We start from the raw sequence: 41,120 nt of genomic DNA on the forward strand, positions 1-41,120 counted from the left end.
AGCCGAGCCCGGTGCGCTCCGCCTGCGCCCAGAAGTCGCGGAGGGCGGCGGCCGTCGTCTCGGGGGCGTCCCAGGCGGGCGAGTGCGCGGCGCTCGGGATCACGACCTTGGACGCGCCGAGCCGCTCGGCCATCTCGGCCTGGGCGGGCGGCAGCCAGACGTCGTCGTCCTCCCCGTAGAGGACGAGCACCCGCAGCCCCGTGTCGGCGCAGTGCTTGACCAGCTCGTCGACCCGGTCGGGCGCGGTGAGGATCTCGTCGGACATCCGGACGAGGCCCGTCTCGGAGTTGCCGAGCGTGCGCGCCTTGAGGAAGGCGATGATCTCCTCGTGGACGCCGCGCGCGGAGTAGTCGGGCTCCAGGGCGATCTCCCAGATCGTCGGCATGCCGAGCTCGGGGATCGCGTCGCGCAGGGACTGCGCCCTGGTCGCGGCCTTCCCGGTGACGGCGGACGGCCCGGAGCTCATCAGCGTGAGCGACGCGGGGCGGACCCGGTCGGCGAGCACCGCCTCCCGGCACACCAGCCCGCCGAACGAGTGCCCGACGAGGTGCGCCGGGTCGGGGCCGAGCGCTTCGAGCAGGGCGCTGACGTCCTCGCCGAGCGCCGCGCGGCCGTAGGCGGCGTCGTCGTCCGGCCCGGCGGACTCGTACTGCCCGCGCATGTCGATCGAGAGGACGCGCCGGCCGGACGCCGCGAGGCTGTGCAGGACGGCGAGGAAGTCCTCCTTGCTGCCCGTCAGGCCGGGGACGAGGAGCGCCGGGCGGCGTTCGGGCACCCCGGACCCCGGGAGGGCCTCCAGGGCGGCGAACGAGCCGCGGGGGGTCTCGACGTTCGTCCGGCGCACGCCGGGGGGCAGGGTCAGGAACCGGGGCGTACTCACGGGGGACCACCATACTCAATGCCGCATGCTCACCGCTGGTGAGAAAGCGGCGGTGGTAGCGTCGCAGGGTGCGTCCGAAGCCTGCGATCTCCGCGCACCGCCGGGACGAGGCGGGCCTCACGGGGCTCACCGCGGCCGTCGAGTCCGGGGCCGAGTACGTCGAGATCGACATCCGCCGGACGGGGGACGGCCGGCTCGTCGTCCACCACGACGCCGAGGTCGGCGGCCTGGCGCTGAAACGGCTCACCTACGAGCGGGTGCAGGACCTTTCGCCGCGTCCCGTCCCGCTGGTCAGCGACGCCATGCGGATCATCGCGGGCCGCGCCCAGGGGCACCTCGACCTCAAGGAGCGCGGCTGCGAGCACGAGACCGTCGAGCTCGCGATGGACGCGTTCGGGCCGGACGGCTTCGTCGTCACGACCCGCGAGGTGGTCTCCCTCGTGCAGATCAAGAAGAGCTTCCCCCGCGCCCGGACGGCCCTGTCGGTGGGCCGCAACCTGTGGGAGCGCGGCGTCGCGCGCGACTTCGCGCCGCTGCGGCTGATCCGCAGGGCGGGCGCCGACATGGTCGCGGTGAACCACCGGCTGGCCCGCGTCGGCGTGCTCCGCCAGTGCGCCCGCGCCGGGATCCCCGCCATGGTCTGGACGGTCAACGCCGAGCCCGTCATGCGCCGGTTCCTGCGCGACCCGCGGGTCGCCGTCCTCGTGACCGACCGGCCCGGCACCGCGCTGGAACTCCGCGACAAGCCGAACTGACCCCGGCCGGGGCCCACCCCCAGGGACACGCGGCCAGGCGCGCAGACGGAAGAACCGCGAGACCGGGGCTCCGGTCTCGCGGTTCGGCGCTCTCTCGCTGTGTACCTGGTCAGGCCGTCCGCGACTCGGCCTCGGCCGCCGGCGACGCCTGCGCCGCGGGCTTGCCCGCGCGGGTGCGGCGGCGGCTCCGGCTGCGCTTGCGCTCGGTGGCCACGGCGTCGACGACGTTGTCGTCCGCCGGGGTCCCGGCCTTGTGCGCGGCGGTCTCGGCCTCCGCCGCGGCGGCCTCGACCGGCTTGCCGGCGCGGGTCCGGGCCCGGTTGCGCTTGCGGCGGCGGGGCCGCGGGCGCTCCCGCTCCCGCTCCCGGTCGCGGTCACGGTCGCGGACGTGGGTGCGGACCTTGCCGGTCTCGCCGATGTCCTCCAGCTCCTCGGCGTCCAGCCCGGCGCGGCCGCCGCGCAGCTCCGCGGGCAGCGTGCCCGTCGTCCCCTCGGGAATGCCGAGCGACTCGAAGAAGTGCGGGGACGTGGAGTAGGTCTCCTCCGGGGCGGCGAACGGCAGGTCGAGCGTGCCGTTGATCAGCTTCCACCGGGTGAGGTCGGACCAGTCGACGAAGGTGACGGCGACGCCCTTCTTGCCCGCGCGGCCGGTCCGGCCGATGCGGTGCACGTAGGTGTCGGCGCTGTCCGGGCACTCGTAGTTGACGACGTGGGTGACGTCGTCGACGTCGAGGCCGCGGGCCGCCACGTCGGTGGCCACGAGGACCCCGATCTTGCCGTTGCGGAACGCGCGCAGCGCCCGCTCCCGCTGGCTCTGCCCGAGGTCGCCGTGCACGGCGGCGGCGTCGAAGCCCCGCTTGGCGAGGTCGGCGGCCACCCGGTCGCAGGCCCGCTTGGTCTGGCAGAAGATCATCGTCAGCCCGCGGCCCTCGGCCTGCAGGAGACGCGCGAGCATCTCCGGCTTGTCCATCTGGTGGGCCTGGAAGACGTGCTGGACGACCTGCGGCGTCGCCTCCGACTCGGTGTGCGACTCGGCCCGCACGTTGGTGGGCCGGGTCAGGTACCGGCGCGACAGCGCGACGATCTCGCCCGGCATCGTCGCCGAGAACATCATCGTCTGGCGCTTGGCCGGGACGCGCTCGATGATCCGCTCGATGTCGGGCAGGAAGCCGAGGTCGAGCATGCGGTCGGCCTCGTCCAGCACGAGGACGCCGACCTTCGACAGGTCGAGGTGCTTCTGCTTCACGAGGTCCAGCAGGCGGCCCGGCGTGCCGACGACCACGTCGACGCCCTCGCGGAGCGCGTCGATCTGGGGCTCGTAGGCGCGGCCGCCGTACACCGACAGGACGCGCGTGCCGAGCTTGCCGCCCGCCACGAGCAGGTCGTCGGTGACCTGGAGGGCCAGCTCGCGGGTCGGCGTCACGACGAGCGCGCGCGGCTCGCGGCCGCCGTGCTCGATCCGCTGCAGCAGCGCCACGCCGAAGGCGAGGGTCTTGCCGGTGCCGGTGCGGGCCTGGCCGATGATGTCGTGCCCGCCCAGCGCGATCGGCAGGGCGAGCTCCTGGATGGGGAACGCTTCGACGATGCCCTCCGCTTCAAGGGCATCTGCTATCTCGGGGACGACCCCGAGTTCACGAAAGGTAGTCAGGGCTTTCAGCCTCCAATATGCGGGGTCTCCGCTCCCGGGTGCGGCGCGGCACGACCGAGGGCGTCGGCGTAGGGACATGCCCGCCGATCGTTTCCTGTGGCCGCGCGCTCGCGCGGGAGGGACCAGCCGTTGCTCAAAATCTCTCGGCGACCGCAGTCAGGGGTTGAAAGCAGTCACTCGCTGTGGCTGCGTGCGGTCACACTCCGCGACGCAGTGTACCGACCGTTGATTCCATACACCAATAGCCGTTCACCGCACCCAACGTTTCCATGGTTTCGTCTATTCCATGCCCCGCCCGCCAGGGACTATCCGCAACGGGAAGATCGGGTCGGCGGGCCCGCCGCGGCGCCGCCGCGACGGCCACATCCGGACACGCCGGTCCCGCCGGGACGCCGAAGGCCCCCGCCGGGGCGGCGGGGGCCTTCGCACGGCGCATCGTCGGCGCCCTCTCCGGACGGCCGGAACGCGGCGCCGTCAGAACGTGCGGCGGCGGGGGTGCCAGCCGTGTCGCCTGCCGCCGCCGATCCCGCGCGTGTTCGCGGACGTGAGCGCCGCCACGCCGAGCGCGGCGACCAGCACCGCGAAGATGAACGCGATGATCGCGCCCGCGCCGAGCGCGTCCGCGACGACTCCGCCGACGATCGCGCCGACGATCCCGGCGAGGATCGTGAGCGGGATGCCGATCGGGTTGCGTCCGGGGAGGAGGAGCCGTGCCAGGGCTCCGATGACGGCACCGACGACGATGAACCAGAGAATCGTCGTGAGCATGTCGATCATCCTTCGTGTTCCGAGGGCCGCGAGGTACGGCCCGTGGTCGGAGATCGATGTGCCCGCTCAGCAAGAATCAAACAAAGACCTGGTCAACAAACATTTACCGGCGCGCCCCACGGCCTCTCGGGCCGGTCAGGTGTACTGGGTGCCGAAGCCGACGCTGCGCTGCTCGTCCTCGGAGATCTCCAGGTAGGCGAGGCGCGCGACGGGGACGACGACCCGTCCGGCGCGGCGGTCGCGCAGCACCAGCACCCCGTTCGGCTCGGCGAGCGCGTCGGCCAGCGCGGCCTGCACCTCGTCGGCCGACTGGGCGGTGTCGACCTCCAGCTCCCTCGGAACGTTCTGCACGCCGATGCGGACCTGCACGCGTTGCTCCCGTCGTCCGTCGCGTCCCGCCGACCTCCGGCGGTCCCGTCTCCGATGGTCGCATGTGGATCACCGGATGCGCGGCCACCGGGTTCGGCCCTCGGTGAAACCCGCGCCGGGCGCCGGTCAGGACGCGTCGGCGCGCGGGAACCCGGAGATGCCGCGCCAGGCCAGCCGGGCGATGATCTTCTCGGCGGTGTCCTTCGGGATCGCGCGCTGCTGGGACAGCCAGTAGCGGGCGCTGACCTCGGCCATCCCGACGAGGCCCATGCCGAGCAGGTGCGCCTCGTCGCTCGGGGCGTCGGTGTCCTCGGCGATGACCTGGGCGATCATCTCGGCGCACTGCTGGTTCGCGCGGTCGACGCGGGCCCGGACGGGCGCCACGTTGCGCAGGTCGGACTCGAACACCAGCCGGTACGCCTCGCCGTCGCCGGCGACGAAGTCGTAGAAGGCCTGCATGCTCGCCTGGACGCGCAGCTTGTTGTCCGTGGTGGACCCCAGCGCGTCGCGGACGGTGTTCACCAGCGCCTCGGCGTGCTCGTCCAGAAGTGCGAGATACAGCTCAAGCTTGCCCGGGAAGTGCTGGTAGAGCACGGGCTTGCTGACGCCCGCGCGCTCGGCGATCTCGTCCATCGCAGCGGCGTGGTACCCCTGCGCGACGAACACCTCCTGGGCCGCGCCGAGCAGTTGCCTGCGGCGCGCCAGCCGCGGCAGCCTGGTGCCACGGGGGCGTGCGTCCGGGGTCGCGGTCACCACCATCTCCGATCAGCGGTCGTCGCGGCGGATCCGGGGTCGTCCGCCGCGCGGGAACAATCACCTCATCGTACGCGGGAGTAACTCCGTCGGTCACGATTAACGGCCGTCGGCGTTCCTTCGCGCAGGTCAGTGTATTTCCGGGGACGGCCTCCGGGCATCCCCGCCCCGGTTTTCGGGAAACCTTCTTTTCAATGCGCCCGGGCGGGCGCCGCCGGTACGCGCGTCAGCGGTACTCGTCCTCGTCGAGGCGGACCTCGCGGAGCTGCTCCGCCGCGTCGGCCTCGTTCGCCTCGTCCGGCAGCTGCGCGGTCCATTCGCGGGGGGCCTCGTCCGCGTCGAGCGCGGCGCGCTGCTCGGCCGCGTCGGCCTCGTTGGCCTCGGCGTCGGCGGCGTCCTCCACCGCGTCCTCCACCGGGGCCCCGGCCGCGTCGGACGGCTGGTCCAGGTCGTCGTGCTCGCTCATCACGGGTCCTCCTCGCGCGTGCTCTCGTCGCGGGCCGCCGCGCAGACCGCCGCCAGCTCGCGCAGCGGCGCCTCCACCGACTCGCCGTACGTCGGGAAGGCGTGGACGACGTCGGCGAGCAGGCTCAGCGGCGTCTCCGCGCGGATGGCGAGGGCGATCTCGCTCATCCACTCCTCGGCGCCGAGCCCGGCCGCGGCGGCGCCGACCAGCAGCCCGCGGGCGCGGTCGGCGTACAGCTCGACCCGGCCGCGCTCGTCCGCCCCGACCGCCGCCCGGGCGGTCGCGGCGAGGTCGTACCCGGCGGTGCGGAGGTCTATGCCGAGTTCGGCCGCCCGCGTCGGCGAGACCCCCACCGAGTAGACGGTGGGGTTCGTGTAGACGACGCGCGGGATCGCGCGGTAGTCGGCCTCGCGGCGGCGGCCGAGGAGGTTCGACAGCACCACCCGCGCCTGGTAGCGGGCCGCGTGCGTGGTGCGCGCGACGCCGGTGACGTCGCCCGCCGCCCACACGCTCCCGGCCGCCGACGGCACCCGGCACGTCTCGTCCACCGGCAGGCCGCGGCCCGGCGATACCGCGACGCCGAGGTGCTCAAGCCCGAGGCCCTCGACGCGCGGGCGGCGCCCGGCGGCGACGAGGACGCGGTCGGCGTCGAGCGTGCCGCCGTCCGACAGCCAGAGCCGGAGCCCGGTGTCCTTGCGCTCGACGTTGCCGAGCCCGGCGCCGAGCCGCAGGTCGACGCCCATCCGGCGGAGCTCGTCGGCGAGCACCTCGCCCGCGAACGGCGCCTCCGCGGTGAGCAGCCGCCCGGACTCCTCGACCACCGCGACCTGCGACCCGAACGCCGCGTAGACCTGCGCCAGCTCGCAGCCGACCGGGCCGCCGCCGAGGATCACGAGGCGGCGCGGCAGGTCGGGCACGGACAGGGCCTCGTCGCTCGTCCACAGCGGGACGTCGGCGAGCCCGTCCGCGGCCGGGACGACCGGCTCGCTCCCGGTGCAGACGACGAGGTCGGTGAAGCCGTGCTCGGCGCCGTCCACCTCGATCCGGCCCGGGGCGAGGACGCGGCCCGCGCCGCGCAGCACGGTCACGCCCGTCTCGGCCATCCGCGCGACGGCGGGGTCGTCGGAGCGGCGGCCGGTCAGCTCGTCGCGCCGGGCGAGCGCCATCTCCCAGGTCTCGCCGCGCCGCGCCGACAGCAGCAGGCTCTTGGACGGCACGCACGCGAAGTACGGCGACTCGCCGCCGACCAGGCGGTTCTCGACGAGCGCGACACCGCGTCCGGCGCGGGCGAGGCCGGCGGCCACCAGTTCGCCCGCCGTCCCCCCGCCCAGCACCACGACGTCGTAATGGTGGTTCCGCGACAACTTGCCCTTCCTTCCGCCCGGTGGGATCCCCGCGACCATGGTGGCGGAATCCCGCGCCGGAGAGTGCCGGTTCGACCACATAGGGCACCGGAATCGCGGACGGCGGCGCGTTAGGGAAGCGGTCGCCCGCCGTTCAGCAGCGGTTCCAGGAGGTCGCCGTGCTCGTCCAGCCGGGCGAGGACGTCGGCGGGGGAGAACACCAGGTCGGCGGCGTCCGCGCAGGAGTCGAGCTCGTCCCAGGTGATCGGCGTCGACACCGCCGGGCTGCGCGCGGCGCGCAGCGAGTAGGGCGCGACGGTGGTCTTGGCGGGGTTGTTCTGCGACCAGTCGACGAAGACCTTGCCCTTGCGGAGCCGCTTCTCCATCTTCGCGACGACGAGCTTCGGATGCTCCTCGGCGAGGCGCCGCGCGGCGGCCTTCGCGTACTCCGACGTCCGCTCGGCCTCCTTCGGCTCCTCCACCGGGACGTACAGGTGCAGGCCCTTCTTGCCGCTCGTCTTCGGGTAGGACTCCAGGCCGTCCTCGGCGAGCAGGTCGCGGAGCAGCCGCGCCACCTCGCACGCCTCCACGATCGTCGCGGGGTCGCCCGGGTCGAGGTCGAAGACGATCAGGTCGGGGGTGTGGACCTTGCCGCGCGGCCCGACCTTCCACTGCGGGACGTGCAGCTCCAGCGCGGCGAGGTTGGCGCACCAGACGAGGGTGGCCAGGTCGTCCACGACGACGAAGTCGAGCGTGTCGCGCCCGGTCGAGCTGCCGGGCGTCGGGATCGTCGCCGTCCGCACCCAGTCGGGCGTGTGGGACGGCGCGTTCTTCTCGAAGAACCTGCCGCCGTCGACGCCGTCCGGCCAGCGGATGCGGGTGGCGGCGCGGTCCTTCAGGTGGGGCAGCATCGCGGGGGCCACGCGGGCGTAGTAGTCGATGACCTCGCCCTTGGTGAAGTCGGGGTACATGTCCTTGTCGAGGTTGGAGAGGGACAGGCGGCGTCCGTCCACCTCGACGGTCGTTCGCTTAGAACTCACGGGTGCTCCGGTGCGGGGCCTTCCGGTCACTCTTCACTGGTGACCTCCAGGGGGTCCTTGTCGTCGCGCAGCCCGCGCCAGGACGGGAAGCGCAGCCGCCCGTCGCGCGTCCGGGCGCTGTAGGCGACCTCGCCCACGAGCCGGGGCTCGACCCACTGGGCGTCGCGGGCGAACTCGCGCGGGACGGGCTCGTCGTAGGGGCTGGTGGGGCGGCGCAGCGGCCAGAGCGTCTCGTACAGCTCGTCCAGGGCGCGGTCGGAGAAGCCGGTGCCGACGTGCCCGACGAAGCCGAGCAGCCCCTTGACGTCGTACTCGCCGAGCAGCAGCGACCCGACCCCGCCCTCGCGGCGGCCCTTGCCGGGCTTCCAGCCGCAGACGATGACCTCGCGCGTCAAGAAGTTCTTCACCTTGCGCCAGAAGTCGACGCGGCGGCCGGGGCGGTAGGGCGAGTCGAGCCGCTTGGCGAGCAGCCCCTCCAGGTGTTGTTCGCGGGTGAAGGCGAGTAACTCCTCCACTTGGTCGGTGTCGCCGCCGTGCAGGTACGGGGGGACCTCCACGGGCCCGGTCCCCGCCAGGTCGAGGTCGGCGAGGAGGGTGCGGCGCTCTGCGTAGGGCATGTCGTAGAGGAGGTGGCCGTCCAGGAACAGGACGTCGAACACCACGTACCTGACGGGGACTTCGCGGATCAGCCGGGGGTCGGGGTGGGACACGTGCATGCGGCGCTGGAGGCGCTCGAAGCTCGGCCGTCCGTCGTCGAAGGCGACGACCTCGCCGTCCAGGAGGACGTCGTGGTCGGGCAGGAGGTCGGCGAGCGCGGACAGCTCGGGGTAGCGGCCGGTGACGTCGCCGCCGCGCCGCCCGCCCGCCCGGACGCCGTCCGCGGACACGTGCGCGAGGACGCGGACGCCGTCCCATTTCAGTTCCAGCCCCCATCTGTCGCCGTCCGGGGGCAGCTCTCCGGTCGCGGCCATCATCGGCTCAACGGGCCACGGCATCGTCATACCGGCGTCTTACCCTGTCCCGCCCGACGGAAAAGGATCAAGGGCGCGCGGTGGCGCAAAACGAACGGGATTGCGACGCTAGGGGCGGGAACCCGCTGGGTAAGGACGTGACATGCGCAGTATCTGGAAGGGCGCCATCTCGTTCGGGCTGGTCACGATACCGGTGAAGCTGTATTCGGCGACCGAGCAGAGGGACGTCAGCTTCCACCAGGTCCACCGCGAGGACGGGGCGCGCATCAAGTACAAGCGGGTCTGCACGGCGGACGGCGAGGAGGTCTCCTACTCCGACATCGCGAAGGGGTACGAGCTGCCGTCCGGCGAGATGGTCGTGCTGACCGACGAGGACTTCGCCGACCTGCCGCTGTCGTCCAGCCGCCGGATCGACGTCCTGCAGTTCGTGGAGCGCGAGGAGGTCGACCCGATCTACTTCGCGAAGTCGTACTACCTGGAGCCGGACGCGCAGGGCGCCAAGCCGTACGTGCTCCTGCGGGACGCGCTGGAGAACTCGGGCCAGGTCGCCATCGTCAAGATCGCGCTGCGGCAGCGGGAGTCGCTCGCGACGCTGCGGGTGCGGGGCGGCGTGTTCGTGCTGGAGACGATGCTCTGGCCGGACGAGGTCCGCGAGGCCGACTTCCCGTTCCTGGACGAGGACATCGAGGTCCGCAAGCAGGAGCTGTCGATGGCGACCTCGCTGATCGAGTCGATGGAGGGCGAGTTCGACCCGACCGAGTACAAGGACGCCTACCGCGAGGCGCTGCAGGCGGTGATCGACGCGAAGATCGAGGGGCGGGAGGTCGCGCGTCCCGCCGAGGAGGCCGAGGAGGCGCCCGCCGCCGACCTGCTCAGCGCGCTGCGGGCGAGCGTGGAGGCGGCGAAGAAGAGCCGGGGCGAGAAGGCCGGGAAGGCCGCGTCCGGCAAGGACGGCGCGGCGAAGAAGCCCGCCGCGCGTAAGGCCTCGTCGGGGTCCGGGACGAAGAAGGAGCCGGCGAAGGGCCGGAGCCGCAAGTCGGCCTGACGGCCCGCCGCCGGCTCGTCCTCGACCGGGAACCGACTAGAACGGGACGGTCGTGCAGATGTTCCGCGCGCCCGCGTCGCCCGTGTCGTGGTTCGTGGGCTTGGCGTGGATGACGAGCGCGCCCGCCGCGCCCTTGGCGACCCGCCAGTTCACGATCGACCCGGACCTGCTGACGCCGTCCTTGTCCACGGTGGCGTCGAGCCAGATCTCCTTGTTGTGCATCGGCTCGTCGGGCTTGGCGTCCGGGTTCTGGTAGTGCGGCCCGGCGTCGGCGGGGTTCGGCCCGCACTTGTTGACGTGGACGTGCACGCCGAACGTCTTGCCGACGGCGTCCTTCGGGAAGCCGGACGCGTAGAGCCGGACCTCGGTCTTGTTCTCCGCGCGGACGACGGTGATCCGGGTCTTGACGTCCTTGTAGGCCTGGTCGTACACGTACGACGGGCCCTTGACGACGATCCTGTCAGGGCAGCCGTGGGCCAGGGCCGGGTTGGCGAGCGCGATGACTGCGGCGCCTGCGGCGGCCAGCGGGGCGGCGGCGCGCACGGATGGGCGCATGACGTTCCTCTCCCATACGACGGGGTCTGCGACTGGGCGTGATCGGGCCACCGGCGCCCGGGACCGGTGGCTCACGATCATGCCCGGCGGGCCGGGGCGGTCGCCCCGCGCGCCGATGCGGGAGTCGACGAGAGGCGCGAGTCGCGCGCCGAGCGGTCCGGTTCTCCCGGCGGGCGGTCGGCGCGCGGGCCGGAGAAGGCCGGTGGCCGATGCCTCTGACGAGACACCGGCCACCGGGGGAGGGGAGGTCAGCTCACGGGCTCCAGCGGAGCGGACGGAGGGGCGGACGGCGAGGCCGGTGCGGGCGCGTCGCCCTCGCGGATGCCGTACCGCCGGTACAGCCGGGCGAGCGGGCCGGGGGCCCACCAGTTCGCGCGGCCGAGCAGCCGCATCGTCGCGGGCACGAGCAGCGCCCGGACGACGGTCGCGTCCAGCAGGATCGCGACGGCCATCCCGACCCCGACCATCTTGATGAACGACACGCCGGAGGTGGAGAACGCGCCGATGACGACGATGAACAGCAGCGCCGCGCTCGTGATGATGGAGCCGGTGCGCTGCACGCCCGCCGCGACGGCGGCCGTGGTGTCGCCGGTCAGGTCGTACTGCTCGCGGACCCGCGACAGCAGGAACACCTCGTAGTCCATGGAGATCCCGAACAGCATGGCGAGCATCAGGATCGGCATGGCGGGGGAGATCGCGCCGGTCGCGGTGAAGTCCAGCAGGCCGGACAGGTGGCCGTCCAGGAAGATCCAGACGACCACGCCGAACGTCGCCGACAGCGACAGCATGTTCATCGCGATCGCCTTCAGCGGCAGCACCACCGACCCGAACGCGAGGAACAGCAGGACGAACGTCGCGCCGCCGACGAACAGGGCGAGCCACGGCAGCGTCGAGCCGATCCCGCCGAGCTGGTCGACGACCTCGGCGGTGACGCCGCCGACGTGGGACTCGGCGCCGGGCGGCGGCGGGACGTCCCGGACCGCCTTGACGAGCGAGCGGGCCTTGTCGGAGTTCGGGTCGGCGTCGTGGCGCAGCGCGATCCGGGTGGTGGCGCCCTTGGCGCCGGTCACGGTCGCGGAGGTGATGCCCGGCACCGCGGCCAGGCGGTCCCCGTACGCCTGGACCGCGGCCCGGTCGGACGTGCCCGTCACGATGGCCTCGATGGGGCTCGTCCCGTTTCGGGGGAACTGGGTCTCCAGCGTCTCGGAGACGACCCGCGCGTCCGCGCCCTCCGGGAGCGCCTTGGCGTCCACGCCGCCCCAGTTGATGTGCAGCAGCGGGGAGCCGAGCGCGAGGAGCAGCGCGCCGGTCGCGACGACGTAGCCGATCGGGCGCCGCATGACGCTGTGCGCGAGCCGACCCCACAGGCGGCCCTGCTCGCGGGCCGGGGACGCCTTGCGCCGCCGGACCGACAGCGCGTTCACCTTCGGGCCGAGGACGGCGAGCAGCGCGGGCAGCACGGTCAGCGCGCCGACCATGCAGACGAGCACGGTCGCGATGCCGCCGTAGCCCATCGAGACGAGGAAGTTCTGGTTGAACAGCAGCAGCCCGGACAGCGACACGGCGACGGTCACGCCGGAGACGGCGACGGTGCGCCCGGCGGTGGCCATGGTGGCGGCGAGGGCGTCCTCGGCGGACGCGCCCTCCCGGCGGACCTCCTCGCGGAAGCGGCTCACCATGAACAGCCCGTAGTCGATGGCGAGGCCGAGCCCGAGGAACGTGGTGATGTTCACCGCGAAGATCGACACGTCGGTGACGTAGGTGAGCGCGTGCAGCGCGGTGAACGAGCCGAGGATCGCGAAGCCGCCGATCAGCAGCGGCAGGCTCGCCGACACCAGCCCGCCGAAGATCAGCACGAGCAGGACCAGCAGCACCGGCATCGCCATGCCCTCGGCGCGCGCGATGTCGGACGAGACCCGCGAGTTGATCGCGTCCCCGGTGCCGACGTTGCCGCCGACCTTGGCGGTGAGCCCGCCGCCGACCTCGGTCAGGTCGTCCTTGATCTCCTTGTAGTTGTCGCCGCGGGCGCCCTCGTCGGCACCGGCGAGCTGGAGGACGGCGTAGGTGGCGGTGCGGTCCTTGCTGACGAGCTGCGGCGAGTGCGTCGTCCAGTAGGTGGTGGTCCCAGCGATCTTGTCCTTCGGCAGGGCGGCGAGCGCCCGCTCGACGGCCGCCCGGTAGCCGGGGTCGTCCACGGACGTGCGCCCCTGGTAGAGGATCACGACGTCGGCGGCGTCCCGGCCGAGGTCCCGCTCGACGATCTGCGCCGCCTTCGCGCTCTCGCTGCCCGCCTCGTCGAAGCCTCCGCCGCCGCCGAGGGCGCCGAACACGCCCGTCCCCCAGACGCCGGCGAAGACCAGGGCGGCCCCGGCGATCGCGAGGACCCAGCGGCGGCGCCGGTGGACCCATCGTCCCCATCGATCGAACATCGTCTGCTCCCGCTCAGTAACGCCATGTAAGATTGGTGAACGCTGTAAACTGCGAACAGCGTTAACTTTGCATACGGCGTTCGCTTTCGTCAAGGGCGTTCTTGGGGAATCATCGGAGGGCGGCCGGACGGCAGGCCGCGGACCAGGGAGGGCGACGTGGGAACCCGACGCGACAGGTTGCGCGCGGCGACGGTCAAGGAGATCTCCGAGACCGCCCGGTGGATCCTCGTCGAGCAGGGGCCCGAGGCCGTGACGCTTCGGGCCATCGCCCGCGAGATGGGCATGACGGCCCCCGCGCTCTACCGGTACTTCGGCAGCCACGGCGAGCTGCTCAGGCACCTCGTCGGGGAGCTGTTCAACGAGCTGACCGGCGAGCTGCACGCGGCCATGCACGCGGTGGCGCCGGGCGACATGAGCGGCAAGTTTCTCGCGGTGTCCCGCCAGTTCCGGTACTGGGCGCTGGCGCATCCCCGCGAGTACGCGCTGCTGTTCGGCGCGCCCGTGCGCGGCGCGGACAGCGAGGAGGTCGACTTCGCCGACGAGTGCGCCCGCCGGTTCGGCTGGACGTTCATGACCCTGTTCCTGGAGCTGTGGAAGAAGAGCCCGTTCCCCGTCCCGCCGGACGAGGAGATCGACCCCGCCCTGCTCCCGCAGCTGCGCCGCTACCGCGACGAGGTCGTGGAGGTGGAGCTCCCGCTCGGCGTGATCCAGGAGTTCCTGAGGTGCTGGATCAGGTTGCAGGGCGGCGTCAGCCTCGACGTCTTCGGGCACCTGGACTTCGCGCTGGACGACGCCGAGCCCATGTTCGAGCTGATGCTCCGGGAGACCGGCGAGACGCTCGGCCTGAAGTACACCCCGCCCGCCCCGTCAGCCCCGCCCGATCAGGGCTGAGCGGCGGCGGGGAGCCGGACGGTGAACGCCGCCCCCGCGCCCGGACGGCCGTGGGCGGTGAGCGTGCCGCCGTGGCCGTCCACCACCTCGCGGGCGAGGGCGAGGCCGAGCCCGAGGCCGCCCGTCCCGGCGGGACGGACCGGCGGCGCGCCCGCGAGCAGCCGGGGCGCGTCGCGCGGGTCGAAGCCCGCGCCGTCGTCGCGGACGGTCAGCTCCACCGTCCCCGGCGTCGCGGCCAGCGTCAGCCGGATGTGGCCGCCCGGGCTCGTGTGCCCGAGCGCGTTGTCGACCAGCGCGGACAGCACCCGCCGCAGCGCGGGCTCCGACCCCCGCACGACGGCGCCGCCCCGGCCGCGCCCGGCCGCGCCGACCTCGATCGTCACACCGCGCTCGCGGGCGCGGGGCGACTCGGCGGCGGCCAGCTCGGCGGCCAGCGCGCCGAGGTCGACCGGGCCGAGCGCGGCGGGCCGCCGCCCGATCCGGGCGGACGTCAGCAGGTCCTCGACGACCTCGCCGAGCTGCCGCGTCCCGGCCACGAGTCCGTCGAGGTCCCCGGCGAGGTCGGCGGCGAGGTCGGTGGGCACGGCCGCGCCCGGCCCGGCGCGCAGGCGGCGGGCGGCGAGCTGCGCGCGGGTGTGCAGCCGGGTCAGCGGGGCGCGCAGCTCGTGGCCGACATCGGCCGCGAAGCGGCGGCGCCGGGCGAGCGCCGCGTCGACGGGCGCGAGCGTCCGGTCCGCGACGGCGCGGCCGAGCAGCAGCGCGGCGGGCAGGCCCGCGATCTGCGCGGCGGCGAGCGCGCGGCGCAGCCGGCGGCGGGCGGCGGCGTCCAGGCCGGGCGCGGCGGCGGCGTAGACGGCCGGGCCGAGCGCGGCGAGCAGCAGCGCGGCGCTCCCGGCCGCCCCGGCGGCGACGCGGCGGCGGGCCCGGTCGAGGAGCGGCCGGTCCGGGTCCGGGACGGGCTGCCGCCGCCCGGCGCGGCCGGTCACAGCTCGCCCAGCCGGTAGCCGACGCCCCGGACGGTCCGCACCACGTCCGCGCCGAGCTTGGCCCGCAGGTAGTAGACGTAGGTGTCCACGATCGACTCCGTCCGCGCCTCGTCGAACACGCGCTGCCGCAGCGACGCGCGGGTGTGCACCTGCGCCGGACGGGTGGCGAGCGCCATCAGCAGCCGCGCCTCCTGCCCGGACAGCGCCACGTGCTGCCCGGTCGGCAGCCGGACGAGCCGCGAGCGCGGGTCGAGCCGGCCGGCGCCGAGCGGCAGCACCTGCGCCCGGTCGAGGTGCCGCCGGTGCAGCGCCCGCACCCGGGCGAGCAGCTCGTCGATCTCGAACGGCTTCACGAGGTAGTCCTCCGCGCCCGCGTCCAGCCCGGCGACCCGGTCGGCGACCGAGCCGAACGCGGTCAGCACCAGCGCGGGCGCGGTGACGGCCCGGCCGCGCAGCCGCCGGACGAGCTCCACGCCGTCCAGGACGGGCAGGCCCCGGTCGATCACCATCGCGTCGTAGTCGCGGCTCAGCCCGAGGTGCAGCCCGCGCTGGCCCTCGGCGGCGAGGTCGACGGTGTATCCGTGCTCGCCGAACAGGGCGGCCAGCATCCGCGCGAGCTCATGGTCGTCCTCGACGATCAACAGCCGGCGTGGCGGGCCGCCGGGTTCCGTTGAATCGGCCACGCCACAACGCTCCCACCGCCGCCGCCGGGGGGCCATAGGTCCGGGCAATACTGGACAACTTTCTTAAAATTTGAACCGATTCGCCCGCCGGCTCGTCTTCTCTTGATCAACTTTGTGCGGTCAGGCCGCCTCCGGGACGGCCTCCGGCTCGGCCGGGACGCGGGTGCGCTCCAGCCGCTCGGGCAGCGCCAGCCGGTACAGCGGGACGGCGCTCGCCGTGGTGATCACCGCGACCAGCACCAGCATCGCGAACAGCTGCCGGGTGATCATCCCCTGCGCCAGCCCGATGTTGATGAAGATCAGGATCATCAGCCCGCGCGCGTTCATCAGCCCGCCGACCGCGTAGGAGTCGCGCCGGTCGAAGCCGAGCCCGCGCATCGCGAGCGCGCAGCCGAAGTACTTCCCGCAGAACCCGGCGGCCATGATCGCGAGGAACGCGAGCAGCATGGTCCCGCCGGTGATGCCGCCCAGCTCGGTGTTCAGGCCGGAGAAGGCGAAGAACACGGGCAGCAGCAGGGTCGAGACGACGCCCATCATCCGGGCGTGCAGCACCCGGCGGAACGCCGGGTCGCGGGGCATGGCGAGCCCGGCGACGAACCCGCCGAACACCGAGTAGACGCCGATCCAGTCGGTGATCCAGCCCGCCGTGAGCGGGACGAGCACGACGGCGTACAGCGCCGTCGGGCCGAGCGAGCCGGTCCGGCCGACCTCCCGGCCGAGCGGGCGCAGCAGCCGCGCGACCGGCAGCAGCATCACCCCGGCGAACACGGCGGCGAGCACGATGGTGCGCAGCGCGCCGTCCGGTCCGGTGCCGAGGCGCCACGCCGACAGGACGGCGAGCAGGCACCACGCCGCCGCGTCGTCGATGGACGCGGCGAGCAGCGACAGCCGGCCCAGCGGGGAGTTCTCCAGGCCCCGCTCGTACAGGATCCGGGCCAGCATCGGGAACGCGGTCAGCGACAGCGCGCCGCCGACGAACAGGGCGAAGTGCCAGCGGCTGACGTCCGGCCGCGACAGCGTCCCGTACAAGGCCGCGCCGACCGCGAAGCCGAGGGCGAGCGACGGCACGATCCCCGACAGCGCGAGGACGGGCGCGCGGCGGCCCTCGCCCGGCGTCCGGGAGCCGTGGTCGAGGCCCGCGCCGACGAGGAACATGTAGAGCGTCAGCCCGAGCGTGCTCAGCACATACAGGACGGGCCTGACCTGCGGCGGGAACAGGGCCCGCTGGCCGTCCGGCCACACCTGCCCGAACAGCGTCGGGCCGAGCAGGACGCCCGCGACCATCTCGCCGAGGACGCGCGGCTGGCCGACCGTGAGGGCGAGCCGCCCGCACGCCCACGCGGCGAGCAGGATGACGACGAGCGCGGGCATCACGTCGAGGACGAGCGCGAGGTTGGGGTCAGCGGGAGCCGCTGCGGTCGGGAGCATGGCTCTTCTCCATCTGCGCGAACTGGGCGAAATGGCGCTCGCAGAGCCGCTGCCGCCGCGCGTCCCAGACCATGTAGGTGCCGAGGACGAGCTGGACGAGGCTGCGCCACACGTCCTCCACCCGGTCACGCGACCAGAGGAACAGGAGCGCGGCGCGGCGCGTCCGGGCCGGCGCCCCGCGCGGGACGAGCAGGCACGGCCCCCGGTTGGGGAGCGAGCGGGTGTGCGCCGCCGCCGTCGCGAGCGCGTACCGGCGGACGGTCTCGCGGGCCGCGGCCCGCATGGTGAGGGGAGCGAGCCGCCAGGCCGGGCACGGCCGGTTGGCGGGCATGCCGAACGGGATGTGGTTGACCTCGCGGGCGGCCGGGCCGTCCCGGAACCGCTCCGGGCAGAACCGGTCGGGTTCCGCGAACCCGGCGCGGTGGAACTCGGGGTAGCCGAAGCAGAGCACCGAGCCCTCGGGCAGGGTGGTCCCGCCGCCGAGGTCGATGTCGCCGGTGGTGATGCGGTGCGCGACGCCGAACAGCGGGTAGAGCCGCAGCGTCTCCTGCAGCACGCGGTCGAAGGCGCGGTCGTCGCCGGTGAGCGCGGTGGCGGCGGCGTCCGGGTGGCGCGCGAGCACCATCAGCAGGTGCGCCATCGCCTCCGACATCTGCACGACCGCCGTGTTGAAGAACGTTCCTTGCAGGTAGTACGCCTGCTCCTCGGCGGAGAGGCCGTCCGGGAGCGGGTGCCGGACGTCGCCGAGCCGCCCCCGCAGGTAGCGGGTGAGGCGGTCCCGCCGGGCCATGTGGCGGAGCCCGCAGCACTTCAGCGCGGTGACGACGTCGTCGGCGTTCCCGACGATCAGGTCGCGGGCGGCGCGCGGGCACGGCTCGCCGAACACCAGCTCGAAGTAGAACTCGGCCCAGACCGGCATCATGAGGTCGCGCAGCCGGACGAGCCGGGCCCGGTCCCCGGCGTCCTCGGCGCCGACCTCCTCGTCCAGGACGCGAGAGACGCACCGGCGGGCCAGCTCCTCGGCCTCCGCGCGCGGGACGGCGAGGAACCGCCGCGTCGCCCGCGCCACCGCGTCGTACCGCTCGCCCGCCTCCAGATGCTCCTGGTGGACGTGGGCGCCCGGCGACAGCCAGTACCAGAACAGGTCCGACAGGACCGCGCCCCGGCTCCGCCCGCCCGCCGCCGGGTGGGAGTACACCTCCCGGAACAGGCCGACGCCGACGAGGTCGCCGGGCACCGGGATGCCCTCGCCGCCGTTGATCCGGGCGAACACCCGGCCGCGCAGCGCGACGACCCGGCCGGGCAGCCACCACGGCAGGCTCGCCAGCACCGCGAGCACCGCCGCCGGGACGGCGAGCGCGGTCAGCATGGCCGCCGCACCAGGTCCGCCCCGAGGTCGTGGACGGACCGCGCCCCGCACAGCGCGAGCGCCTCCTCCACCTCGGTCCGCAGCAGGTCGAGGACGCGCCGGACGCCCCGCTCGCCGTCCGCCGCGAGGCCCCACACCACGGGCCGCCCGACCGCGACGGCGGACGCGCCGAGCGCCAGCGCCTTCAGCACGTCGGTGCCGCGCCGGACGCCGCCGTCCAGCAGCACCGGCACGGTCCCCGCCACCGCCTCCACGACGTCGGGCAGCGCCTCGACCGCCGCCGGGACGGTGTCGAGCTGCCGCCCGCCGTGGTTGGACACGATCAGCGCGGAGACGCCGTGGCCGAGCGCCCGCCGCGCGTCCGCCGGGTGCAGGACGCCCTTCAGCACGATCGGCAGCGACGTCATGTCCCGGAGCCGGTCGACGTGCTCCCACGAGATCGCCGGGGAGAACTCGATGGGGCGGACCCGGCCGGTCCCGTCGCGCATGTTCGCGCAGCACAGTCCGGCGGGCAGGTCGTGGAAGCCGTGCCGCTCGTCCCGGTCGCGGCGGCCCCGGACGGGCGAGTCGGCGGTGACGACGAGCGCGCCGCACCCCGCGTCCTCGGCCCGCCGGACGAGCAGCTCGGTGAACGCCGGGTCCGGCTGGACGTAGAGCTGGAACCACAGCCGGGCGCCGGGCGCGGCGGCGGCGACGTCGGCGACCGCGACCGTCGCCGCCATGCTCACGATCATGATCGTCTCGGCGGCGGCCGCCGCCCGCGCGGTGGCCTTCTCGCCCTCCGGGTGGGCGAGCCGGTGGAACGCGGTCGGCGCGACCAGCACCGGCGCGGCGGCGCGGTCGCCGAGCAGGGTCACCCCGAGCTCCGGCTTCTCCGCGCCGCCGAGCACGCGGGGCAGCAGCGCGAGCCGCCCGAACGCGGCCTCGTTGGCGCGCAGCGTCACCTCGTCGCCCGCGCCGCCCGCGAAGTAGTCGTAGTGCGCCGGGTCGAGCCGCGCGCGGGCGGCGGCCTCGAACTCCCGGACCGACGTCGGCGGCCGCACGTCACACCGCCGTCGCCCTGGCCGCCTGCCGGGCGAAGAACGCCCGCAGCGGCTCGACGTGGACCTCCTCGGACGTCCACTCGTTCTCCAGGTTCTCCGTCACGTGGTGGACGGCCACGACCTCGCCGTCCACGTGGTGCCGGACGATCGGGTGCAGGTAGTGCCCCTCGTGCGCCCGCTCCGAGTCGCTCTGACTGATCCGCGTGACCGCTATGTCGAACGGGTCGACCTTGTCGTGGTCGGGCCCGTAGTCCAGCGTGATCGTGAAGTGCCCGCGCGGACGCCCCGGCACGGCCGTCGCGACCGGCTCGTCCAGGTCGGCGGGGACCTCCTCCAGGTACCGGGCCCCGCCCGCGTGGTCCAGGACGATCATGTCCGCGAGCACGCCGAACTGCTGCCACAGCCCCGAGCTGCGGTTGACGCGGGCGAGCACCGCCGCCGCGAGCTCCGCCGGGTCGGCGGTGAGCGCGGCGCCCGGCCACGCGGCCCCGTGGTAGCGGGACTCCAGGACGCGGTGCAGCGCCCGCGTCCCGTACCGGAACCCGTGGATGAACCCGCTGGTGCCGTGCTTGAAGTCGCGCGACTGGGTGAGCGTCCCGGCGAAGTACATGCCGGGGACGTCGACCGACTCGTAGGCGGCGGTGAGCGCGGGGAACCGGCCGTTGATCGTCAGCGCCGGACGGCAGCGCGGCGTGAAGATCGAGGCGTCCAGCGCGAAGCCGGTGCAGACGATCACGTGGTCGTAGGGGATGTCCTTCGTGACCTCGTCCGCGCGGGCGAAGGCGACCGTGGCGAGGTAGCCGCCGCCGGGCCGCCGCTCGATCCGCCTGACCTCGCCGTCCAGGATCGCGTTCTGCGACTTGAGCTGGTAGGTGTCGAGGAAGTTGTTGTTCACGGCGCGCAGGTGGCCGACGAAATGCGTCCGCCACGCGAGCTTCACCGAGTGCGGCCCGGCGACGTGGATCACCGCCGCCGTCTCGATCAGGTTCTCCGCCGTCTCGAACGCCGAGTTGCCCTTGCCGAGGACGAGGACGCGCTTGTCCACGTAGTCGCGCGGGTCGGTGGAGTGGTCCCCGTACAGCTCGGCCGTCTCGATGCCCGGGATCGGCGGGACGTTCGGCCGCCCGAACCCGGTCGCGACGACCAGCCGCTCCGCGACGTGGACGCCGCCCCGGTCGTCGGTGACCTGGAAGCGGCCCTCGGGGTCCTTCGCCACCTCGACCGCGCGGGTGCCGTAGGCGATGTCCAGCCCCCGGCGCTCGGCGAAGTCCGCCAGGTAGCGGACCATCTCGTCGGCTGGCGGGAAGTACCGGTCGGAGTAGCGGGTGAACAGGAGCTCCGGGTCGTCGGAAAGCAGCGAGTTCCAGTCCATCCGCAGGTTCAGCTCCGGGTCGGCGGTCCCGGTGTGCTTCTTGTTGTTGGAGATCAGCGTCCGGTGCCGCGGGTACGTCCGGAAGAACGTGCCGGGCCCGGGGCCCGCCTCCAGGATCAGGTACGCGCGGCGCGCCTCGGTCAGGAAGTGGCCCAGTTGCAGGCCCGCCGGTCCGGCGCCGATCACCAGGTAGTCCAGGGGTTGGTTCGCCACGACACCCTCCGCCACGACGATGTGATTGAACGGTCAACCCAAGTGAAATCGCCGAATCTCAGAGGTTGATCAGAAACGTTCGTCAAGAGGCCGGGGGCCGGAGGCGGGGGCCGTGGGCGGCGAGGAGGGCCCGCTTGTCGGGCTTCCCGCTCGGCGCGGCGGGCACGCCGCCGACGACCGTGATCGTCTTCGGGACGTTGTCGTCGCCCAGCTCGTCCCGGACGAGCGCCGCCATCTCGGCCAGCGCCGCGCCGCCCGGGGCCCGGCCGCGCGCCGGGACGACGAACGCGTGCACGGCCTCGCCGGTCTCCTCGTCCGGCGCGCCCGCCACGTACGCCTCGGCGACGTCGGGGTGCCCGGCGAGGACCCGCTCGATCGGGCCCGCGTACACGACCATCGCGTTCACCATGACCGCGTCGCGGACGCGGCCGTCCAGGTGGAGGTAGCCGTCGGCGTCGAAGTGGCCCAGGTCGCGGGTGCGGAGGCGGCCGTCCCGCAGGACGTCCCTGGTCTCGTCGGGGTCGTCCCAGTAGCCCGTCATCTGGTAGGGGCTGCGGACGTGGACCTCGCCCGTCACGCCGGTCGGGGCCGCGCGGCCGTGCTCGTCCCGGACGCTCACCTCCACGCCCGGATGCGGGCGGCCCACCGAGGTCAGCCGTCCGGCCGCGACGTCGGCGGGGGTGAGCACCGACACCGAGCCCGCCTCCGTCTGCCCGTACCCGTTGTAGACGACCGGGCCGAGCCGCTCGGCCGCCTCCGCCAGCCGGTGCGGGCCGAGCGGCGACCCGGACACCATCAGCGCCCGCAGGGTCCGGACGTCCGGCGCGCCGCCGCCGCTCAGCAGGTCGAGCATCTGCCCGAACCTCGGGACGGTCACGATCGACCCGGTGATCCCGTACCGCTCGATCGCGTACGGGAACAGCGGGCGGCCGTCGTCCTCGGGGATCACGGCGGTGCCGCCGCCGAGCAGGCACGGCGCGAGGAACTCCAGCACGACCATGCTGGCCAGCGTCCCGAACAGCAGGTACCGCTCGAACGCGTCCGCGAACGCGGCGGCGGCCGGGCCCCACGCGGCCGGCTGCCACGCCCAGTGCGCGCTGAGCGCCCGGTAGGTGACGGCGCAGCCCTTCGGCCGCCCGGTGCTGCCGCTCGTGTAGGCGAGCAGCGCCGTGTCGTCCGGACGGGCCAGCACGTCGAGCGTCGGACAGCGCGCGGCGGCGAGGTCGTCCAGCCGCAGCACCCTGGCGGACCCGGCGGCCGCGAGCAGGCCGGGCGTCTCGGTCGCGCGGTCGACGACGAGGGCGTCGACGCCCGTCCCCAGCACGTGCGCGAGCTGCCCCGGCGGGTATCCGGGCCGGACGCCCACGACCCGGCAGCCGCGCACGTGCGCGGCGAGGTGCGCGGCGAACGCCTCCGGTGACACGGCGGTGCGCACCGCGACGCCGTCCCCCGGCCCGAGCCCCGCGTCGCGCAGCGCGCCCGCCATCGTCCCGGCGAGCTCCAGCAGCTCGCCCCGGGTCACGAGCCGGTCGCCGTGCTCGAACGCCGCCGTGCGCGGCGATTCCAGGAGCGCGCCGAGAAGGGGACGCGGGAAAAGGCTCATTGTCCGGCTCCCTGATTCCACGCAGAATGCTTGAGCACCGAAGAAGTTACGCGGCACGGATCAGAACGGGATCAGAACCGGACCGAAGGCGGACCAGAGTGCTCACGGTGATCGGCGCGGGGTTCGGGCGGACGGGCACGGCCTCGCTGAAGGCCGCCCTGGAGCGGCTCGGCCACGGCCCCTGCTACCACATGTCCACGGTGATCGCCGAGCCGCGCCGCGTCCGGCAGTGGCTCGACGTGGGGGAGGGCCGCGCGGCCGACTGGGACGCGCTGTTCGACGGCTTCCGCGCCGCGATCGACTGGCCCGCCGCGTCCTACTGGCGGGAGCTCGCCGCGCACTACCCGGACGCGAAGGTGATCCTGACCGTCCGCGATCCGGCGCGCTGGTACGACAGCGTCAGCTCGACGATCTTCGCCCGCGCGCTCGCCGAGCGGCGGCTCCCGCCGCGGCGCCGGATGGTCCGGTGGCTGGTGGCGCGCCGGTCGCCCGACTTCGCCCTCTACCCGAGGATGGCCCGCGCGACCGTCTTCGACCGCGTGTTCGGCGGGCGAATCGACGACCGCGAGCACGTCCTCGCCGTGTTCGAGCGGCACGTCGCCGAGGTGAAGGAGGCGGTCCCGGCCGAGCGGCTGCTCGTCTTCGACGTCCGGGACGGCTGGGCGCCGCTGTGCGCGTTTCTCGGCGTCCCCGTCCCGGACGAGCCGTTCCCCGAGTCGAACGAGCGCGCCGCCTGGCACCGCAAGCGTCCGCGCAGGCTGGCGCGCCTGCTCCTGCGCGGACGCTGAGGCTTACTCCGCGCCGCCGTCCCCGTCGCCCGAGATGCCGGACAGCGCCGGACGCCGGTGCAGCACGAGCAGCCCGATCAGCACGGCGACGCCGATGCCGAGCCAGACGAAGCCGAGCTCCTGCGCGGCGACGTCCGCGTTGTAGACGACGTAGCCGAGGATCCCGAACCCGGCGGCGGGCGCGATCAGGTGCCGCCACCAGTCCCGGCTCCCCGACCGGACGACGTAGTGGACGACGACCGACACGTGCAGCACCAGGAACGCCGTCATCGCGCCGAAGTTGACCAGCGAGCTGAGCAGCGTGATGCCGTCGTCGCGGTGCTCCATGTAGAGGCCGAGCGCCATCGAGACCGCCGCGACCAGCAGCGTCGCGTTGACCGGGACCTGCCGCCTCGGGTCCACCTTGGCGAGGAAGCGGGGGAGCTGCCGGTCCCGCGCCATCGCGTACAGCAGCCGGGACGTCGCGGCCTGCGCGACGAGCGAGTTCGCGAAGCCCCACGCGATCGCGGTGGCCGCCGCCGTGAGTTTGGCGAGCCAGACGCCGCCCGCGACGTCGGCCGCGTCGTAGAACGCGGTGCCCTCCGCGTCGCCGTTCTTGATCAGCCCGTCCGGGTCGGCGACCAGCAGCGACGCCACCCACGTCTGGACGATGAACAGCACGCCGACGAGCAGCAGCGCCGCGACCATGGACCGTCCGATGGCGCGGGCCGACTCGCGGTTCTCCTCCGCGAGCGTCGAGATGCCGTCGAAGCCGAGGAAGCTCAGCACGGCGATCGACACCGCGCCGAAGACGAGGCTCCAGGAGAACGTCGCGCCGTTGTAGATCGGATGGAACCCGCCGCCGCCGTGGCCCTTGCCCTGCGCCAGCGCCACGACGCCGATCACCAGGAAGACCGCCAGCACGATCAGCTCCGCGACCAGCATGATCCGGTTGATCCGCGCGGTCATCTCGATGCCGAAGTAGTTCACGGCGGTGTTGAGCAGGACGAACGCGACCAGCCAGAGCCACACCGGGACGTCCGGCACGAGCGAGTTCATCGCCACGCTCGCGATCAGGTACAGCAGGCTCGGCACCAGGACGTAGTCGAGCAGGATCATCCAGCCGGACAGGAACCCGACCGGCGCGTTGAGGCCCCGTCCGGCGTAGGTGTAGACCGAGCCCGCCATCGGGAACGCGCGCGACATCTGCGCGTACGACCCGGCGGTGAACAGCATGGCGAGCATCCCGATCGCGTAGGCGAGCGCGACCATGCCGCCCGAGCCCTGGAAGACGCTGCCGAAGATGCCGAACGGCGCGATCGGCACCATGAAGATCAGCCCGTAGACCACCAGGTCCCGGAAGCCGAGCGAGCGCCGGAGCTCCTGGGTGTACCCGTAGCGCTCGATGCCCTCGGGCTGCGCTGAATCGACGGCCATTGGCGGTCCTTCCTCCGGCGCCGCCCTGATCGGGCCGCCGGTCCAGCGCGCAGCCTAGAGACATTCCTTTCAAATGGAAAGCTTTAACGAACAAGCAGTTCACAGGCGTGCGACGACGGTGAGGTCGAGGCCGTCCGCCCGGGCCAGATAGCCGTCCGCGGACGGCGGTCCAAGCGGCGAGGCCCACCACGCCCGCCGCACCGCCGGGTCGCCCGCGGCGGCGAGCAGCCGGGCCGCCGCGCCCCGCGCCCGGCGCGGGGTCAGCGCGCCCGCGGCGGCGAGCGCCGCCAGCAGGTGGACGCCGTCGTAGCAGCCCTCCGCGTACGTGTCGAGGACGGGACCGGCGGCGCCGAACGCCGTCCGGTAGCGCTCGGCGAGCGCGAGCCGCCGCTCGTCGCCCTGCCCGGCGAACGACCGCATCGCCGAGTACAGCTCCCCGGTGTCGTCCCCGCCGCCCGCAAGGAGGACGTTCTCCTCCAGCGCCCCCGACAGCCGCACCACCCCGGTCGCCAGCCGCGACGCCGCGAACACCCGGTTGAACAACGCGAGGTCGCGTCCGACCAGGTTGACCAGGACGGCCTGCGCGCGCGCCAGGGCGATGGCGTCCACCAGCTCCTCGAAGCCCGTCTCACCGGCCGCCCACGGGAAGGGGAGCAGCCGGTCGAGGACGACCGTGCCGCCGAGCGAGCGGACCGTCCGCGAGGCCACCCGGTGCACCGACTGCGGCCAGATGTAGTCGCTGCCGACCAGCGCCCACCGCCGCAGGCCCCGCCGCTCGGCCAGCCGCAGCATCGCGGGGGTGAACTGCCGTCCGGGCGAGTCGCCGAGCAGCACCACCCCGGCGCCGCGCGGGCCGCCCTCGTGCGGCGGCGTGAACACGTAGGGGGCGCGTCCGGCGAGCGCCGCCTCCAGGGCCCGGTGGACGTCGCTCGTGTGGAACCCGACGAACGCGTCGACCAGCCCCGCGTCGGCGAGCAGCCGGGCGTCGTCCGCGACCGCGCCGGGCGCGCGCCCGGCGTCCACCGGCACCAGCTCGACGCGCCGCTCCAGCGACGCCGCCGTGTTCACCTCGGTCGCCGCGAGGCAGGCCGCGCTCAGCCCGGACGGCCCGGTCAGCCCGAGCGACCCGGACAGCGGGAGCAGCAGCCCGAGCCGCAGCGCCGCCGGGTCCGGCCCGGCGACCAGCAGTTCCATGCTGTCCCTGACGACTGTGCGCACGACCGCCGAACTGTTCATGACCCGGCAAGTATGCTCTGGACGGGGCCCGGACGGCGAGGAGGAACAGTGGCGGAGCGGCACGAGACGACCCTGGAGCGGACGACCGGCGCCGGACTCGCCGAACTCGTCGACCTCCTGACCCGCACCCAGCGCGCCCTGGCCCGCGGCCTGGGCGCCCTCCTCGACGAGGAGGGCATGTCCGTCGAGCAGTGGCGGGTGCTGCGCGCCCTCGCCCACGCCGACGACGTCTCGATGGGCGAGCTCGCCGTCGTCGTCGAGATCCCGCACCCCACGCTGACCAGGCTCGTCGACTCCCTGGTCGACTCCGCCTTCCTCTACCGCACCCACTCCGCCCGCGACCGCCGCCGGGTGTCGGTGCACGTGTCCGAACTGGGCCGCGCCAAGCTCACCCGCCTGGACGCGCTGGCCCGCGCGCACGAGCGCTCCCTCGCCGAGCGGTACGGGTTCGAGACCGTCCACGACCTGTCCGCGCTGCTGAGCCGCTTGTGGAACGAACCACATAGTTGACGCTTCAGCCGCCTCGCGTCCATTCTCGGACGCGAAGCGGCCGAACTCATTTCCCGGCTATCAGCGCACCTGGACGTAGTCGTCCCGGGACGCCTGCTTGTCGAAACGGCTCGTGCCGGGGAAGTAGGCCCGCCACGTCCCGGACGCCTTGGCCGTGAACCCCTTGCGGAAGTCGCCGCTGGAATTCGTCTTCGCGGACCCCATGTACGTCCAGGTCTTTCCGCCCTTCGGACGGAAATAGATCCGCATGCTCTTGCCCGAGTACCCCGTGTAACCGGTGCCGATGTTGTTCACGCGGCGCAGCCGCCCCGACACGTACAGGGTCTTGCCCTTCCGAACCGGTTCGGGCGCCGCGTTGAAGTTCTGGACGACGGTGTCGAGCTTCTCGTACCAGTAGTCCTCGCGGCTGCCGAGCGCCTTTCCGCTCTTGTTGTAGGCGACGACGCGGATCCGGTATTTCCCGGCGTCCTGCGGAACGGTCGCGCAACCGACTCCATAACCGACCTGGTAACCGGGAAGGACCCGGTTGTACGGGGGCCCGGTCTCCCCGTCGGGGCCGATGAGGCTGACCTTGGAATAGGCGACCGTGGAACCTTCGGTGCCCCACACCCACACGTCCATCGCGCAGGACTTGCTGTACTCGCCCTTGCTGACGGACAGGTGCCTCGGCACCTCGATGCGGAACTTCAGCGTCTCGGCACCGGCGGCGCCGCCCGCGCCGACCAGCACCCCCGCGGCCACGGCCACCGCCGCACCCCCGGACACGACCCGGTGTTCAATTTTCATGAACGAAGATCATGCCACCCCGCCGCCAATTTCTCCACGACTTTTCGAAGCCCGCCAGAATCCCGCGACTTAGAGGGATGCTGCCTTATCAACTGCGGCCAGCAGGCGCAGGTCGGCTCTCGCACCGCCCCCGCCGTACCCCCGGAGCCGTCCTCCGGATTGTTCCCCCACCCGGACCTCCGGGCGGTATAGGGACTTGGCGCGTCCGGCGGCGTTCCTCTACTTGGTGAAGAAGTCGAATTCTCCGTTGCGGACGCCTGCGAGGAAGGCTTCCCATTCGGCGCGGGTGTAGAGGATGAGTTCGGCGTCGGGGCGGTGGCTGTGGCGGACGGCGACACGGTCGGTGCCGTCCGTGAGCGGTCCGGCTTCGACGCAGTTGCCGCCGTTGTTGGGGCTGTAGGTGCTGATGTGCCAGGGGATGGTCGTGCGTTCTTGAGGGGAGAGTGTCTCGTGTTTCTCTGCCTTGCTCACTGCCATTCCTCTTCTCCACGGCTTTCCGCCCGGAGCCGTCCCCCAGAGTGTCCCCCCAGTCGCCCCTCCGAGCGGTATGGGGGCTTGGCGCGTCGGGCGGCGTTCCTTGATGGTTGGCTGGCCGCGCTCGTGAACAGGGGGCCGACGGTGCCTCTAGTTGGTGAAGAAGTCGAATTCTCCGTTGCGGACGCCTGCGAGGAAGGCTTCCCATTCGGCGCGGGTGTAGAGGATGAGTTCGGCGTCGGGCCGGTGGCTGTGGCGGACGGCGACGCGGTCGGTGCCGTCAGTCAGGGGGCCTGCCTCCACGCAGCTACCGCCGTTGTCGGGGCTGTAGGTGCTGATGTGCCAGGGGATGGTCGTGCGTTCTTGAGGGGGGAGTGTCTCGTGTTTCTCTGCCTTGCTCACTGCCATTCCTCTGCTATCGCCAGGAGTTGGTTGGCCGACTCGGTTGGGCCGAGGGCTCGGGCCTCATGCCCAGCGTGGGCCTCGTCGAACCGCTTGGTTTGGGGCGATTCGATGTAGATGGCACCTGCCATCGTCTCGGTGTACGCGACTTCTGGGAAGGGGGTCGGCAACTCGAAGATTGAGAAGGTGCCGTGCGTGCTGGCCGGTGTGCCCGCGCGGAAGGGGAGGACGCGGACGTCCACCGAGGGATCGGCCGAGCGCTCGGCGAGGTGGCGGAGTTGCGCCTCCATGATTCGGGGGTCACCGATCTGGCGGTGCAGGACCGCCTCGTCCAGGACGACCGAAAGCCGGGGCGGCTGCTCGCCCGCCAGGATCTCCTGTCGGGTCATCCTCAGTTCGAGCCAGCGGTCGATCTGGTCGGACGTCGCTCCAACCTCGTTGATGCGGATCACCTCCCTCGCGTACTCCGGCGTCTGGAGCAGGCCCGGAACCACGATGGTGGCGTATGAGCGGATGTGCGTGGCGCGGGATTCCAGCCAGATGTAGTCGATCAGCGAACCGGCGACATCGTCGGCGTAGCCGTCCCACCATCCCTTTTGCCAGACGTCCTTGCTGAGGTTGAGCAGCTTCTCTCGCAATGAGGCGTCCGAGATGCCGTACAGGTCGAGAAGCGCGAGGAGATCCGGACGGCGGATCGGATAGAAGCCCGTCTCGTACCGGCTGACGGTTCCGGTGTCTCGCTGGAGGTATTCGGCGGCGTCTCTGAGCAGGATGCCTTTGCTGTCGCGTAGCTCGCGGAGTTGCTGCCCCAGCCATTGGGAGCGCAGGGTCCCCGGTCGTGGTGTGGCCGCCATCTCGTCGGTCCTTCCGAGCGCCCGAAAAGATCAGTTACTAATTGTCCAACGCAACTTGCTTCACGCCATGTGTAATGCAAGTATACGCAGAGTGCAAGGGGTTGCGCAGAGAGTTGCAAAGATCATCTGAAGAGAAGGCCGGGACGGAGCTGTGCTTGGCGGCTACGTCCGTCCCGGCCGTCGCTCGGAAGGGAGCACCCGGATGGATGACGTCCACGAATCCGAACAGACGCCTGTCTACCACGCGGTGGACGCGGGGACGAGCGAGGCGCCGCGGCTGTTCGTCCTGGTTCAGGAGGACCTCGACGAGGACTACGCGGTGATCCGGGAGGTCGTGGCCTACGGGATCGCGCTGCCGGGCGGGGCGGCGGCGACCGTCTTCGCGCGGGGCGGTGGGTTCGGGCGGTGGATCAGTCCGGAGAGCGCGTCGCGGAGGTTGCACTCCGAGCTGGTCTGGGTTTGAGAACGCGGAAGACCCCGGAACCTCCGCGACGGGGTTCCGGGGTCTTCGTGTCAGGTCAGTAGCTCGGCTGGGACGGGTCGATCTGGTTGACCCAGGCGAGGATGCCGCCGCCGACGTGGACGGCGTCGGCGAAGCCCGCGTTCTTGACGACCGCGAGGGCCTCGGCGGAACGCACGCCCGACTTGCAGTGCAGGACGATCTTCTTGTCCTGCGGCAGCCGCTCCAGCGCCGACCCGTTCAGGAAGTCGCCCTTCGGGATCAGCGTCGCGCCCGGGATCGAGACGATCTCGTACTCGTTGGGCTCGCGGACGTCCACCAGGAAGATGTCCTCGCCGCGGTCCTGCATGCCCTTCAGGTCGAGGACGGTGATCGTGGAGTCCTGCGCGGCCTCGGCGGCCTCCTCGGAGACCGCGCCGCAGAACGCCTCGTAGTCCTCAAGCAGCTCGGTCTGCGTCGGGTTCTTCCCGCACAGCGGGCACTCCGGGTCCTTGCGGACCTTGACCGACCGGTACGTCATCTCCAGCGCGTCGTAGATCATCAGGCGGCCGACGAGCGGCTCGCCGATGCCGGTGAGGAGCTTGATCGCCTCGTTCACCTGGATGGAGCCGATCGACGCGCAGAGCACGCCGAGCACCCCGCCCTCGGCGCAGGACGGGACCATCCCGGGCGGCGGCGGCTCCGGGTAGAGGCAGCGGTAGCAGGGTCCGTGCTCGGCCCAGAACACCGACGCCTGGCCGTCGAACCGGTAGATCGAGCCCCACACGTACGGCTTGCCGAGCAGGACGGCCGCGTCGTTCACCATGTAGCGGGTGGCGAAGTTGTCGGTGCCGTCGAGGATCAGGTCGTAGCCGGAGAAGATGTCCATGATGTTGTCGCGGTCGAGCGCGGTGTTGTGCACGACCACGTCGATCAGCGGGTTGATCTCACGGACGGTGTCGGCCGCCGACTCGACCTTCGGCTTGCCGAGGGACGACTGCCGGTGGATGATCTGGCGCTGCAGGTTGGACTCGTCCACGACGTCGAAGTCGATGACGCCGAGCGTGCCGACCCCGGCGGCGGCGAGGTACAGCAGGGCCGGAGAGCCGAGCCCGCCCGCGCCGACGACCAGGACCTTGGCGTTCTTCAGGCGCTTCTGCCCGGACATGCCCACGTCGGGGATGATCAGGTGCCGCGAGTAGCGGTTGACCTCGTCGCGGGTGAGCTCCGCTGCGGGCTCTACCAGAGGTGGCAACGACACGGTGGACGCTCCTGTGCTGGGCTCGTTCGAAGGGCGGGGCCGGACGGCGGGTGTCACCGTCCTCCCACCGCACAACCTTGCCATGCGCCGCCGCATTCCCGAACGTCGCCCGCGCCGTATCCCCGTGGGACCGGCCCCGGACGCCCCCCTCACCCCGTTGTCAGGGCGGAATGTCGCGAAGCACAGTTAATCTTGACTGTTGTGGCGTTCCTGCCCCCCTCCGAGCAGCCGCATCCGCCGCGGCCACCGCAGCAGCCCGGCATGCCCGCCGGCCCGTCCGGCGTGCCCTTCGCCGGGGGCCCGCCGGGGCCTCCGCCATGGGCGCCGCCCGGCCCGCCGCGCCCGCCCGGCCCGCCCGCCCCGCCCGCTCCGCCCGGCCCGCCGGGACCGCCGCCGCTGACCGTCCTCGGGCTCCGCGCGCGGCAGTGGATGGTCGTGGCGCTCGTCGTGGGGTGCGCCTACCTGCTCACCACCGGCGTGTCCCTCACCGGCGCGTGGACGACGCTCAACCGCGAGCCGACCAGCGCCGAGCTGCAGATCGCCGCGAACAAGGAGGTCGCGCGCCGCTGGGAGGCGTGGCCCGCGCGGCGCATCTTCCCCGACCGGATCACCTACCAGCCGATGGCCGGGCAAAGCGAGTACGCGACGCGGACGGGCATCGTCCCCGACACGGCCTGCGCGCAGGGCGTGGACGAGGAGATCGCGAACACGATCGGCAGGCACGAGTGCCGGGCCGTCCTGCGCGCCACCTACGTCGACCAGCTCCAGGGCATCGTCGTCACCGTGGGCGTCGTCGCGTTCCCCGACCCGTGGAAGGCCGACCGCGCCTACAAGGAGCTGCCCGGCGCGCAGGGCCCGGACGGGACGGGCACCGTCCGCCCCGCCCTGCACGCCGCGCCGTTCCCCGGCACCGCGTCCGCGCGGTTCACCGACGACGCCCGCCAGGACCGGACGATCGACCGCGGCGGCCCCTACGTCGTCCTGACGACGTCCGGGCAGGTCGACGGGCGGCCCGCCGCCGCGGTCAAGAAGGAGCGGCCGGGCGAGCCGTTCGCGCTGTCGCCGCAGCTCGGGCACACGATCGCGCGGTCGCTGTCGGCGAAGTCCCTGCCGGACTGCGACGACCCGCTGTGGCGGTGCTGATGCGCGGGTCCCCGAGGCGCCGGGTCAAGACGGCGGCCGCCGCCGGCGCCGTGGCGCTCGCCGGGACGTGGCTCGCGCCCGTCCCCGCGCGCGCCGACGAGGTCCGCGACCGGCAGCGGCCCGTCCTGAACCTGCTCGGCATGAACGCCGCCTGGAAGATCACCAAGGGCCGGAACGTGACGGTCGCCGTCGTCGACTCCGGCGTGGACGCCGGCCAGGCCGACCTCACCGGGTCCGTCATCACCGGCCCGAACATGCTCGCCGAGATCGACGCGGGGACGAAGCCGAAGCGGCTGCACGGCACCGGGATGGCGTCGCTGATCGCCGGGCACGGGCACGGCCCCGGCGGCCGGGCCGGGATGATCGGGATCGCGCCGGAGGCCCGCGTGCTGGCGATCCGCGCGATCGGCGAGCCGGAGGACAAGAGCTACCTCAGCTACCGGACGTCCGACAAGGCCGAGGGCGCGGTCGCGCGCGGCATCCGCTACGCCACCGACCACGGCGCCGACGTGATCAACCTGTCGCTCGGCAAGGACGAGGAGGTCGCCGACGAGCGCGCCGCCATCGGCTACGCGATCGGCCGGGGCGTCGTGGTCGTGTCGGCGGTCGGCAACGACGGCGACGACAAGCGCTCCCTGGACGGGGACGGCTTCGCGCCCTACTCCTACCCGGCGTCGTTCCCCGGCGTGATCGCCGTCGCCGCGACGCAGCCGGGGCACGAGCGCGCGCCGTTCTCCAACCGCAACTTCTCGGTGGTCGTGTCGGCGCCGGGGGACGGCCTGCCCGTCGCCGCGCCCGGCGGCCAGTACTTCATGAGCAGCGGGACGAGCGACTCCAGCGCCCTCGTGTCGGGGATCGCCGCGCTGATCCGGGCGAAGCATCCGAAGATGGCCCCGGCGCTGGTCGCGCAGGCGCTGATCCAGAGCGTGAAGAACGGGCCGTCCGGGCGTTACGACGCGAACGTCGGGTTCGGCGAGGTGCACGCGGCGCGGGCGCTGGCCGCCGCCGACTCGCTGGCGTCCGCCCAGGGCGGCGAGTCGCCCGGCAAGCCCGAGGGGCGGCGGTTCGGCGCGGCCGACCCGGGGCCCGTGGAGATCATCCAGCGGCCCGGCTGGGTCCGCCCGCTGATCATCGCGCTGCTGCTCGGCGGGATCGGCGGGGCGGTCGCGGCGGGGGCGATCGCGCTGGCGTTCCGGCGCCGCCACCCCCGTCCGGCCGACGACCCGCCGCTCGGGCCGGGCGCCTCGCCGTTCCCGCCGCGTCCCGGGGCGCAACCGCCGTATCCGCGCCGGTTCGGCCCGCCGCCGGGCCCGCCCGCTCCGCCGCCGCTAGGGTCGCCGTGATGTTCGCCGAACCCGACGAGTACGCGGAGGCCGTCCTGGACGCGGTGGAGCGGATCCCGCCGGGCCGCGTCCTCGCCTACGGCGACATCGCCGAGCTGCTCGGACGCGGCGGCCCGCGCCAGGTCGGGCGCGTGATGTCGCTGTACGGCGGCGGCGTCCCGTGGTGGCGGGTCGTCCGCGCCGATGGCAGGCCGCCGGACGGCCACGAGGTCGAGGCGCACGAGCAGTACCGCGTGGAGGGCACGCCCCTGCGCCCGGACGGCCGCCGCGTCGACATGGCCCGCGCCCGCTGGGCGGGCGCGCCCTAGCCCGTCCGCGCGCCGTGCAGGCGGAACGCGCCCGCGATGACGGCCGCGAGCACGAGCGGGCTGAGCGCGGCGGCGGCGACCGGGGCGTCCGCCATCAGGGCCCCGGACACGGCGGCCCCCGCGGCGAGGCTGAGGATCACCGAGGTGCGCAGCCCGGCCGCGCCGCCCCGGCCGACCGCGAGGGCGCCCATCATCGAGGTCAGCGTGCCGGTGACGAACGTGGTGGTGATCCCGTCCGCGGCCAGGCTGCGGGCGGCGGCGGTCTGCGCGCCCATCGCGGCGGACGACAGCGCGATGAGCGCGACCAGCGCGCCGCCGCGCGGCCCCGCGCCGGACAGCGCCCAGCCCGCGAGGAACACCGCCTGCAGCGCGAGGACGACGCCGAGCACGGCGGTGACGCGCGGCGGCCACACGCGTCCGGGCGCGGGACGTCCGGCGACGGCGAACCCGGCGAGCAGGCCGAGCGCGAAGGCGAGGGTCGCGGCGCCGCAGCGGACGAGGTCGGCGCCGTGCGCGTCGCCCGCCGCGAGCCCGAACAGGACGATGTTGCCGGTCATGTTGGCCGTGAAGACCTTCTCCATGCCGAGGAACCCGACGGCGTCGGTGGTCCCGGCGCCGAAGGTGAGCAGGACGAGCAGCACGGCGCGCAGGCGCGCCGGGTCCCCCGCCGCCGCGGGCGGCGCGGCGGCGGGGGCCGGATCGTCGGACGGCGCGGACGGCGCGGACGACTCCTCGGACGGCGCGGACGGCGTGGACGGCGCGGTCAAGGCGCTCCCTAGTAGATGACGAGCCCGACGACGGTGGCGACCGCCAGCCCGGCGATCACCGGCAGGAACGAGCGCCGGACGAGGTCGAGCACCGGCACCCGCGCGAACCCCGCCACCGCGAGCAGCGACGACCAGGCGATGAGCACGCCGCCGCCGGACCAGACGCAGCCCATCTGCCCGATCGCGGCGAGCAGCGCGGGGTCGACGCCGGACGCCGGGCCGAGCGACCCCGACAGCGACCCGGTGAGCGGCAGCCCGGCGAACCCGGACCCGTCCAGCCCGGTGATCATGCCGATGATCAGCACGCCGAACCCGACGACGTACTGGCTGTCGGGGATGCCGTCCTGCATCCGGGTGACGATGTCGAACAGGAAGTTCGGCGCCGCCTTCCCCTCCGCGAGGCCCATGATCTTCCCGGCGAAGTCGGCGTTGCCGATGAAGAAGAACCCGGCGATCGGGAGGACCACGCCCATCGCCTTCACGGAGAAGACGAGGCCGTCCACGATGTGGTCGGCGCAGCGCTCCAGGCTGCTCCGGCCGTCCCGCGCGATCGTCGCGGACAGCATCAGGGCGGTCGCGACGCCGCCGACGAGCGCGGCGGCGTCCCCGCCGACGACCTCGGGCACGAGCCCGGTGAACTTGCCGAGCATCATGTAGCCGACCAGCCCGACGAGGACGAGCGGGACGAGCGTGGCGAACGCCTTCGAGCGCCGCGGGCAGTCCGCGCCGGGCTCGGGGCCGTCGCCCAGCGACGACAGCGCCTGCCGCGTCATCGCGTCGCCCGCGCCGCCCCCGGACCCGCCGCCGGATCCCGACTCGACGACGGCCACCGGCCCGTCCCCGCCGCCCGCCGCGACGGCCTCCGGCTGGAGGCGCCGCGCCACCAGCACCCGGATGAACGACCGGCGCGGCGCGGCCGCCGCGGCCTCCGACTCTCCGGCCTCCCACCGCTCCAGCAGCACGGGGTCCGGCTCCTGGTACTCCGAGCGGGTCATGAGGTAGCCGAGGACGAGCGCGACCCCGCCGGTGATCAGCGACAGGACGAGGGACTTGTCGGCGACCGACCCGGTGTCCACCCCCGCCGCCTTGGCGGAGATGCCGGGCGCGACCTGGATGACGTAGTCGCTGGACAGCGCCATGCCCTGCCCGGCGATCGCGATCGCGACGCCCGCGCTGAGCGGCGGCAGCCCGGCGGCGATCGCGGCGGGCAGCAGGATCGCGCCCATCAGCGGCACCGCCGGGGTCGGCCAGAAGAACAGGCTGATCAGGTACGTGACGGCGGCGAGCACCCAGAACGCCGAGTGCCCGGACCGCATCACGATCCGGAACGGCTCCACCATCCGGCGGTCGGCGCCGAGCGCGCGCAGCGACCCGAGCAGCGCCGTCACCAGCGCGATGATCAGGAAGATGCTGAACAGCTCGGTCGCCGCGGTGAGGCTCGCGTTGAAGATCGACTCCAGTCCCGTGACGAAGTTCCCGGTGAACACCCAGGCGGTGAGGAACGTCGCGGCGACCGCGGGGATCACGACGTTCTTGCGGGCGATCATCACGGCGACGATGAGGATGATCCCGGACAGATAGATCCAGTGAGCGGCTCCCAAAGCGCGCCCCCTCCCTGTACGCGCACCCGGTCAAGGCCGACGGGCGCAACGGTTGCAGAGAATGTGCTCGATCGCTCCGGGACGGGCAATGAGGAACGTGCACACGACGTGCTTGGTCATTTTGTGCACCATGCCGAGCCCCCGGGTGAGGAACCGGCGACGCCGCCGCCCGATGTGCAGGGTGCCCAAGGAATTCGCTCGATTCCCGGCGGTCGGTCCGTATCGGCCCTGATGGCGGCCGCCGAGACTGGGCGGCATGTCAGCAGCGAACGCCCCGGACGCGGCCGGTTTCGGACTCCCCGGACGCGGCCCCGCCGTCGCGTCCGGCGGGATGGTCGCGGCGGGCCACCCGGCGGTGAGCCTGGCCGGGGCGCGCGTCCTCGCGGCCGGCGGCAACGCCGTGGACGCCGCCCTCGCGATGGCCGCGCTCTCCTGGCTCGCCCTGCCTGGGCAGTGCGGCGTCGGCGGCGACGCCTTCGCGCTGCTGCGCCGCCCGGACGGGTCCGTCGCCGCGTTCGGCGGCAGCGGCTTCGGCCCGGACGGCGGCGAGCCCGCCTTCTACCGGGACCGCGGGCTGGCCGCCGTCCCGCTGGAGGGGGCCCTCGCCGTCGCCGCGCCCGGCGCGGTCGCCGCGCTCGCCGCCCTGCACGCCGACTCGGCGTCGCGGGGGCTGCCCGAGCTGTGGGCGCCCGCCGTCGCCGCCGCCGAGGACGGCCTGCCCTGCACCGCGAAGACCCGCGCCGACATCGCCGAGCACCGGGACGCGCTGTCCCGCGACCCGGGGGCGGCGGAGGCGTTCCTGCCGGGCGGGCGCGTCCCGCGCGTCGGGGAGCCGCTCGTGCGGCGGGACCTCGGCGCCGCGCTGCGCCGCCTCGCCGCCGACCCCGCCGACCTCTACGCGGGCGTGCTCGGCGAGCGCGCGGTGGACGCGCTGGTCGCCGCGGGCGCGCCGTTCTCCGGCTACGAGTGGACGGCGACCGCCCGCTCCGTCCCCGAGGACGCCCTGACCTGCACCTACGCGGGCCGGACGGTGCATCTCACGCCGCCGCCCACGCCGGGCTGGATGGTGGCGCAGCAGGCGGGCCTGTGCGACGGCGCGCTCGGCGGCCTGCCCTGGCTGGCGGCGGCGGCCGTGCACCGGATGGCGGCGGCCGCGCGCGTCGCGTTCGCCGACCGGTTCGCCGGGTGCGGCGCGGACAGCGACCACTGGCGCGGGCTGCTCGCCCCCGCCGCGCTGGCGGCGGCCCGCGCGCGGCTCGACTCCGGCGAGCTGCCGGGGCCGCTTCCCGTGCCGGTCCCGGCGGGCGGCGACACGACCTCGATGGTCGCGGTGGACGCGGACGGGCGCGCCGTCAGCCTCATCCACTCGCTGGCCTTCACGTTCGGCGCTCGGATGACCGTGCCGGGGACGGGGATCGTCCTCAACAACCGGCTCGGCCGCGGCGCCTACCTGATCGACGGGCACCCGAACGAGGTGCGGCCGCGCCGCCGTCCGCTGCACACGCTGAACGCCTGGCTGGTCACCGATGCCGCGGGCCGCCTCCTGCACGTCGGCAACACGCCGGGCGGGGACGGCCAGGTCCAGTGGAACGCGCAGCTTCTGTCGCACCTGCTCGACCACGGCCACGACCCGGCGACGGCCGTGGCCGCGCCGCGCTTCACCGTCCATCCGGGCAGCGACGCCGACGTCCTCGGGCGCCCGCCGGAGCTGCGCGTCGAGTCGCGGCTCGGCGCGGCCCGGATCGAGGCGCTGGGCGCGTCCGGCCACCGGGTCGTGGTGCAGGGCGCGTGGGACGCGGGCGGCGGCGCCCAGATCGTGTCGGTCGCGGACGGCGCGCTGCTCGGCGCGTCCGACCCCCGCCAGGACGGAGTGGCCCTCGGTGTCTGAGCACGAAGGACGAATAATGCACAAGGGCCGGAACTGGATCGGCGGGGAATGGGTCCCGGCGGCCGACGGCGCGACGTTCCTGCGGCGCAATCCCGCCGACCCCGAAGACGTCATCGGCGAATTCCCCGATTCGTCGCCCGCCGACGTCGACGCGGCCGTCTCCGCCGCCGTCGAAGGCGCCCGGGAATGGTCGGCCGCCCCCGCCGGGAAGAGGGCGGACGTCCTCGAAGCGGCGGCGCGGTGGCTGGAGGAACGCGCGGGCGAACTCGTCGTCGAACTCGTCCGCGAGGAGGGGAAGACCCGCGCCGAGGCGGCCATGGAGATCTCCCGGACTCCCCGCAACCTCCGTTTCTACGCCGCCGAGGCGCACCGCATCACCGGTCGGAGCTTCCCGGCGGACGACGGCGGAATCGTCTACACGCGGCGGGAGCCCGTGGGCGTCGTCGGCGCCATCACGCCGTGGAACTTCCCGCTGAACATCCCGTCCCGGAAGGTCGGGCCCGCGCTCGCGGCGGGCGACGTGGTGGTGCTCAAGCCGAGCCCGGTCACACCGCTGCTGGCGCAGCGGCTGGTGGAGGCGCTGCTCGCGGGCGGGCTGCCGCCGGCGGCGATCGCGCTCGTGCACGGCGGCGCGCGGGCCGGGGCGGCGCTCGCGGCGGACGACCGGGTCGCCGCCGTGACGTTCACCGGCTCCACGGCGGCGGGGCGGTCCGTGCACGCCGCGGCCGGGCCGTCGCGCCGGGTCCAGCTGGAGATGGGCGGCAAGAACCCGGTGGTCGTCCTGGACGACGCCGACCTCGACCGCGCCGCGCGGATCATCGTGAAGGGCGCGTTCGGGCTGTCCGGGCAGGCGTGCACGGGGACGAGCCGGGTCGTCGCGCACGGCGCCGTCCACGACGAGCTGCTCGACCGGGTCGCCCGCGCCGCCGAGGCCCGGGTCGTCGGGGACGGCCTGCGCGACGGCGTCGACATGGGCCCGCTCGCCGCCGACTTCCAATTGGCGAAGTTCCTCGACTACATCCGGATCGGCGAGGCGGAGGGCGCGAAGCTCGTCACCGGCGGGCGGCGCCTCGACGGCGACGGCTTCTTCGTCCGCCCGGCGGTCTTCGAGGGCGTCGCCCCGGACATGCGGATCGCCCGAGAGGAGATCTTCGGGCCGGTGCTGGCGTTCCAGCGGGCGTCCGGATTCGACGAGGCGGTCGCCCTCGCCAACGGCACCGGATACGGCCTCTCCGCCGGGATCGTCACCCGCGACCTCGACCGGGCGCTGGAATTCGCGCGGCGCTCCGAGAGCGGACTCGTCAAGGTGAACCAGCCCACGTCCGGAATGGCGATGACGGTCCCCTTCGGCGGGCTCAAGGACTCCAGTACGCAGACGTTCAAAGAGCAGGCCGGGCCGTCGATGATGCTCTTCTACACGCAGGAGAAAAGCGTCTACATCTCACCGTGAGAAATTCTGATCAGGAAAAGGAAGGGAGCGGTAAAATGGCAGAGCTGATGTCAAGGGACGATTTCCGCGCCGAGCTGGAGAACGCCATCAAGGGCCGCGAGGCCAAGAACGCCTCGTTCAGCAGGGCGTGGGCCGAGGGCGAGCTGAAGCGGGAGCACTTCGCCCGCTGGGCCGAGAACCACTACCACTACGTGGGCCCGTTCGCCGACTACCTCGCCTACGTCTACGCCAACACCCCGGACGAGTTCACGGGCGCCAAGGACTTCACGCTCCAGAACATGTACGAGGAGGAGCTGGCCGACATCCGGCACACCGACCTGCTCATCCGGTTCGCCGAGGCGTGCGGCACCACCCGCGAGCGCGTCGAGAACCCGGACAACATGAACGCCGTCACGCGCGGCCTCCAGGCGTGGTGCTACTCGATCGCGATGCGCGAGCACTTCGTCGTCGCGACCGCCGCCCTCGTCGTCGGGCTGGAGTCGCAGGTGCCGGGCATCTACCGCAAGCAGATCGTGCCGCTGCGGGAGGTGTACGGGTTCACCGAGGACGAGATCGAGTTCTTCGACCTGCACATCACGTCCGACGTGGTGCACGGGGAGCGCGGGTACCAGATCGTCCTCGACCACGCCGACACGCCGGAGCTCCAGCAGCGCTGCCTGCGGATGTGCCGGTGGGGCGCGGAGATGCGGTTCTCCTACACGCAGGGCCTCTACGACGCCTACGTCAGGCCCGACGCCCCGTGAGCGGACCGGTGGGCCCGCGGGTCGGCGAGTGGGTGCACGCCGCCCCGCTCGCCGAGGTGCGCAGGCGCCGCCGCCTCGCGGTGACCGTGGCGGGACGGCGCATCGCGCTGTTCCTCGTCGGCGGCGACGTTTACGCGCTGGACGACACGTGCGTCCACAAGCAGCGGTCGCTGTCCAAGGGCGCGGTGCTGAACGGGCGGGTGATCTGCCCCGGCCACCAGTGGGTGTTCGACCCGGCGACCGGCGCGGTCGAGGGCCGGGACGAGTGCCAGCCCGTCCACGCCGTCCGCGTCGACGGCGACGCCGTGTACGTCGCCGTCCCGCCCCAGGGGGAGGAACCGTGATCGAGTCGGTCGTCGTGGCGGGGGCGGGGCAGACCGCCGCCGTCGCGGCCCGCACGCTGCGCCGCCGCGGCTTCGACGGCCGCGTCACGCTGGTCGGCGCCGAGGACGACGCCCCCTACCAGCGCCCGCCGCTGTCGAAGGAGTACCTCGCGGGCGGGCAGGACCGCGCCGAGCTGTGCCTGCTCACCCCCGACTGGTGCGCCGCGAACGACGTGGAGCTGCGGCTCGGCGTCGCGGCGGCGGCGGTCCGCCCCGCCGAGCGGGCCCTTGAGCTGGCGGACGGGACGTCCGTGCGCGGCGACGCCCTCCTCATCGCGACGGGCGGCCGCCCCCGCGAGCTGCCAGGCGTGCGGGGCGACCGCGTCCGCCACCTCCGGACCGTCGCCGACGCCGACCGGCTCCGCGCCGACCTGCGCCCCGGCGCGCGGGTCGCGGTGATCGGCGCGGGCTTCATCGGCTGCGAGGTCGCGTCGACGGCGCTCGCGCGGGGCGCGCACGTCACGGTCGTCGAGCGGGCGGGACGGCCGCTCGGGCACGTCCTCGGCGACCTGATGGGCGACGTCATGGCCGCGCTGCTCCGCACGAACGGCGTGGACCTGCGCACGGGCGAGACCGTCGAGCGCTACGCCGAGACCGCGTCCGGGGCCGTCCTCACCACCGGCTCCGGGACGGTCCTGGAGGCGGACGTGGTCGTCGTCGGCGCCGGGATGGTCCCGAACGTCGAGCCCGCCGCGGGCGCCGGGCTCGACACGGCGGG

At 73.5% G+C, this 41,120-nt stretch carries 41 protein-coding genes (1 of these 41 only partly in view); 14 read left to right on the forward strand and 27 right to left on the reverse strand.

The window, feature by feature from the left end:
* Positions 1–880, reverse strand: partial view of an alpha/beta fold hydrolase gene (locus ACH01S_RS15155; RefSeq protein WP_067891238.1) — the 5' portion only. Its footprint begins 2 nt before the window's first position; 880 of the gene's 882 nt are visible here — the first part of the coding sequence; the start codon lies at positions 878–880; only part of the stop codon is in view: it crosses the left edge, with 1 base visible at position 1.
* Positions 881–948: 68 nt separating this feature from the next.
* Between ACH01S_RS15155 and ACH01S_RS15160 the strand changes: the two genes are divergently transcribed.
* Positions 949–1,635, forward strand: a complete 687-nt coding sequence (locus ACH01S_RS15160) for a glycerophosphodiester phosphodiesterase (protein ID WP_067891241.1) — start codon at positions 949–951, stop codon at positions 1,633–1,635.
* A gap of 109 nt (positions 1,636–1,744) precedes the next feature.
* On the opposite strand, the gene ACH01S_RS15165 is transcribed toward ACH01S_RS15160, so the two are convergent.
* From ACH01S_RS15165 to ligD (ACH01S_RS15200), 8 genes are all read right to left on the reverse strand, one after another.
* Positions 1,745–3,361: a DEAD/DEAH box helicase gene (locus tag ACH01S_RS15165; RefSeq protein ID WP_083980701.1), complete on the reverse strand. Its 1,617-nt coding sequence runs from the start codon at positions 3,359–3,361 to the stop codon at positions 1,745–1,747.
* Between the two features lie 396 nt (positions 3,362–3,757).
* Complete coding sequence (locus tag ACH01S_RS15170; RefSeq protein WP_067891395.1) at positions 3,758–4,051, reverse strand: GlsB/YeaQ/YmgE family stress response membrane protein; 294 nt, start codon at positions 4,049–4,051, stop codon at positions 3,758–3,760.
* Between the two features lie 135 nt (positions 4,052–4,186).
* Complete coding sequence (locus tag ACH01S_RS15175; RefSeq protein ID WP_067891244.1) at positions 4,187–4,420, reverse strand: DUF3107 domain-containing protein; 234 nt, start codon at positions 4,418–4,420, stop codon at positions 4,187–4,189.
* Positions 4,421–4,546: 126 nt separating this feature from the next.
* Positions 4,547–5,173, reverse strand: a complete 627-nt coding sequence (locus tag ACH01S_RS15180; protein ID WP_083980712.1) for a TetR/AcrR family transcriptional regulator — start codon at positions 5,171–5,173, stop codon at positions 4,547–4,549.
* Positions 5,174–5,399: 226 nt separating this feature from the next.
* The gene (locus ACH01S_RS15185) at positions 5,400–5,639 is read right to left on the reverse strand and encodes a hypothetical protein (protein WP_067891251.1); all 240 of its coding nucleotides are present in this window, start codon (positions 5,637–5,639) and stop codon (positions 5,400–5,402) included.
* Positions 5,639–7,003: a dihydrolipoyl dehydrogenase family protein gene (locus tag ACH01S_RS15190; protein WP_246236637.1), complete on the reverse strand. Its 1,365-nt coding sequence runs from the start codon at positions 7,001–7,003 to the stop codon at positions 5,639–5,641. The genes ACH01S_RS15185 and ACH01S_RS15190 overlap by 1 nt, the downstream gene beginning before the upstream one ends.
* Before the next feature lie 110 nt (positions 7,004–7,113).
* On the reverse strand, positions 7,114–8,022 hold the full coding sequence (ligD, locus tag ACH01S_RS15195; RefSeq protein ID WP_067891257.1) for a non-homologous end-joining DNA ligase: 909 nt from the start codon (positions 8,020–8,022) through the stop codon (positions 7,114–7,116).
* A 26-nt stretch (positions 8,023–8,048) separates the two neighbouring features.
* Complete coding sequence (gene ligD, locus ACH01S_RS15200; RefSeq protein ID WP_067891260.1) at positions 8,049–9,023, reverse strand: non-homologous end-joining DNA ligase; 975 nt, start codon at positions 9,021–9,023, stop codon at positions 8,049–8,051.
* A gap of 112 nt (positions 9,024–9,135) precedes the next feature.
* Between ligD (ACH01S_RS15200) and ku the strand changes: the two genes are divergently transcribed.
* On the forward strand, positions 9,136–10,038 hold the full coding sequence (ku, locus tag ACH01S_RS15205) for a non-homologous end joining protein Ku (RefSeq protein ID WP_067891263.1): 903 nt from the start codon (positions 9,136–9,138) through the stop codon (positions 10,036–10,038).
* Positions 10,039–10,074: 36 nt separating this feature from the next.
* On the opposite strand, the gene ACH01S_RS15210 is transcribed toward ku, so the two are convergent.
* Both ACH01S_RS15210 and ACH01S_RS15215 read right to left on the reverse strand, forming a co-directional pair.
* Entirely contained in the window at positions 10,075–10,593 is a 519-nt protein-coding gene (locus tag ACH01S_RS15210; RefSeq protein ID WP_169809267.1) for a superoxide dismutase family protein, read from the reverse strand.
* A gap of 248 nt (positions 10,594–10,841) precedes the next feature.
* Complete coding sequence (locus ACH01S_RS15215; protein ID WP_067891269.1) at positions 10,842–13,022, reverse strand: MMPL family transporter; 2,181 nt, start codon at positions 13,020–13,022, stop codon at positions 10,842–10,844.
* Positions 13,023–13,178: 156 nt separating this feature from the next.
* On the opposite strand from ACH01S_RS15215, the gene ACH01S_RS15220 reads away from it, so the two are divergent.
* The gene (locus ACH01S_RS15220; protein ID WP_067891272.1) at positions 13,179–13,913 is read left to right on the forward strand and encodes a TetR/AcrR family transcriptional regulator; all 735 of its coding nucleotides are present in this window, start codon (positions 13,179–13,181) and stop codon (positions 13,911–13,913) included.
* On the opposite strand, the gene ACH01S_RS15225 is transcribed toward ACH01S_RS15220, so the two are convergent.
* The 7 genes from ACH01S_RS15225 to ACH01S_RS15255 form a co-directional block, all read right to left on the reverse strand.
* Entirely contained in the window at positions 13,904–14,899 is a 996-nt protein-coding gene (locus ACH01S_RS15225; RefSeq protein ID WP_067891275.1) for a sensor histidine kinase, read from the reverse strand. The two genes, ACH01S_RS15220 and ACH01S_RS15225, sit on opposite strands and share 10 nt — an antisense overlap.
* A complete protein-coding gene (locus tag ACH01S_RS15230; protein WP_246236639.1) occupies positions 14,896–15,582 on the reverse strand; it encodes a response regulator transcription factor in 687 nt (228 codons plus the stop codon). The genes ACH01S_RS15225 and ACH01S_RS15230 overlap by 4 nt, the downstream gene beginning before the upstream one ends.
* Positions 15,583–15,702: 120 nt before the next feature.
* On the reverse strand, positions 15,703–17,010 hold the full coding sequence (locus tag ACH01S_RS15235) for a cation:proton antiporter (RefSeq protein WP_067891280.1): 1,308 nt from the start codon (positions 17,008–17,010) through the stop codon (positions 15,703–15,705).
* A complete protein-coding gene (locus ACH01S_RS15240; RefSeq protein WP_067891283.1) occupies positions 16,982–18,379 on the reverse strand; it encodes a cytochrome P450 in 1,398 nt (465 codons plus the stop codon). The genes ACH01S_RS15235 and ACH01S_RS15240 overlap by 29 nt, the downstream gene beginning before the upstream one ends.
* Positions 18,373–19,422, reverse strand: a complete 1,050-nt coding sequence (locus ACH01S_RS15245; protein WP_067891286.1) for an alpha-hydroxy acid oxidase — start codon at positions 19,420–19,422, stop codon at positions 18,373–18,375. Before ACH01S_RS15245 ends, ACH01S_RS15240 begins: the two co-directional genes overlap by 7 nt.
* A 1-nt stretch (position 19,423) precedes the next feature.
* Positions 19,424–21,007, reverse strand: coding sequence for an NAD(P)-binding domain-containing protein (locus ACH01S_RS15250; protein ID WP_218010266.1), 1,584 nt, complete (start codon positions 21,005–21,007; stop codon positions 19,424–19,426).
* A gap of 82 nt (positions 21,008–21,089) precedes the next feature.
* Positions 21,090–22,610, reverse strand: coding sequence for a class I adenylate-forming enzyme family protein (locus ACH01S_RS15255; RefSeq protein ID WP_067891288.1), 1,521 nt, complete (start codon positions 22,608–22,610; stop codon positions 21,090–21,092).
* Positions 22,611–22,708: 98 nt separating this feature from the next.
* Here ACH01S_RS15255 and ACH01S_RS15260 point away from each other — a divergent pair, with 98 nt between their 5' ends.
* On the forward strand, positions 22,709–23,398 hold the full coding sequence (locus ACH01S_RS15260; RefSeq protein WP_067891291.1) for a sulfotransferase family protein: 690 nt from the start codon (positions 22,709–22,711) through the stop codon (positions 23,396–23,398).
* Between the two features lie 3 nt (positions 23,399–23,401).
* Here ACH01S_RS15260 and ACH01S_RS15265 read toward each other — a convergent pair whose 3' ends face one another.
* Together ACH01S_RS15265 and ACH01S_RS15270 are read right to left on the reverse strand one after the other, a co-directional pair.
* The gene (locus tag ACH01S_RS15265) at positions 23,402–24,814 is read right to left on the reverse strand and encodes an APC family permease (protein ID WP_067891294.1); all 1,413 of its coding nucleotides are present in this window, start codon (positions 24,812–24,814) and stop codon (positions 23,402–23,404) included.
* Positions 24,815–24,913: 99 nt separating this feature from the next.
* A complete protein-coding gene (locus tag ACH01S_RS15270) occupies positions 24,914–26,050 on the reverse strand; it encodes an ABC transporter substrate-binding protein (RefSeq protein WP_067891297.1) in 1,137 nt (378 codons plus the stop codon).
* Between the two features lie 48 nt (positions 26,051–26,098).
* Here ACH01S_RS15270 and ACH01S_RS15275 point away from each other — a divergent pair, with 48 nt between their 5' ends.
* The gene (locus ACH01S_RS15275) at positions 26,099–26,560 is read left to right on the forward strand and encodes a MarR family winged helix-turn-helix transcriptional regulator (RefSeq protein WP_218010267.1); all 462 of its coding nucleotides are present in this window, start codon (positions 26,099–26,101) and stop codon (positions 26,558–26,560) included.
* A gap of 60 nt (positions 26,561–26,620) precedes the next feature.
* Here ACH01S_RS15275 and ACH01S_RS15280 read toward each other — a convergent pair whose 3' ends face one another.
* The 4 genes from ACH01S_RS15280 to ACH01S_RS15295 all read right to left on the reverse strand — a co-directional run bounded on the left by ACH01S_RS15280 (position 26,621) and on the right by ACH01S_RS15295 (position 29,076).
* Positions 26,621–27,346 carry a hypothetical protein gene (locus ACH01S_RS15280; protein ID WP_148344328.1) on the reverse strand — a complete coding sequence of 242 codons (726 nt, stop codon included), beginning with the start codon at positions 27,344–27,346 and terminating at the stop codon, positions 26,621–26,623.
* A gap of 219 nt (positions 27,347–27,565) precedes the next feature.
* Positions 27,566–27,817, reverse strand: a complete 252-nt coding sequence (locus ACH01S_RS15285) for a DUF397 domain-containing protein (RefSeq protein ID WP_255220198.1) — start codon at positions 27,815–27,817, stop codon at positions 27,566–27,568.
* 153 nt (positions 27,818–27,970) lie between these two features.
* Complete coding sequence (locus tag ACH01S_RS15290; protein WP_246236641.1) at positions 27,971–28,222, reverse strand: DUF397 domain-containing protein; 252 nt, start codon at positions 28,220–28,222, stop codon at positions 27,971–27,973.
* Complete coding sequence (locus ACH01S_RS15295; protein ID WP_067891309.1) at positions 28,219–29,076, reverse strand: helix-turn-helix domain-containing protein; 858 nt, start codon at positions 29,074–29,076, stop codon at positions 28,219–28,221. Before ACH01S_RS15295 ends, ACH01S_RS15290 begins: the two co-directional genes overlap by 4 nt.
* A 202-nt stretch (positions 29,077–29,278) precedes the next feature.
* Between ACH01S_RS15295 and ACH01S_RS15300 the strand changes: the two genes are divergently transcribed.
* Positions 29,279–29,539, forward strand: a complete 261-nt coding sequence (locus ACH01S_RS15300) for a hypothetical protein (RefSeq protein WP_067891312.1) — start codon at positions 29,279–29,281, stop codon at positions 29,537–29,539.
* A gap of 55 nt (positions 29,540–29,594) precedes the next feature.
* Here the strand turns inward: ACH01S_RS15300 and moeZ are convergent, their stop codons facing one another.
* A complete protein-coding gene (gene moeZ / locus ACH01S_RS15305) occupies positions 29,595–30,776 on the reverse strand; it encodes an adenylyltransferase/sulfurtransferase MoeZ (protein WP_067891315.1) in 1,182 nt (393 codons plus the stop codon).
* 201 nt (positions 30,777–30,977) lie between these two features.
* Between moeZ and ACH01S_RS45010 the strand changes: the two genes are divergently transcribed.
* The 3 genes from ACH01S_RS45010 to ACH01S_RS15320 are packed head-to-tail and all read left to right on the forward strand — an operon-like array spanning position 30,978 to position 33,570.
* A complete protein-coding gene (locus ACH01S_RS45010; RefSeq protein ID WP_157406286.1) occupies positions 30,978–31,919 on the forward strand; it encodes a hypothetical protein in 942 nt (313 codons plus the stop codon).
* The gene (locus ACH01S_RS15315) at positions 31,919–33,262 is read left to right on the forward strand and encodes a S8 family peptidase (protein WP_083980714.1); all 1,344 of its coding nucleotides are present in this window, start codon (positions 31,919–31,921) and stop codon (positions 33,260–33,262) included. Before ACH01S_RS45010 ends, ACH01S_RS15315 begins: the two co-directional genes overlap by 1 nt.
* A complete protein-coding gene (locus tag ACH01S_RS15320; RefSeq protein WP_067891322.1) occupies positions 33,262–33,570 on the forward strand; it encodes an MGMT family protein in 309 nt (102 codons plus the stop codon). Before ACH01S_RS15315 ends, ACH01S_RS15320 begins: the two co-directional genes overlap by 1 nt.
* Here the strand turns inward: ACH01S_RS15320 and ACH01S_RS15325 are convergent.
* Complete coding sequence (locus tag ACH01S_RS15325) at positions 33,567–34,337, reverse strand: DUF1275 family protein (protein WP_083980704.1); 771 nt, start codon at positions 34,335–34,337, stop codon at positions 33,567–33,569. The two genes, ACH01S_RS15320 and ACH01S_RS15325, sit on opposite strands and share 4 nt — an antisense overlap.
* 8 nt (positions 34,338–34,345) lie before the next feature.
* Positions 34,346–35,938, reverse strand: a complete 1,593-nt coding sequence (locus ACH01S_RS15330) for a hypothetical protein (protein ID WP_067891326.1) — start codon at positions 35,936–35,938, stop codon at positions 34,346–34,348.
* 256 nt (positions 35,939–36,194) lie between these two features.
* On the opposite strand from ACH01S_RS15330, the gene ACH01S_RS15335 reads away from it, so the two are divergent.
* The 5 genes from ACH01S_RS15335 to ACH01S_RS15355 all read left to right on the forward strand — a co-directional run.
* On the forward strand, positions 36,195–37,826 hold the full coding sequence (locus tag ACH01S_RS15335; protein WP_067891330.1) for a gamma-glutamyltransferase: 1,632 nt from the start codon (positions 36,195–36,197) through the stop codon (positions 37,824–37,826).
* A 16-nt stretch (positions 37,827–37,842) separates the two neighbouring features.
* Complete coding sequence (locus ACH01S_RS15340; protein WP_067891332.1) at positions 37,843–39,276, forward strand: aldehyde dehydrogenase family protein; 1,434 nt, start codon at positions 37,843–37,845, stop codon at positions 39,274–39,276.
* Between the two features lie 35 nt (positions 39,277–39,311).
* Positions 39,312–40,019, forward strand: coding sequence for an iron-containing redox enzyme family protein (locus tag ACH01S_RS15345; RefSeq protein ID WP_067891335.1), 708 nt, complete (start codon positions 39,312–39,314; stop codon positions 40,017–40,019).
* Positions 40,016–40,363, forward strand: coding sequence for a Rieske (2Fe-2S) protein (locus ACH01S_RS15350; RefSeq protein WP_218010268.1), 348 nt, complete (start codon positions 40,016–40,018; stop codon positions 40,361–40,363). Before ACH01S_RS15345 ends, ACH01S_RS15350 begins: the two co-directional genes overlap by 4 nt.
* A partial coding sequence (locus ACH01S_RS15355) for an NAD(P)/FAD-dependent oxidoreductase (protein WP_169809268.1) occupies positions 40,360–41,120 on the forward strand: 761 nt, incomplete at its 3' end. The genes ACH01S_RS15350 and ACH01S_RS15355, both read left to right, overlap by 4 nt.

The organism is Actinomadura chibensis NBRC 106107, from assembly GCF_001552135.1.
GTDB lineage: Bacteria > Actinomycetota > Actinomycetes > Streptosporangiales > Streptosporangiaceae > Spirillospora > Spirillospora chibensis.

What these genes read in the sequence shown, in the direction of transcription:
- ACH01S_RS15280 (WP_148344328.1), bottom strand. Translation starts at nt 27,346, where the DNA reads ATGAAAATTGAACACCGGGTCGTGTCCGGGGGTGCGGCGGTGGCCGTG.
- ACH01S_RS15345 (WP_067891335.1), top strand. Translation starts at nt 39,312, where the DNA reads ATGGCAGAGCTGATGTCAAGGGACGATTTCCGCGCCGAGCTGGAGAAC.
- ACH01S_RS15300 (WP_067891312.1), top strand. Translation starts at nt 29,279, where the DNA reads ATGGATGACGTCCACGAATCCGAACAGACGCCTGTCTACCACGCGGTG.
- ACH01S_RS15240 (WP_067891283.1), bottom strand. Translation starts at nt 18,379, where the DNA reads ATGCTGACCGCGCTCGCCGTCCCGGCGGCGGTGCTCGCGGTGCTGGCG.
- ACH01S_RS15265 (WP_067891294.1), bottom strand. Translation starts at nt 24,814, where the DNA reads ATGGCCGTCGATTCAGCGCAGCCCGAGGGCATCGAGCGCTACGGGTAC.
- ACH01S_RS15170 (WP_067891395.1), bottom strand. Translation starts at nt 4,051, where the DNA reads ATGCTCACGACGATTCTCTGGTTCATCGTCGTCGGTGCCGTCATCGGA.
- ACH01S_RS15235 (WP_067891280.1), bottom strand. Translation starts at nt 17,010, where the DNA reads ATGCTCCCGACCGCAGCGGCTCCCGCTGACCCCAACCTCGCGCTCGTC.
- ku (WP_067891263.1), top strand. Translation starts at nt 9,136, where the DNA reads ATGCGCAGTATCTGGAAGGGCGCCATCTCGTTCGGGCTGGTCACGATA.
- ACH01S_RS15210 (WP_169809267.1), bottom strand. Translation starts at nt 10,593, where the DNA reads ATGCGCCCATCCGTGCGCGCCGCCGCCCCGCTGGCCGCCGCAGGCGCC.
- ACH01S_RS15315 (WP_083980714.1), top strand. Translation starts at nt 31,919, where the DNA reads ATGCGCGGGTCCCCGAGGCGCCGGGTCAAGACGGCGGCCGCCGCCGGC.
- ACH01S_RS15215 (WP_067891269.1), bottom strand. Translation starts at nt 13,022, where the DNA reads ATGTTCGATCGATGGGGACGATGGGTCCACCGGCGCCGCCGCTGGGTC.
- ligD (WP_067891260.1), bottom strand. Translation starts at nt 9,023, where the DNA reads ATGACGATGCCGTGGCCCGTTGAGCCGATGATGGCCGCGACCGGAGAG.
- ACH01S_RS15185 (WP_067891251.1), bottom strand. Translation starts at nt 5,639, where the DNA reads ATGAGCGAGCACGACGACCTGGACCAGCCGTCCGACGCGGCCGGGGCC.
- ACH01S_RS15335 (WP_067891330.1), top strand. Translation starts at nt 36,195, where the DNA reads ATGTCAGCAGCGAACGCCCCGGACGCGGCCGGTTTCGGACTCCCCGGA.
- ACH01S_RS15165 (WP_083980701.1), bottom strand. Translation starts at nt 3,361, where the DNA reads ATGTCCCTACGCCGACGCCCTCGGTCGTGCCGCGCCGCACCCGGGAGC.
- ACH01S_RS15255 (WP_067891288.1), bottom strand. Translation starts at nt 22,610, where the DNA reads ATGAGCCTTTTCCCGCGTCCCCTTCTCGGCGCGCTCCTGGAATCGCCG.
- ACH01S_RS15320 (WP_067891322.1), top strand. Translation starts at nt 33,262, where the DNA reads ATGTTCGCCGAACCCGACGAGTACGCGGAGGCCGTCCTGGACGCGGTG.
- ACH01S_RS15270 (WP_067891297.1), bottom strand. Translation starts at nt 26,050, where the DNA reads ATGAACAGTTCGGCGGTCGTGCGCACAGTCGTCAGGGACAGCATGGAA.
- ACH01S_RS15340 (WP_067891332.1), top strand. Translation starts at nt 37,843, where the DNA reads ATGCACAAGGGCCGGAACTGGATCGGCGGGGAATGGGTCCCGGCGGCC.
- ACH01S_RS15295 (WP_067891309.1), bottom strand. Translation starts at nt 29,076, where the DNA reads ATGGCGGCCACACCACGACCGGGGACCCTGCGCTCCCAATGGCTGGGG.